52 protein-coding genes and 3 pseudogenes (2 of these 55 cut by a window edge) are annotated in these 57157 nt (G+C 70.1%); 21 read left to right on the top strand and 34 right to left on the bottom strand.

The features are described 5' to 3' along the window. Positions 1-658: pseudogene (locus ACFYW5_RS27555) on the bottom strand (bifunctional serine/threonine-protein kinase/ABC transporter substrate-binding protein) (it extends 1522 nt beyond the left edge of the window). Then, entirely contained in the window at positions 658-1506 is an 849-nt protein-coding gene (locus ACFYW5_RS27550; RefSeq protein WP_389419773.1) for a hypothetical protein, read from the bottom strand. The pseudogene ACFYW5_RS27555 and the gene ACFYW5_RS27550 overlap by 1 nt, the downstream one beginning before the upstream one ends. A gap of 599 nt (positions 1507-2105) precedes the next feature. Between ACFYW5_RS27550 and ACFYW5_RS27545 the strand changes: the two genes are divergently transcribed. The 5 genes from ACFYW5_RS27545 to ACFYW5_RS27525 all read left to right on the top strand — a co-directional run bounded on the left by ACFYW5_RS27545 (position 2106) and on the right by ACFYW5_RS27525 (position 6578). Then, entirely contained in the window at positions 2106-3824 is a 1719-nt protein-coding gene (locus ACFYW5_RS27545) for an ATP-binding protein (protein ID WP_389419772.1), read from the top strand. A 121-nt stretch (positions 3825-3945) separates the two neighbouring features. Next, positions 3946-4365, top strand: coding sequence for a roadblock/LC7 domain-containing protein (locus tag ACFYW5_RS27540; protein WP_389419839.1), 420 nt, complete (start codon positions 3946-3948; stop codon positions 4363-4365). Then, the gene (locus tag ACFYW5_RS27535; RefSeq protein ID WP_389419771.1) at positions 4362-4718 is read left to right on the top strand and encodes a DUF742 domain-containing protein; all 357 of its coding nucleotides are present in this window, start codon (positions 4362-4364) and stop codon (positions 4716-4718) included. Before ACFYW5_RS27540 ends, ACFYW5_RS27535 begins: the two co-directional genes overlap by 4 nt. Continuing rightward, on the top strand, positions 4699-5316 hold the full coding sequence (locus tag ACFYW5_RS27530) for an ATP/GTP-binding protein (RefSeq protein ID WP_389419770.1): 618 nt from the start codon (positions 4699-4701) through the stop codon (positions 5314-5316). The genes ACFYW5_RS27535 and ACFYW5_RS27530 overlap by 20 nt, the downstream gene beginning before the upstream one ends. After that, positions 5313-6578, top strand: a complete 1266-nt coding sequence (locus ACFYW5_RS27525; protein WP_389419769.1) for a cytochrome P450 — start codon at positions 5313-5315, stop codon at positions 6576-6578. The genes ACFYW5_RS27530 and ACFYW5_RS27525 overlap by 4 nt, the downstream gene beginning before the upstream one ends. A 98-nt stretch (positions 6579-6676) precedes the next feature. Here the strand turns inward: ACFYW5_RS27525 and ACFYW5_RS27520 are convergent, their stop codons facing one another. Both ACFYW5_RS27520 and ACFYW5_RS27515 read right to left on the bottom strand, forming a co-directional pair. Then, positions 6677-7903: a cytochrome P450 gene (locus ACFYW5_RS27520; RefSeq protein WP_389419768.1), complete on the bottom strand. Its 1227-nt coding sequence runs from the start codon at positions 7901-7903 to the stop codon at positions 6677-6679. A 143-nt stretch (positions 7904-8046) separates the two neighbouring features. Next, positions 8047-9345, bottom strand: coding sequence for a CehA/McbA family metallohydrolase (locus ACFYW5_RS27515; RefSeq protein WP_389419767.1), 1299 nt, complete (start codon positions 9343-9345; stop codon positions 8047-8049). A gap of 147 nt (positions 9346-9492) precedes the next feature. Between ACFYW5_RS27515 and ACFYW5_RS27510 the strand changes: the two genes are divergently transcribed. After that, positions 9493-9735 (top strand): DUF6411 family protein, encoded by a 243-nt coding sequence (locus ACFYW5_RS27510; RefSeq protein WP_389419766.1) that lies wholly within the window; start codon positions 9493-9495, stop codon positions 9733-9735. Positions 9736-9859: 124 nt separating this feature from the next. Here ACFYW5_RS27510 and ACFYW5_RS27505 read toward each other — a convergent pair whose 3' ends face one another. Then, on the bottom strand, positions 9860-10669 hold the full coding sequence (locus ACFYW5_RS27505; protein WP_389419765.1) for a DUF4253 domain-containing protein: 810 nt from the start codon (positions 10667-10669) through the stop codon (positions 9860-9862). A gap of 93 nt (positions 10670-10762) precedes the next feature. Between ACFYW5_RS27505 and ACFYW5_RS27500 the strand changes: the two genes are divergently transcribed. Continuing rightward, positions 10763-11062: a YciI family protein gene (locus tag ACFYW5_RS27500; RefSeq protein ID WP_389419764.1), complete on the top strand. Its 300-nt coding sequence runs from the start codon at positions 10763-10765 to the stop codon at positions 11060-11062. A 106-nt stretch (positions 11063-11168) separates the two neighbouring features. On the opposite strand, the gene ACFYW5_RS27495 is transcribed toward ACFYW5_RS27500, so the two are convergent. Beyond that, the gene (locus ACFYW5_RS27495) at positions 11169-11825 is read right to left on the bottom strand and encodes a fasciclin domain-containing protein (protein ID WP_389419763.1); all 657 of its coding nucleotides are present in this window, start codon (positions 11823-11825) and stop codon (positions 11169-11171) included. A gap of 71 nt (positions 11826-11896) precedes the next feature. Beyond that, positions 11897-13558 carry a molybdopterin-dependent oxidoreductase gene (locus ACFYW5_RS27490; RefSeq protein ID WP_389419762.1) on the bottom strand — a complete coding sequence of 554 codons (1662 nt, stop codon included), beginning with the start codon at positions 13556-13558 and terminating at the stop codon, positions 11897-11899. A gap of 194 nt (positions 13559-13752) precedes the next feature. Here ACFYW5_RS27490 and ACFYW5_RS27485 point away from each other — a divergent pair, with 194 nt between their 5' ends. From ACFYW5_RS27485 to ACFYW5_RS27460, 6 genes are all read left to right on the top strand, one after another. Then, entirely contained in the window at positions 13753-15015 is a 1263-nt protein-coding gene (locus ACFYW5_RS27485; RefSeq protein WP_389419761.1) for an NAD(P)/FAD-dependent oxidoreductase, read from the top strand. Then, positions 15009-15761 (top strand): DUF1365 domain-containing protein, encoded by a 753-nt coding sequence (locus ACFYW5_RS27480; protein WP_389419760.1) that lies wholly within the window; start codon positions 15009-15011, stop codon positions 15759-15761. Before ACFYW5_RS27485 ends, ACFYW5_RS27480 begins: the two co-directional genes overlap by 7 nt. Positions 15762-15853: 92 nt before the next feature. Next, positions 15854-17158, top strand: a complete 1305-nt coding sequence (locus ACFYW5_RS27475; protein ID WP_389419838.1) for a class I SAM-dependent methyltransferase — start codon at positions 15854-15856, stop codon at positions 17156-17158. Continuing rightward, positions 17155-18444 (top strand): class I SAM-dependent methyltransferase, encoded by a 1290-nt coding sequence (locus ACFYW5_RS27470; RefSeq protein ID WP_389419759.1) that lies wholly within the window; start codon positions 17155-17157, stop codon positions 18442-18444. The genes ACFYW5_RS27475 and ACFYW5_RS27470 overlap by 4 nt, the downstream gene beginning before the upstream one ends. Further along, positions 18441-19259, top strand: coding sequence for a DUF1295 domain-containing protein (locus ACFYW5_RS27465; RefSeq protein ID WP_389419758.1), 819 nt, complete (start codon positions 18441-18443; stop codon positions 19257-19259). The genes ACFYW5_RS27470 and ACFYW5_RS27465 overlap by 4 nt, the downstream gene beginning before the upstream one ends. Next, positions 19256-19981: an alpha/beta fold hydrolase gene (locus ACFYW5_RS27460; RefSeq protein ID WP_389419757.1), complete on the top strand. Its 726-nt coding sequence runs from the start codon at positions 19256-19258 to the stop codon at positions 19979-19981. The genes ACFYW5_RS27465 and ACFYW5_RS27460 overlap by 4 nt, the downstream gene beginning before the upstream one ends. A gap of 50 nt (positions 19982-20031) precedes the next feature. Here ACFYW5_RS27460 and ACFYW5_RS27455 read toward each other — a convergent pair whose 3' ends face one another. From ACFYW5_RS27455 to sigK, 3 genes are read right to left on the bottom strand one after another with little or no spacing between them, the layout of a single operon-like run. Continuing rightward, positions 20032-20355 carry a hypothetical protein gene (locus ACFYW5_RS27455; protein ID WP_389419756.1) on the bottom strand — a complete coding sequence of 108 codons (324 nt, stop codon included), beginning with the start codon at positions 20353-20355 and terminating at the stop codon, positions 20032-20034. 28 nt (positions 20356-20383) lie between these two features. Beyond that, positions 20384-21130: an anti-sigma factor domain-containing protein gene (locus tag ACFYW5_RS27450; RefSeq protein WP_389419755.1), complete on the bottom strand. Its 747-nt coding sequence runs from the start codon at positions 21128-21130 to the stop codon at positions 20384-20386. After that, positions 21127-21711: an ECF RNA polymerase sigma factor SigK gene (gene sigK, locus ACFYW5_RS27445; RefSeq protein ID WP_389419754.1), complete on the bottom strand. Its 585-nt coding sequence runs from the start codon at positions 21709-21711 to the stop codon at positions 21127-21129. Before sigK ends, ACFYW5_RS27450 begins: the two co-directional genes overlap by 4 nt. 143 nt (positions 21712-21854) lie before the next feature. On the opposite strand from sigK, the pseudogene ACFYW5_RS27440 reads away from it, so the two are divergent. Further along, a pseudogene (locus ACFYW5_RS27440) lies at positions 21855-23025 on the top strand (FAD-dependent monooxygenase). Positions 23026-23070: 45 nt separating this feature from the next. On the opposite strand, the gene ACFYW5_RS27435 reads toward ACFYW5_RS27440, so the two are convergent. Continuing rightward, on the bottom strand, positions 23071-23316 hold the full coding sequence (locus ACFYW5_RS27435; RefSeq protein ID WP_389419753.1) for a DUF5133 domain-containing protein: 246 nt from the start codon (positions 23314-23316) through the stop codon (positions 23071-23073). A gap of 249 nt (positions 23317-23565) precedes the next feature. Between ACFYW5_RS27435 and ACFYW5_RS27430 the strand changes: the two genes are divergently transcribed. Next, complete coding sequence (locus tag ACFYW5_RS27430) at positions 23566-24231, top strand: GAF and ANTAR domain-containing protein (protein WP_389419837.1); 666 nt, start codon at positions 23566-23568, stop codon at positions 24229-24231. Between the two features lie 102 nt (positions 24232-24333). Continuing rightward, positions 24334-24978 (top strand): annotated as a pseudogene (locus ACFYW5_RS27425) (dihydrofolate reductase family protein). Between the two features lie 38 nt (positions 24979-25016). On the opposite strand, the gene ACFYW5_RS27420 reads toward ACFYW5_RS27425, so the two are convergent. From ACFYW5_RS27420 to ACFYW5_RS27310, 23 genes are all read right to left on the bottom strand, one after another. Continuing rightward, positions 25017-25571: a TIGR03086 family metal-binding protein gene (locus tag ACFYW5_RS27420; protein WP_389419752.1), complete on the bottom strand. Its 555-nt coding sequence runs from the start codon at positions 25569-25571 to the stop codon at positions 25017-25019. Continuing rightward, positions 25568-26110: an SRPBCC family protein gene (locus tag ACFYW5_RS27415; protein WP_389419751.1), complete on the bottom strand. Its 543-nt coding sequence runs from the start codon at positions 26108-26110 to the stop codon at positions 25568-25570. The genes ACFYW5_RS27420 and ACFYW5_RS27415 overlap by 4 nt, the downstream gene beginning before the upstream one ends. Next, complete coding sequence (locus ACFYW5_RS27410; protein WP_389419750.1) at positions 26107-26466, bottom strand: ArsR/SmtB family transcription factor; 360 nt, start codon at positions 26464-26466, stop codon at positions 26107-26109. Before ACFYW5_RS27410 ends, ACFYW5_RS27415 begins: the two co-directional genes overlap by 4 nt. A 162-nt stretch (positions 26467-26628) precedes the next feature. Further along, complete coding sequence (locus tag ACFYW5_RS27405) at positions 26629-26832, bottom strand: cold-shock protein (RefSeq protein WP_037751662.1); 204 nt, start codon at positions 26830-26832, stop codon at positions 26629-26631. 329 nt (positions 26833-27161) lie between these two features. Beyond that, positions 27162-29282 carry a PQQ-dependent sugar dehydrogenase gene (locus ACFYW5_RS27400; RefSeq protein WP_389419749.1) on the bottom strand — a complete coding sequence of 707 codons (2121 nt, stop codon included), beginning with the start codon at positions 29280-29282 and terminating at the stop codon, positions 27162-27164. A gap of 268 nt (positions 29283-29550) precedes the next feature. Beyond that, positions 29551-30714 (bottom strand): sugar phosphate isomerase/epimerase family protein, encoded by a 1164-nt coding sequence (locus ACFYW5_RS27395; protein WP_389419748.1) that lies wholly within the window; start codon positions 30712-30714, stop codon positions 29551-29553. 53 nt (positions 30715-30767) lie between these two features. Beyond that, entirely contained in the window at positions 30768-32171 is a 1404-nt protein-coding gene (locus tag ACFYW5_RS27390; RefSeq protein ID WP_389419747.1) for an alkaline phosphatase family protein, read from the bottom strand. A 17-nt stretch (positions 32172-32188) separates the two neighbouring features. Next, positions 32189-33358 (bottom strand): metabolite traffic protein EboE, encoded by a 1170-nt coding sequence (eboE, locus tag ACFYW5_RS27385; RefSeq protein WP_389419746.1) that lies wholly within the window; start codon positions 33356-33358, stop codon positions 32189-32191. 3 nt (positions 33359-33361) lie between these two features. Beyond that, the gene (locus ACFYW5_RS27380; RefSeq protein WP_389419745.1) at positions 33362-34210 is read right to left on the bottom strand and encodes a TatD family hydrolase; all 849 of its coding nucleotides are present in this window, start codon (positions 34208-34210) and stop codon (positions 33362-33364) included. Next, positions 34210-34830, bottom strand: a complete 621-nt coding sequence (locus ACFYW5_RS27375; protein WP_389419744.1) for an EboA domain-containing protein — start codon at positions 34828-34830, stop codon at positions 34210-34212. Before ACFYW5_RS27375 ends, ACFYW5_RS27380 begins: the two co-directional genes overlap by 1 nt. Next, a complete protein-coding gene (locus ACFYW5_RS27370; RefSeq protein ID WP_389419743.1) occupies positions 34827-35705 on the bottom strand; it encodes a sugar phosphate isomerase/epimerase family protein in 879 nt (292 codons plus the stop codon). Before ACFYW5_RS27370 ends, ACFYW5_RS27375 begins: the two co-directional genes overlap by 4 nt. Beyond that, positions 35702-36733: an SCO3242 family prenyltransferase gene (locus ACFYW5_RS27365; protein WP_389419742.1), complete on the bottom strand. Its 1032-nt coding sequence runs from the start codon at positions 36731-36733 to the stop codon at positions 35702-35704. Before ACFYW5_RS27365 ends, ACFYW5_RS27370 begins: the two co-directional genes overlap by 4 nt. Further along, positions 36730-37881: an inositol-3-phosphate synthase gene (locus tag ACFYW5_RS27360; protein WP_389419741.1), complete on the bottom strand. Its 1152-nt coding sequence runs from the start codon at positions 37879-37881 to the stop codon at positions 36730-36732. The genes ACFYW5_RS27365 and ACFYW5_RS27360 overlap by 4 nt, the downstream gene beginning before the upstream one ends. A gap of 424 nt (positions 37882-38305) precedes the next feature. Beyond that, positions 38306-39313: a sugar phosphate isomerase/epimerase family protein gene (locus tag ACFYW5_RS27355; protein ID WP_389419740.1), complete on the bottom strand. Its 1008-nt coding sequence runs from the start codon at positions 39311-39313 to the stop codon at positions 38306-38308. A 53-nt stretch (positions 39314-39366) separates the two neighbouring features. Beyond that, positions 39367-40572, bottom strand: a complete 1206-nt coding sequence (locus ACFYW5_RS27350; RefSeq protein ID WP_389419739.1) for a Gfo/Idh/MocA family protein — start codon at positions 40570-40572, stop codon at positions 39367-39369. Positions 40573-40640: 68 nt separating this feature from the next. Continuing rightward, entirely contained in the window at positions 40641-41687 is a 1047-nt protein-coding gene (locus ACFYW5_RS27345; protein ID WP_389419738.1) for a substrate-binding domain-containing protein, read from the bottom strand. A gap of 128 nt (positions 41688-41815) precedes the next feature. After that, positions 41816-42850, bottom strand: coding sequence for an ABC transporter permease (locus tag ACFYW5_RS27340; RefSeq protein ID WP_389419737.1), 1035 nt, complete (start codon positions 42848-42850; stop codon positions 41816-41818). Next, positions 42847-44370 carry a sugar ABC transporter ATP-binding protein gene (locus ACFYW5_RS27335; RefSeq protein ID WP_389419736.1) on the bottom strand — a complete coding sequence of 508 codons (1524 nt, stop codon included), beginning with the start codon at positions 44368-44370 and terminating at the stop codon, positions 42847-42849. Before ACFYW5_RS27335 ends, ACFYW5_RS27340 begins: the two co-directional genes overlap by 4 nt. Positions 44371-44862: 492 nt before the next feature. After that, entirely contained in the window at positions 44863-46044 is a 1182-nt protein-coding gene (locus ACFYW5_RS27330) for an ROK family protein (RefSeq protein ID WP_389419735.1), read from the bottom strand. 198 nt (positions 46045-46242) lie between these two features. Continuing rightward, entirely contained in the window at positions 46243-46722 is a 480-nt protein-coding gene (locus tag ACFYW5_RS27325; protein WP_389419734.1) for a MarR family winged helix-turn-helix transcriptional regulator, read from the bottom strand. Positions 46723-46893: 171 nt separating this feature from the next. Then, the gene (locus ACFYW5_RS27320; RefSeq protein WP_389419733.1) at positions 46894-48255 is read right to left on the bottom strand and encodes a GH1 family beta-glucosidase; all 1362 of its coding nucleotides are present in this window, start codon (positions 48253-48255) and stop codon (positions 46894-46896) included. A 96-nt stretch (positions 48256-48351) separates the two neighbouring features. Next, positions 48352-50484 (bottom strand): alpha-galactosidase, encoded by a 2133-nt coding sequence (locus ACFYW5_RS27315; protein ID WP_389419732.1) that lies wholly within the window; start codon positions 50482-50484, stop codon positions 48352-48354. A gap of 238 nt (positions 50485-50722) precedes the next feature. Continuing rightward, the gene (locus tag ACFYW5_RS27310) at positions 50723-51646 is read right to left on the bottom strand and encodes a helix-turn-helix domain-containing protein (RefSeq protein ID WP_389419731.1); all 924 of its coding nucleotides are present in this window, start codon (positions 51644-51646) and stop codon (positions 50723-50725) included. Between the two features lie 512 nt (positions 51647-52158). On the opposite strand from ACFYW5_RS27310, the gene ACFYW5_RS27305 reads away from it, so the two are divergent. The 5 genes from ACFYW5_RS27305 to ACFYW5_RS27285 all read left to right on the top strand — a co-directional run. Next, entirely contained in the window at positions 52159-52323 is a 165-nt protein-coding gene (locus ACFYW5_RS27305) for a hypothetical protein (protein ID WP_389419730.1), read from the top strand. A gap of 289 nt (positions 52324-52612) precedes the next feature. Then, entirely contained in the window at positions 52613-53971 is a 1359-nt protein-coding gene (locus tag ACFYW5_RS27300; RefSeq protein WP_389419729.1) for a choice-of-anchor Q domain-containing protein, read from the top strand. Positions 53972-54003: 32 nt separating this feature from the next. Continuing rightward, complete coding sequence (locus ACFYW5_RS27295) at positions 54004-54909, top strand: carbohydrate ABC transporter permease (protein ID WP_389419836.1); 906 nt, start codon at positions 54004-54006, stop codon at positions 54907-54909. 18 nt (positions 54910-54927) lie between these two features. Beyond that, positions 54928-55872 carry a carbohydrate ABC transporter permease gene (locus ACFYW5_RS27290; protein ID WP_389419728.1) on the top strand — a complete coding sequence of 315 codons (945 nt, stop codon included), beginning with the start codon at positions 54928-54930 and terminating at the stop codon, positions 55870-55872. Between the two features lie 9 nt (positions 55873-55881). Further along, a protein-coding gene (locus tag ACFYW5_RS27285) for an extracellular solute-binding protein (RefSeq protein ID WP_389419727.1) crosses the window boundary here: on the top strand, positions 55882-57157 show its 5' portion. It continues 86 nt past the right edge of the window; only the first 1276 of its 1362 coding nucleotides appear in the window; the start codon lies at positions 55882-55884; its stop codon lies off the right edge, out of view.

The following is a 57157-nucleotide window of genomic DNA, read 5'->3' as shown; positions in this document are numbered from 1 at the left end:
GCGCCGCTGTCGCCGAGGCCGAACGGCGGGCGTCCGGTGGCGGCGTACGCCAGGACGCAGCCGAGGGAGAAGACGTCGCTCGCGGGAGTGATCAGCTGGCCGCGTGCCTGCTCGGGCGAGAGGAAGCCCGGGGAGCCGACGATCAGGCCGGTCGCGGTCAGCGCGGTCTGCTCGTCCAGGGCCCGTGCGATGCCGAAGTCGATCAGGCGCGGGCCGTCCAGGGCGAGCAGGACGTTGCCGGGTTTGACGTCCCGGTGCACCAGGCCGGCGCTGTGCACGGCGTGCAGTGCCCGGGCCAGTACGGCGCCCAGGATGCGCACCGCGTCCGGGGGCAGCGCGCCGCAGGTGGCCACCGCTTCGGCGAGCGAGGGTCCGGGGACGAAGGCCGAGGCCAGCCAGGGCGATGGGGCGTCCGGGTCGGCGGCGAGGACGCGGGCCACCCAGGGGCCCGCAACGCCCCGGGCGGCTGCCACCTCGCGCGTGAACCGGGCGCGGAACTCGGGCTGTTCGGCGTACTCCGGCTGGATCACCTTCAGCGCGGCCAGCTCTCCGGCCGGCGTGCGGGCGAGGTACACCACGCCCATCCCGCCCGCTCCGAGCCGTCCAGCAGCCGGTTTCCGCCCAGGTGGGAGGGGTCCGAGGGCAGCAGTCGCTCCATCACATGCCCTCCGTCGCGGCAGCGGTTCCCGGGACGGTGTGCGCGGCCGGGTCGGCTTTCGAGCCCGTCCCGTCGACGGGCCGTCCGATCTTCGCCTCCGCCCGGAGCAGCATCCGCGGCACCGGGCCGTTCACCTCCTGGAGGAGCTCTCGGGCGTCCCAGCCCTTGCCCGCGCAGGCCGACATCGACACCACGACCGGCCCGAAGGTGGCCTGCTGGTACTGGTAGGGGTAGGGCCCGCCGTCGGTGGGGCTCGAGCAACTGCCCATCTCGAAGAGGGAGTCCTCGGCGTAGTTGTTCCCGGCCTCGCCCCACACGGAGGCGTTGGAGATCAGACCGGTCAGCTTCCTGCCTTCGCTGAGGGTCTGTTCGGTGCAGCTCAGTGCCTCCTCCAGCATTCCGGCCTGCTCCCATGCCGCGTCAGCGGTCTTCGGGTGCACGGTGACGGTCACCGATATGCGCACCGGGCCCCTGCTCCGGTCGGCGGGACGGACGAAGTGCCGGGTGAGGGTGGCCAGTACGCCGTCGGGCAGCGGTTCGCGCCGCCAGACGCAGTTGCCGTCGAGCACCGACCAGGTGGCCGGATCGCTCTCGTAGGGCGAGTCGCGTCTCGTCTCGCTGCTGAACAGTTCGGGACCGGCGATCAGCTCGCGGATCAGCTTCCTGGCCGCTTCCTCGGTACGCGGGACCTTGGCCGGATCGGCCTCCACCGTCGGCGCCGGAGCAGGCGCCGGGTCGTCCTCGCCTGCGCTTTGCCGGGTGGCGGCGGGATTCCCGGATGGCCCGGCGTCGGGATCCCCGGTGCTCTTCTCGCCCGTACAGCCCGATGCCAGCACTACGGCCGACACCGCGGCCCCCACCGCGCACCGAAGTCTTCTCGACGCATGCCTCATCCGTGCGGCCCCCCGCGGTTCCCGTCCCCCTGCATGGCCGGCCTGGCCGCCGACAGCATGCAACTGCGCCCCCAGGATGCCCGGTGGTCGCACGCCTGTGTCACCGGGTCACGGAAACTTGGCGTCCCGGCCGTCTTGGCGTCCGCGGAACTTCGGATGGCCGTTTCGCCAGAACTATGCGGTTCACGAGCATCTGTGATCAGGAATGTGCGCAGGAGTTGGCTGAAAATGTTCGCTCACTGGGCACTAACCGGAGTGCTCCGTACGACAAAGCGGTCATCGGACGATCGGACCAAGCCCTTCCTCCCGCCGAACCACGCGAGAAACACGCGGCACGCCTCTATCACACACCCCCGGCCCGGTGATCCTTTCCCGACGAACTGGACGGGCGGGCGCGCAGGGATCATCGGCCGTACTTCAGCACCCCACGCGATGGCTAGCATGAGCAACGTGCTTGATCCGTACGGGTGATGCCTCGCGCCGCCGACGCGGATCGCCGACCGCCACCCGCACGTCGTAACAGCTGCTGTTCACAAGGACCGAGGGACCACGGAATGTCAGTGCCTGCTCGCCCCCGCCAGCGCCGAAGCGCTCAAGGGGCGCGGTCCTCGCCGGCCGTACTCTCCGCCGTGCTCCTCGTCACTGCCGCGGGTGCGGTGGCCGCTGCCGTCCTGGCCCCGGCCGACGCCCGCGGCTGGGTGACCGGCACCGCGGTGGCCGGCTGGGTCTGTATCGCGGCCCTCGTCGTCATCACCCGCTCCCTGCTGCGCGGCGTCCGCAAGGAGGCCGAGGCGCGGGGCGGTGAGCTGGAGGCGACCAGGAACAACTGGCGGCAGCAGAGCGCCGAGACCTCCCAGCTGGTCAACGTCGCCCTGCCGGGCATCATCCAGCAGGTCAAGGGCGGTGCGCGGGCCGAGGAGGCGCTGTCCCGGGTCGCGCCGCCGTCCGACCCGCACCTGCGCCAGGTGCTGGAGGTCTTCGCGGGCGAGCTGGCCGAATCGGTGCGGCGTGCCACCCAGGCGGAGTCCGAACTCCAGGTCGTACGGGGCAACCTCGCCCAGGGCTCGGCGGAGCTGAGGCGGCTGACCGGGGACATCCTTCCCTCCGCCGTCGCCCTGCTGCGGCAGGGCAGTTCGGCCGACACCGTCCTCACCAAGTTCGACTGGCCCGAGAACGCGCTGCTGCGCGACCCCGCCGAATGGTTCGTGCGCGAACTCGCCTACAGCGAGCGCCGCTCCGCCGCGGCCCAGGCCGCCTCCGCCAAGGCGCTCAGCCGCGTACAGGCCAAGACCGTCAGCATGCTCGCCGATCTGCGGGACATGCAGGACCGGCACGGCGAGGCCGTCTTCGGTGACCTCCTGCGCCTGGACCACAGCACCTCGCAGCTGGGCCTGATGACCGACCGGCTGGCCCTGCTCATGGGCGGCCGCTCCAGCCGCGTCTGGAACAAGCCGATCGTCATGGAGAGCATCCTGCGCGGAGCCGTCGGCCGTATCGCCGCCTACCGGCGGGTGCGGCTGCACAACTCCAGCAGGGCCGCGATCTCCGGTTACGCCGCCGAAGGCGTGATGCACCTGCTGGCCGAACTCATGGACAACGCCGCGAACTTCTCGCCGCCGATCGACGAGGTCCACGTGTACGTGGAAGAGCGCAGCGCCGGACTCGTCGTCACCATCGAGGACAGCGGCCTGAAGATGTCCGACGCGGCCATGCGGCGGGCGGAGGAGGCCGTGTCGGGCAAGGTCGCCGACCTGGCCTCGCTGCAGGGCACCCGGCTCGGTCTGGCCGTCGTGGGCCGGCTCGCCGTCAAGTACGGCATGAGCGTCAACTACCGGCCCTCCTCCCGGGGCGGCACCGGCGTCGTCGTACTGCTTCCGCCCCAGATCGTGGCCCAGCAGCGGGAACCCGTCGTCCCCGAACGCCCTCGACGCACCGAGGCGGTGACCGCCGGGTCCGCCGCAACCGCCACGGAGACGTTGCCGGTCCGTACCCGCCAGGCCGCCGAGGACGTGGCGCCGACTCCTCGTCCGGCCACCCCACGCGAGCGCGGCGCGGCCACGCCGGGCGGATTGCCCGTCCGGGCTCCCGGCCGCACCATGGCGCAAGCGGAGCGCGACCGGAAACGTCCGGCCGCCCCGACGCCGCCGGAGCCCGGCCAGGACCAGGGCCCCGCACGGGACGCCGGCAGCCGGTTCGGCGCCTTCCACCGCGGCCGGCAAGGCGCCGGCGCCACCGGCGGCGAAACGCCGCACCAGGACACCTCCGAGGACTGACAACCCCGGACTCCCCCGGCGGCGGGCCGCAACCCCGCCGCTCACCGCACCGATCGCCCCACCTCGTTGGAATGGAGGTACGGGTCGGGTGACCCTGCACGGTCGCCTCGCCCCACCCCGTATGGAGACCACTGACACGAGCCTCACCTGGCTCCTGACGAACCTCCTTGAGCGCACCCCCGGCACGCGCCACGCCCTCGTCCTGTCGCGGGACGGGCTGAAGCTGTGCTGGACCGAGCACCTGACGCTCGACCAGGCCGACCAGCTGGCCGCCATCTGCTCCGGCATCCAGGCCCTGTCCCAGGGCGCCTCGGTCGAGTTCGGCGACGGGTCGGGCGGCGTACGGCACTCCATGACCGAATTCCACGGGGGGCTGCTGTTCATCGTGGAGGCGGGCGAGGGCGCGCATCTCGCGGTGATCGCGCAGGAGAGCGCCGACCCGGGCGTCGTCGGACTGCAGATGACCGAGCTGGTCGAGCAGATCGGCGACCATCTGCGGGCCGAGCCGCGCGCTCCCCTCGGCCGGGGTGCCTCCGCGTGATCCGCAAACCCGTGGACATCGGTGATCCGGACCGCCTGTACATGGTCACGGGTGGGCGCAGCGAGGCCGACGACGCCTTCGACCTGGTGACGCTGATCGTCAGCGAGAGCGAGCCCGCCGCCGGGATGCAGTCGGAGCACGTCCGGATCCTCGAGCTGTGCCGCCACCCCACGGCCCTGGTGGAGGTCTCGGCCGAGCTGAAGCTTCCCGTCACCGTCGTACGCATCCTCCTGGGGGACCTGCACGCCATGGGCAAGATCAGCGCCCGTCACCCCCGCGCGGCGGCGTCCGTCGCGGGCCTTCCCGAAACCGATCTGCTCCAGGAGGTGCTCCATGGGCTCCGTAACCTCTGAGCTGCCCTCCCAGCGCACGCCGCTGGCCGACGCCGCCGAAACCGGCCTGAAGATTGTCGTCGTCGGCGGGTTCGGTGTCGGCAAGACCACGCTGGTCCGCTCGGTCAGCGAGATCCGGCCGCTCAACACCGAAGAGGTGATGACCCAGGCCGGTCAGGGAGTCGACGAGACGGACGGGGTCGAGCAGAAGTCCACGACGACCGTCGCCTTCGACTTCGGGCGGATCAGCCTCAACCAGCGCATGGTGCTCTACCTGTTCGGCGCACCGGGCCAGGAGCGCTTCTGGTTCCTGTGGGACCGCCTCTTCTCCGGCACCCTCGGCGCCGTGGTCCTCGTCGACACCCGTCGCATGGAGGACTCCTGGTACGCCATCGACCGTCTCGAGCACCACAACACGCCGTTCGTGGTGGCCGTCAACCGCTTCGACGGCGACGACCACCAGTTCTCGCTCGACGAGATACGTCAGGCACTCGCCCTGGGCGACCACATCCCCATGATCGACTGCGACGCGCGGCTGAGGTCATCGGGCAAGGAGGTCCTCATCGCACTCGTGGACCACCTGTACGCATTGGCACTGTCCAAGGAGAGGACACCGTGAGCGACACCACCGGCTCGCCGTCCGCGGCCACCCCGCCCCCGGCCTGTCCCGCGCACTCCTCCGCCGTACTCCTGGGCGGCCTGGAGTACCAGCAGACGCCCTCGCAGCTGTACCGCTCCCTGCGCCGGGAGCACGGCGCGGTGGCGCCGGTGCTGCTCGACAACGACATCCCGGCCTGGCTGGTCCTCGGGTATCCCGAGGTGTCCTTCGTGACCAGCCACGACGAGCTGTTCGCCCGGGACTCGCGGCGGTGGAACCAGTGGCCGAACATTCCGGCCGACTGGCCGCTGCTGCCCTTCGTCGGCTACCAGCCCTCGGTGCTGTTCACCGAGGGCGAGGAACACCAGCGGCGCGCGGGCGTGATCACGCAGGCGCTGGAGGGCGTCGACCAGTTCGAGCTGGCCCGCGAGTGCGAGCTGATCGCCGAGCAGCTGATCGCCGCCTTCTCCGGCAGCGGTCAGGCGGAGCTGATGAGCGCCTACGCCCACGCCCTGCCGGCCCGTGCGGTGCTGTGGATGTGCGGCATGGAGCAGGGCAGTGCCGACACCGAGCAGCTCGTCGACGACCTGCGCATCTCGCTCGACGCCGGTGAGGGCGATGACCCGGTGGCGGCGTACGGCCGTGTCGGCGCGCGCATTCTGCAGCTGGTGAAGGAGAAGCGGGAGCAGCCCGGGCCCGATGTCACCTCGCGGATGCTGCAGGATCCGGCCGGGCTCACCGACGAGGAGATCGTCCAGGACCTCATCTCCGTCATCGCCGCCGCGCAGCAGCCGACCGCCAACTGGATCTGCAACACCCTGCGGTTGCTGCTGACCGACGAGCGCTTCGCGGTCAACGTCTCCGGCGGCCGGGTCAGTGTGGGCGACGCGCTCAACGAGGTGCTGTGGCTGGACACCCCGACCCAGAACTTCATCGGCCGGTGGGCGGTGCGCGACACCCAGCTCGGCGGGCGCCTCATCCGCGAGGGCGACTGCCTGGTACTCGGGCTCGCGGCCGCCAACACCGACCCGCAGATCTGGCCCGAGTCGCACGTCGGCGCCGAGAACTCCGCCCACCTGTCCTTCAGCAACGGTGAACACCGCTGCCCCTACCCGGCCCCGCTGCTGGCCGACGTGATGGCGCGTACGGCGGTGGAGACGCTCCTGGAGTACCTGCCCGACCTGGTCCTCAGCGTCGAGCCGGAGGAGCTGACCTGGCGTCCGTCGATCTGGATGCGCGGACTGACCTCACTGCCGGTGCAGTTCACCCCGGCATCACGCTGATCCCCTCCTTCGCGGGCCGGCGGGACCGGGGGCGCCGGTACTCGGGCCCGCGAAGGAAGCGGATCGGCCGGATCAGGGTTTCTCAGCCGCCGAGTTTCTCAGCCGCCGACGGGGGTGAAGCGGACCGGCAACGACTGCGGGCCCCGGGTGAACACCCCCTGCTCGACCGGGTCGAAGCCGTCCGCCAGGCGCAGGTCCGGCATGGCGTCCAGCAGCTGGTTGATCCCCACCTCCACCTCGGCCTTGGCGAGCAGCGCGCCGACGCAGAAGTGCCGGCCGAGCGCGAAGGCCAGATGGTCGGCGGCGGCGGAGAACGCCGACGTCGTGTTGAGGTCGTCGCGGAAGATGTCGAACCGGTCGGGTTCGGCGTAGCGCCGCTCGTCCCGGTTCGCGGAACCGATCAGGCAGGTCACCGTCGCTCCGGCCGGAATGACCCCACCGCTGACCTCCACCTCGGTCGCCGACTGCCGCATGATCATGTGGACCGGCGGGGTGTACCGCAGGGTCTCGGCGAAGGCGGCCGGTATCAGGCTCCGGTCGGCCCGGACCGCCTCCAGCTGCTCGGGGTGGAGCAGCAGGTTGGCCAGGATGCCGGCGATCGCCTTGTCGGTGGTCTCCCCGCCGGCGGCGAGCAGCAGGCTGCAGAAGGCCTTGATGTCCTCGTCGCTCATCCGCACGCCGTCGACCTCGGCGGCGCACAGCCTCGACAGCAGGTCGTCACCCGGCTTCTCGCGGCGCTCCTGGATGATCGGGATCATGTACTCGGCGAACTCGACGCGGGTCCGCTCGCCCGCGGCGGTCACCTCGGGGTCGCCGGAGAGGTTGCCGAGGAAGGCGATGACCGCGGTGTACCAGCCGTGGAAGCGGGCGTGGTCGGCCTTGTCCAGACCCAGCATGTCGGCGATGACATTGACCGGAAAGCGGGTTGCGTAATCGCTGACGATGTCAGCGGAGCCGGTGCTCCGGAAGGCATCGATGAGCTCACGCGAGTTGCGCTCGATGACAGGTAGGAAATTCTGCTCAAGGTCACTGCCGCGGAAGGCGGGCGCCACGAGAGCCCGGCGCACCGCGTGTTCACGTCCGCTGAGCTGGAGGATCGTCTTGCCGTGCACCGGCTCCAGCTGCCAGTTGTAGTTGTCGGTGGTGAACTCGGACCTCTTGTCCTTGAAGACGCGTTCGACATCCTCATAGCGGGACAGGATGTAACTCTGCATGGCCTCGTGCCAGATCAGAGGCTCGTTCGCCCGCATCGCCGCGTAGACCGGGTAGGGGTCGGCGGCGAACTCGGGCGACAGGATGTCGGGGAGCTGCGGAGCAGCGGACACGGCACTCCTCGGGGTAGGTGCTTGTGCTCGGGAGCAAGGTTAATGATCTTTCCTTGGCTCAAAAAGGCCAGTCCTGGCCGAAGTTGGGCCACACATCCTCGGCCAGGCCTGGCGGGGCTTCCGCAGGCCCGCTCCCTGACGTGTCAGCCCTGGAGCCACCAGGGGCTGCTGTAGGCCACGCCCCAGTCGTTGCACGGGTGGCCGGCCGGGCCCGGCGAGGCGTTGAGCTGGGTGGGGTCGGAGATGCGCAGGACGACCCAGGTGCCGTCGGCGGAGTTCATCGGGACCGTGAACTCGGTGACCCGGCCGGCGGTGGTAGGGATGACGTCGACGACGGTGGGGGCGCTGGTTCCGGGGCGCAGCACCTGGATGTGCAGGGTCCTGCCAATCCAGTCGGCGCCGCGGTCGAGGTCGACGGCGAACCTGACGTCGCCGGCGGTGAGGGGCACGTCGCCGCCCATCCGTACGCCGTTCGCGGTGGCGTCCAGGCGCAGCCCGGAGACGCGGGTGGCGAAGAACCGACGTGCGCGCATCGCGGCCAGGACGCCGGCCCGCGTGTTCTCGGTGACCCACAGCCCGCTACGGCCCTTGCCCTCGGGGAAGCCCCAGTCAGTGCCGTGCTCGTCGGTGACACCGGTCAGGCCGGTGCGCCAGCCGGCGTTCAGGCAGGCGACGAGCGGGGAGGACGCGCCCGAGGACCAGCCCTCGAAGAGGTAGTCGTCACCCCGGTTGAACATCTCCAGGCTGACCATGCGCTCCCGCACGGCGGAGTTATAGGCGAAGTTGTTGAAGCGGCCGCTCTCCCGGCCGGGGTGGTTGAAGCCGGCTATCGCGTCCTTGTCGTCGAGCCAGTTGAAGTACGCGCCCATGCTCGGCGCGAGTGACATGTCGACATAGCTGTCGGAGAACCACACGTTGGAGTGGCCGAGGATCGCGTGGGTCCATTCGAAGCCGCGGATGGCGGTGTAGACGCCGGGCACGTTGGCGGCGTTGGCCAGTTCGCCGGTGCGCCGCCACTCCGAGGAGCTGAGGCCGCCGATGGTGAAGACGCCGCTGTGGTCGGTGAGCGCGGCGACGTCGAGACCGGCGCTGCGCATCGAGGCGAACGCCAGGGCGGGGTCGCCGTCGCCGTCCGACATGGTGGTGTGGTTGTGCAGGTCGGCGTGGACCAGTGTGGTCCCCGAGGTGATCAGCGAGGTGCGCGAGGCGCCTCCGGCGGCGCGGGAGACGACGCCGTTCGCCGCGGCGGTGCCGGTGGTGGCGGCTTGTGCGGTGCCGGGTGCGGCGGCCATGAACAGCATGCCGCCGGCTGCCGCGCCGAGGAGCGAGCGCCGGCTGGGGCCGCTCTCGGGGACGGCGTAACCGCTGCCCTGGGGGCGGTCGTGGTGCTGTCCGTGGAGGGGGTCATGACGGTGGTCGTGGTGGTGTCCGTGGTCGCCCATGCGGACATCTCACCGCTTTGGCAGGAACATGGCTACACCGTGGGCGCACCGACGAGTGAACGTTCGACGGGGTGTGGGCATCGGTGGGCGGGGCAGTCGATGTGGGAGCCACGAGGCCCTAACTGCCACCGAACCTTGGAGACTGAGATGGTCATAGGCATCGTCATTGCCGCCTGCGCAGTCCTGGCCGTGCTGGCCTTCCTGCTGCCCCGCCTGTCGCGTCACCCGCAGAACGGCGCCCAGCGCGGCCTCGGAGCCGGTTCACGCGCCGGCTCGAAGGCGCCCGGCCCCCTCGGCCGCCTGCTGAGCAAGCCGTTCAGCTCCGGCTCGCGAGCGATGGGCCGCAGCGGCGGCGCGGGGCGGCGCGCGCGTGGCCGCATGCCGTTCTGACCCGGGCTCCACGCGGCCGACTGCGGCGGCCGTACGAGCGTCTGCTCAGGTGTGACACTGAGTAGACGAGCGTACGGCCGCCGCGGCGTGCGCGCGCTGCTTGGAACGAGCCGGAGGGACGGTGTCAGTCCCACCAAAATTCCCAGGAGTGCACGTCGATGAGGTGCTCGGCGTATGCCTCCAGGTTCTGATGCCGGCCCTGCCAGATGTTGTCGGGGCAGAAGGCGAAGTGCTCGGCGGCGATGATCAGGGCGTCCTGGAGGGTGCGCGGAGGTGCGGCGACGCTGAGGTGGAGGGTGTCGTGGCCGACGGCGACGACACGGACCCCGAAGCGGTCCTCCCACTCCCGGACGACCGCGGAGAACGAGGCGGTGTCGTTGTCGTAGTTGAGAGGCCCGGACCAGCCGACGTCGGCGAGGGCGTCGGCACCGCGTGCCGATGTGACGAGGCCGAGCCGTGCGTGCGGATGCTGCGCCAGGAAGACGCGCGCATACTGGTCGGCCGTCTCGTCCGGGTCCGCTGAAAGCACCCGAGCGGGGGCGGAGCCGGGCCAGGTGCGACTGAAGGGGGCGGTGACCGCCAGGCCTTCCTCCGGGCTGAGGATGTCGTCGTCCTCCTCTACGGAGGTGTACTCCCGCCACCAGCGGGCGAGAAGGGCCTGGGGATCGGCCTCCGCGGGAGAGGTCATGCGCTCGGGCCACAGTTCACCGCAGGCCCAGGGCCGGAAGTCCGCGTCGAGCGGGTCCAAGGCGTGGAGCAGGACGGGCCAGAGCCCGGATGCGGGGTGGTGCGCACGCAGCTTGGACCACAGCTCCAATGGGGCCGGGTCGTCGCTGAGCCACAGGGGCTGCGTGCCGCCGTCGCCCTCGTCGGAGGTGATCAGCCGGCCAGGCGGCAAGGCCATGCCGTGGGGCAGACACAATTCCAGGTTCACAGCCGGATGCTACGGCTGAGGTCGCTCACGTCAGTGCAGACGACCAGATCAGACCCGCGTATTGAAGGCAGGACAGCCTCTATCCTGGCGATCATGTTCGTACTTGAGCTCACCTACATCGCGCCCATCGAACGCATCGAGGCCGCTCTCCCGGAGCACATGGCCTGGCTGGAGGCTCATTACGCATCCGGGGTTTTCATCGCCTCCGGCCGCAAGGTGCCCCGTGACGGCGGCATCATCCTCGCCCTCGGCAACGACCGGGGGAAGATCACGGAGATCACCGAGAGCGACCCGTTCACCATCGCGGGGGTGGTCGAATACGAGATCACGGAATTCATCGCGACGACGACCGCCCCGGCACTGGAGCCCTATCGGCAGGAGTTGCCCAAGTAAGGGCCGTCGCGCCGCCGGCTGCCTCGCCGTGCCGCCGACCGCACGGCGAGGCAGGCCATGTGGCCGGGGGCGCCCCATGGGGCGCCCCCGGCCGGCCGGTGTCCGGTCAGCTCTTCGGCATCAGGACCGTGTCGATGATGTAGACGTTGGCGTTGGCGGTCTTGACGTTGCCGCAGACCACCTCGGCGGAGTCGTTGACGGTGTAGGACTCATCGGAGCCCGACGTCGTCAGCTTGGACTTCTCCAGGGTGTCGAAGGAGCCGTTCTCCAGGTCCTGCGGGGTCAGCTTCTGGCCCACGACGTGGTAGGTGAGGATCTTGGTCAGCTGCTCCTTGTCGTTGAGCACCTTGTTCAGGTCGGCCTCCGGAATCTTGGCGAAGGCGTCGTTCGTGGGCGCGAAGACGGTGATGTTCTGAGCGTTGTTGAGGGTGTCGACCAGGCCGGCCTTCTTCACCGCGGTCACCAGGGTGGACAGCGCCGGGTTGTTGGAGGCGGCGGTGGCCACCGGGTCCTTGGCCATGCCGTCGAACGAACCGGCACCGTCCTTGGGCACGGTGGCGCAGGCGGAGCCGAAGGGCTCGTCCGACGTGGCGGTGCCGGAGTCGGCCATCGAGTCGTCGGAGGCGGGGGCGGATTCCGACGCGCTGGTGGCGGAGTCGGACTGCGCGGAGTCACTGCTGTCGTCGGAGCAGGCGGCCAGCGCGAGCGGAAGAACGGCTGCGGCTGCGACGGTGGCGGCGATGCGGCGGATGCGGGTGTTCACGTTGTTGCTCCTGTTGGTAGCGCGGCGTTCGCCGCTTGTGAGGGGAATGGCAAGGGACATGTGGTCTGGGGTCACTCGACGGTCACCACGACGGAGTGCCATCCACTGGCGCCGTCGGGGACTGTGCGAGTGCGCTTGTCGGTCTGCACCTCGCCGGTGCGGTCGGTGGCGCGGACGGTGAGGGTGTGTCCGCCCTTGGTGGCCCGCCAGGGGAAGGACCACTGGCGCCAGGTGTCCTTGGTGTCTTCGGCGGCCAGCGTGGCCTCCTGCCAGGGGCCGTCGTCGACGCGGACCTCGACCTTGTCGATACCGCGGGACTGGGCCCAGGCGACTCCGGCCACCATCACGGTGCCGACCTTCGGGCGGGCGAAGGGCTTGGGGGTGTCGATCCGGGATTGGGTCTTGATCGGAGCGCGGCGCGCCCAGTCGCGTTTGACCCAGTAGGCGTCGTAGGCATCGAAGGTGGTCAGTTCGATGTCCTTGATCCATTTGCAGGCCGATACGTAGCCGAACAGGCCGGGCACCAGCATGCGGACGGGGAATCCGTGGTCGAAGGGCAGCGGTTCGCCGTTCATGCCGATCGCGAGCATCGCGTCGCGGCCGTCCATGACGTCCTCGACCGGGGTGCCGATGGTCATGCCGTCCACCGAGCGGGCGACGAGTTGGTCGGCCGGTCCTCCCTTCGACGGTGGTGTGACGCCGCACTCGGTGAGGAGGTCGTCCAGCCGGACGCCGATCCAGCGGGCGTTGCCGACGTAGGGGCCGCCGACTTCGTTGGACACGCAGGTGAGCGTGATGTCCCGTTCGATCAACTCGCGCTTCATCAGGTCGTCGAAGGAGAGGGTGAGCGGACGGCGTACACCGTCGCCGTGGATGCGCAGCCGCCACGTCGTGGCATCGACCTTGGGTACCACCAGTGCGGTGTCCACCCGGTAGAAGTCCTTGTTCGGGGTGATGAAGGGGCTGACCCCCGCCACCCGTACTCCGGCCCCCTTCGGCACCGCCGCAGCGGGTGAGTCCGCGGCCGGGAGGACGAGGTTCTTGCGGGAGGCGACCGCTTCCTTGCCGCTGGAACTGTTCAGGGTCCGGCCCAGTGCGCCCGCCCCTGCTGAGGCGGCGGCAGCGGCAGCGGCCACGATGATGAAACCGCGCCGGTCCCAGCCCTCGTTGACACCCTTCTCCGGGTGCTCGGATGCGTCGTCCGATGCCGGACGCGATGCCAGGAGCCTGCCGATGAGGACGTACAGAAGGACGGCGCCGACCACTGCTCCCACCAGGGAGGGCAGGGCGTCGGTAAAGCCCTTGGAATCGGGCCGGCTGAAGGCCGCCGCCGTTCCCACGACTCCGAAAGCCAGAACTCCCGCAGCCCCGATACGCCGGTACCGCAGGGCCAGGACACCCAGAGCCAGCGCGAACACGGCCAGTACGGCGAGAATGCCGAGCTGGAGGATCAGCTTGTCGTTGGTGCCGAAGTTGCGGATCGCCCAGTCCTTCACCGCCGCAGGCGTGCGGTCGATGGCGGCACCGCCGACCACGACGACCGGGCCGGCCTGCGGACGTACGGCCGCCGCCACCAGTTCGGCGACAGCCAGCGCCGCGAAACCCGCCAGGAGGCCGCTCAGCGCACCCAGCGCGATACGCGGCCAACCGGCCGTATTCCGCGACTTCTCGTTTTTCTTGCTCACGGGGGTAATCCGGGGCTGTTTGGCGGCCGGATTGGCCCAGAACTCCATCGGATGAATTTTCTTTTCCGACCAATCCGCGCTATCTGCGGCTACGGATAATGCGCCGGGCGGGTCAGCGGTGGTGCCTCTTCCAACCGCTGTCGCTGAGGTTGAAAGGGGCACCAATCCGCCTCGCGTCCTGCCTCGGATCACCCGTGCCGACGTTGATCGGCACGCGGGATACCGAGAGGGGAACAACGGCTGTGGCACACAAACGAGTGGCCGTGGTGGGCGGAGGGGTAGCCGGGCTGACCGCCGCCCACGTGCTGGCACAAGCCTGTGACGTAGTGCTCTACGAGGCCGATGACCGGCTGGGAGGGCATGCGCACACCCATGAGCTGGCCCAGGAGGGCTGGTCGGTGTGCGTGGATTCCGGCTTCATCGTGCACAACGAGCGCACCTATCCGCACCTGCTGCGTCTCTTCGCCCAGCTGGGGATCACCACCCAGGACGCCGAGATGAGCATGTCGGTGCGGTGCGAAGGCTGCGGCCTGGAGTACGCCGGGGCGCGGGGGCCGGCGGGCCTGTTCACGGGGCGCGCCGCGCTGCGCGGCCGCTACTTGCGGATGCTGGCGCAGGTGCCGGGATTCCACCGGGCCGCCCGGCGGCTGCTGGCCGCCGAGGACGAGGCCGACGCCGGTCCCACGCTGGGCGCGTTCCTGGCCGAGGGCGGCTTCTCCCCTTACTTCGTCTCGCACTTCGCCGTACCGCTGGTGTCCGCGGTCTGGTCCTGTCCGCCCGAGACCGCCATGCGTTATCCGGCTCGCTACCTGTTCCGGTTCCTGGAGCACCACGGGCTGCTGTCGGTGACCGGGTCCCCACAGTGGAGGACGGTCACCGGCGGCTCGGCGCAGTACGTTCAGAAGGTCGCCAAGCGGCTGTCGTCGGTGCGCACGGGCGCACCGGTGCGCACCGTGGAACGCTTCGCGGACCGGGCACGGGTGGTCACCGAGGACGGCGGGAGCGAGGAGTTCGCGGCCGTGGTGATCGCGGTCCATCCCGATCAGGCGCTGCGCCTGCTGGCCGACCCCACCGCCGAGGAGCGGCGTGTGCTGGGGGCTTTCCGGTACAGCCGCAATCCCACCGTGCTGCACACCGACCCCGCCGTGCTGCCGCGCTCGGCCAGGGCGCGGGCGTCGTGGAACTACCTGCTGCCCTCCTGCACTTCCCCCTCCGACGCGGTGCACGTCAGCTACGACATGAGCCGTCTGCAGCGGCTGCACTCCGATGAGACGTTCGTCGTGACGCTGAACGGCGCGGGCCGGGTGTCCGAGGACAAGGTGCTGGCACGCATGGTCTACGAGCACCCCGTCTACACGCCTGAGTCGGTCGCGGCACAGCAGGAGTTGCACCGGCTCGACACGCAGGTGTGCGCGTTCGCGGGCGCCTACCACGGCTGGGGGTTCCACGAGGACGGCTGCCGTTCCGGCGCCCAGGCGGCAGCGGCGCTGGGCGTGCGATGGTGACCGCACCGCGTCCGGCGACGCGTCATGACGTGCCCGCGCTGTACGACTGCGTCGTCACCCATACCCGCACCTCACCCCTGCGCCACTCCTTTGCGCACCGCACGCATCTGTGGCTGGTCGACGTCGACCGGCTGCCCCAGCTCCCGCGCCTGCTCAGGCCGCTGGCCGGGTTCGATCCGCGGGACCACTTCACCGGCACGGCCGGCTCGATCCGCTCAGGCGTGGACGCCTACCTCGCCGGGCAGGACGTGGACCTCGGCGGCGGGCGCGTGCTGATGCTGGCTCACGCCCGGGTCCTGGGGCACGTGTTCAACCCGCTGACGCTGTTCTGGTGCCACGACCGGGCGGACCGGCTGGTCTGCGTGATCGCGGAGGTCCACAACACCTACGGCCAACGCCACTGCTACCTGTTGCGCCCCGACGCCGACGGGACCGCCGAGGTGGTCAAGGACTTCTACGTCTCCCCGTTCTTTCCGGTGGACGGCGGCTACCGGATGCGGCTGCCGCTGCCCGCCGAAGACCTGAACGTCATGGTGCAGCTGCGCCGCGGTGACCTGCGGCCGTTCACGGCGACCGTCCGCGGCCGCCACCGTCCGGCGACCGCCCGGAACCTGATCCGCTCCTCACTGCGCCACCCCTGGTCGACCGCGGCGGTCTCCGCCGCGATCCGCCGCCACGGCCTGGCCCTGTGGCTGCGCCGCCTGCCGGTCCACCCCCGCCCTGTTGATCGCACGCACGAAGGCTGAACGTGACATCGACCCCCGTCTCCCGCACACACAGCGGACGCCCAAACGCTCCCGCCCTCCCCGGCCCGCGGACGCCTCCCTCCGGCCCGCCGCTGCCGGAGCCGACCGCCGAGGCGTCCCCGCAGGTCGACGCCGCATGCTGGCCGGACGTGGCCCGCGTGCCCGCCCGGTCCCGGATACGAGGCGGCACGGCCCGCCTCCTGCTCACCCGGGCACTGGGCTCGCTGCCCCTCAGGACACGTCTGGGCGACGGCCCCGCGCTGGGCGCCGGCCCGGAACTGATCGTGCACGATCCGGACGCCTTCTTCCGCCGACTGGGCGCGCACGGCCTGATCGGCTTCGGCGAGTCCTACATGGGCGGCGAGTGGGACAGTGACGACCTGGTCGGCGTGCTGACCGTCCTCGCCTCCCACGTCGACGACCTGGTGCCCGCACCGCTGCGCCGCCTGCGGCACCTGTGGAACGGCCCCCGGCCGGCGGAACAGCGCAACTCCGAGGACGGGGCGCGCGAGAACATCCACCGCCACTACGACCTGTCCAACGACCTGTTCGCCCTGTTCCTGGACGAGACGATGTCGTACTCCTCCGCCGTCTTCGCGGCCTTCCCGGGGAGCCGGCGGACCCTGCCCGCAGCACAGCACCGGAAGATCGACCGCCTGCTCGACCTCGCCGGCGTGCGCACCGGGACCCGTCTGCTGGAGATCGGCACCGGATGGGGGGAACTCGCGCTGCGGGCCGCCGCGCGCGGCGCGAACGTGGTGACCATCACCCTCTCCGCCGAACAGCAGGACCTCGCATGCCGACGCGTCGCCCGGGCGGGCCTGTCGGACCGGGTGACGGTGGAGCTGCGCGACTACCGGCAGGTGACCGGCACCTACGACGCCGTGGTCAGCGTCGAGATGATCGAGGCCGTCGGCGCGGAGTACTGGCCGGTGTACTTCGGCACGCTCCGCGGGGTGCTCGCCCCGGGCGGCCGGATCGCCCTGCAGGCCATCACCATGGCGCACGAGCGCATGCTGCACACCGCTCGCACCCACACCTTCATCAGCAAGTACATCTTCCCCGGCGGGCTCATCCCCTCCCCCGAGGCCATCCATGAACACGCCACCGCCGCCGGGTTGCGCGTCACCGCCGACCAGGGATTCGGCGAGCACTACGCCGAGACACTGCGGCTGTGGCGCGAACGCTTCCTCGCCGAACGCCCTCAGGTGGCGCGGCTGGGCTTCGACATCACCTTCCGCCGCATGTGGGAGCTGTACCTGGCCTACTGCGAGGCGGGCTTCCGCTCCCGCTACCTCGACGTCCGCCAGATCGCCCTGACCGGCGATGCGGCACCGGCCGGCCCGGCGCTGCAGACAGCCCGGACCGGTTCCCTCGACCAGGAGAACATGCGATGACCCCCGTGGCAGCCCAGCTGACGGATCTGCTCAGCCCCTACTTCCCCGGGCCGCTGCCGGTGCGGCTACGGGCCTGGGACGGCAGCGAAGCCGGCCCCGCCGACGCCCCGCTCGTCATCTTGCGCTCCCCCGCCGTGCTGCGCCGACTGCTGTGGCAGCCGGGCGAACTGGGGCTCGCCGAGGCGTTCATCGCCGGCGAACTCGACGTCGAAGGCGACCTCGCCGAGGGCCTGAGCAGCGTGTGGCGCTCGATCAGTTCCCACGGAGCGGCCCGGCTGACGACCGCGGGACTGGCCCGGGCCGCCCTGACCGCCCTGCGCCTGGGTGCCGCCGGACCGCGCCCGCCGGCCCCCGGCGCGCCGCGCGCCCGGCTGCGCGGCACGCTGCACGGCGCGGCCAGGGACCGCGCCGCGATCAGCCACCACTACGACCTGTCCAACGACTTCTACGCCCTGCTGCTGGACGAGTCGATGGCCTACTCCTGCGGCTACTGGACCCGGCGCGACGACCCCCACTACGGCCTGGGCGAGGCCCAGCGCGACAAACTCGCCCTGATCTGCCGGAAGCTGGGGCTGGGCCCCGGCATGCGGCTGCTCGACATCGGCTGCGGCTGGGGGTCGCTCAGCCTGTACGCCGCACGGGAACACGGCGCGAAGGTCACCGCGGTCACCCTCTCGCGGCAGCAGCGGGACTTCGTGACCGCCCGAGCCGAGAAGGAAGGGCTCGCCGACGCGGTCGAGGTGCGGTTGCGTCACTATCGCGACATCGACGAAGGCGGCTACGACGCGGTCGCCACCATCGAGATGGGCGAACACGTCGGGGACTCCGAGTACCCGGCCTTCGCCACGCTGCTGCACGACGTGCTGCGGCCCCGGGGGCGGGCCCTGGTGCAGCAAATGTCACGCGGCACCCGCGCACCCGGCGGCGGCGCGTTCATCGAGACGTACATCGCCCCCGACATGCACATGCGTCCCCTGGGGGCCACCGTCGGCCTGCTGGAGGAGGCCGGACTGGAAGTACGCGACGTCGAGGCCATGCGCGAGCACTACGCGCACACCATCGCCGCCTGGCACCGCCGTCTCAGGTCCCGGTGGGACGACGTCGTCGCGCTGGTGGGGGAACCGACCGCGCGGGTGTGGCACCTGTATCTGGCAGGCAGCGGCCTGGCGTTCACCGAGCGCCGCATGGGCGTCGACCAGATCCTCGCCGTCCGGCCGACCGAGGAGGGCGTCTCCGGGATGCCGGCCGTGCTGCCGCGCGCAGACAGCAACGGCGGCGGACGGTGAGCGACTGGACGGCCCTGGCGCTGAACGCCGCGGCGAGCGCGGGTGCTGCCCTGGCGGTCATGCTCGTGACGTTCGCCGTCGCCCTGCGCAAGGGAGTGCACCGGATCGCCGACGTCGCCTGGGGCCTGGCGTTCACCGCAGTCGCCGTCGTCACCTACGCCCTGTCCTGGGATGTGGGCGATCCGGGCCGGCGGACGCTGGTCACCGTCGCCACCTGTCTGTGGGGATGCCGGTTGGCCGCTCACATCGCCTGGCGCGGCCGCGGACACGGCGAGGACGCCCGCTACGCCCGCATGCTCGACAAGGCCCCCGGCAGCCGGAACGGGTACGCCCTGCGGGCGGTGTACCTCTTGCAGGGTGCCCTGGTCTGGCTCATCTCGCTGCCGGTGCAGACCGCGCAGTACACGCCCGCCCCGCTCGGCCCCCTCGCCGTGGTGGGGGCCCTGTTGTGGGCGGCCGGCCTCGCCTTCGAGGCGGTCGGAGACCGTCAGCTCGCCCGCTTCAAAGCCGACCCCGCCAACCGGGGCCGGATCATGGACCGGGGTCTGTGGGCCTGGACCCGCCACCCCAACTACTTCGGTGACGCCCTGGTGTGGTGGGGTCTGTACCTGATGGCCTGCGGTACCTGGCAGAGCGCGGCACTCGCCGTGATCTCGCCGCTGACCATGACCCTGCTGCTCACCCGGGGCAGCGGTAAGCGCCTGTTGGAGGAACACATGGCCCAGCGGCCCGGATACGCCGCCTACCAGGCCCGCACCAGCGGCTTCCTGCCGCGCCCACCCCGCCGTCCGCGCCCCTCGGGCCCCGCCGCATGAACACTGGCAACGGCAGCCGGGCCCACGAAGGCCCGCTGCGCCTACGGACCGTTCCGGCCGACCCGGCGGCCGCCGTCGTACTCCTGCACGGCGGACGCGCCGACGCGCTCACCGCACCGACACGGCTGGACCTGCCCGCGGTGCGGATGCTGCCCTTCGCCCGGGCCATCACCCGTCGCGTCCTGCCCGGAAAGCTGCTCATAGCCGACGTCCGCTACCGCCACCGCGGCTGGAACGGTGCCCGAGCGGATGCCGCGCGCGACGCCCGGGAGGCCCTGGACGAACTCACCGAGCTGCATCCAACGGTGCCCATGGTGCTGGTGGGACATTCGATGGGCGGCAGGGCAGCCCTCCGCGCTGCCGACCACCCGCAGGTACGGGGCGTGGTGGGCCTGGCACCCTGGTGCCCGCCCGGGGAACCGGCGGCGCATCTGACAGGCCGCCAGGTCATCGTCCTGCACGACGAGAACGACACCGTCACCGATGCGCACGGCTCATGGGACCTCCTCCAGCGCGCCCACCGATCCGGCGCCATGACCTGCGGCATCGCCATGCCCGAGGGCCGGCACGCCATGCTGCGCGGCGCTGCCGACTGGCACCGGATCACCGCCGCTGCCGTCGAGGGAATCCTGTGGCCGCAGACGATGCCGCGTGCGGTGGCGGCCGCTCAAGCCGGTCCCGTCGGCATCGTCGTACCGGCCCACGACGTCATCCCGGCGTGAGCTGGAGGCCGCCTCCGCCAGATCTGGAGAGCGGCCGCCATGGGTACGGGTCAGCGACACCACGCCTGCCATGCGGTGTCCACGGTGGTGTGCCAGTGAGCACGGGCATCGGCAGTCATCCGGGCACGCAGCGACTCCGGCGCCAGCAGATGGATGGCGTGAGGGCTCACCGGCCACGGCGCAGGCAGGGCGGGGCCATCGCCGGGAGTGCCGAGGTCTCGCAAGTCCAGGACGATGACCGCTGCCCCGGCGCAGCGGTCGGTCAGCTGGTCGCGCAGGAGATCGGTGGTACGAGCGGTCAGGTGGCCCGAGACCGCGCACCACAGGTGGGTGCCCGTCCGTGCCAGGAGGCGGATGCGGAAGATCGCCGACATGGCCGTCACCGTGTCCGGGCGTGTGCGGTCATGCCGGCAGGTTCACCAGGGCGAGGGGTGCTGAGGTGGGGCGGGGGGATCCGCCGGTGGGCTCGACGGTGATGCCCACGGCGGAGGCCGAGTTGGCCGAGCCCGACAGGGTGACCGCCTGGTCGGTGCGGTCGGCGTCCATCAGGCCCGCCGACCGCATGGTGCCGCCTTGGTCGTACCAGAGCTGGTAGACCTTGCCCTTCGGAGGCGCGGCCATGTCGGACGCCACGAGCACGGCCTTGTCCCGCGTGCGGGAGACGACGAGTGTCGCGCTCGCTCCGCCGTCGAGTGGGATACGGCGTGAGACGGCGTCGGAGGCACCCAGTACGGCGGCCAGCTCGTCCGTCTGCCGACGTGCCTGCTCCTCCTGTACGGCGGCACTCTCGGCCCGGTCGTGTTCCCAGACGGCGATGCCGCCCAGACCCGCGGTCGCCGCCAGGCAGGCGGCGAGCACCATACGGGGAAGCCGTCGGCGCAGCGACAGGGCCGAGGGCGTCCGCGCGACGAACGGGATCACCTGCCGGACCTCGGTCACGCGCTGCAGAACCTGCTGCTTCATGGCGGCCCGGGGCGTGATGGCCGCCGCGGCGGCGAGTCTCGCGGCCGTGGCGGTGAACTCCGTGATCTCGTCGGCGCAGGACCGGCATGCGCGCAGGTGCTGCTCGAACAGCGCGCGCTCCTCGTCGGACAGGGCGTGCAGGGCGTAGGCACCGGTAAGGGTGTGCAGATCGACGTCGGTGCTCATGCGCTCACTCCCAGGCAGTCGCGCAGGCGGATCAGTCCGTCGCGCAGGCGGGTTTTAACCGTCCCCAGGGGGAGGGACAACTGGGCGGCCACCTCGCGGTAGGTGAGCCCGCGATAGTAGGCGAGGGTGACGGCCTGGCGCTGCAGCTCGGTCAGCGTGCGCAGGCACCGGCGGACCTGCTCGCGCTCCAGCCGGTGCTCGACCTGCTCGCTCACCTCGTCGTACGCGGGCACCTGGTCCAGCTGCGCGGCCTTGTGGTCCCTGGCCGCGGCGGCCTCCACCGAGCGGACCCGGTCGATGGCACGCCGATGGGCGAGGGTGAGGATCCAGTTCAGCGCCGTGCCGCGCTCGGGCAGGTAACGAGGGGCGGTGCGCCATACCTCGACCAGCACCTCCTGGGCGACCTCCTCCGACTGCGCCATGTCGCGCAGCACCGCGCGGGCCACACCCAGTACAGGGCCCGCGACGGCGTCGTAGAGCTGAGCGAAGGCGTCGGTGTCACCGCGGGCCACCGACTCCACCAGCGCCTGCAGGTCCGGCTGCCTCACCGGATCGCGGCCGATAAATACAGGTTCTTTCACCGACATCCGTCCCTGTGGTGGTGCCCACCGGCACCGTTGTCCATCACACAGGGAATCCGACTCTGCGGGGTCGGCGGATTGGTCGGTTCGGCCACGAATGTACGGCCGCCGACGCCGCCCCTGGTGCGGGCCGCGCATGACAGATGCGCGCGAACGCGTTCGGGTCGCCGCATGACTGCGAGAAGAGAGCCGATCAGCCGCCGGGAGCGTCCCGCGAAGCCGGCCGACGGCTGGCCAAGGAACTGGACACCGGTCCGGCGTCGCTCTACGTCTACGTGGCCACCACCGCCGAACTGCACGCGGCCGTACTGGACGCCCTGCTGGGCGATGTCGACCTGACCGGCGGGAGCGCCGAGGACAACTGGCGCGAGCGGCTCCGCGCCGTCCTGGCCTCCTACACGTCCGTGCTGTTCGCACATCCCCAGCTCGCCCGGTCGGCGCTCGTGGCGCGCCCCAGCGGCGAGAACTACCTACGGCTGGTGAAGCCCCTGCTGGACCTGCTGTCCCGCAGCGGAGCCTCCCGCGGGCAGGTCGCCTGGGGCGTGGACAAGCTGCTCCAGGACGCCACGGCAACCGCCGCCGAACAGCCGACGCAGGACCACGACCCCAGGAACTGGAGCTTCGACGTCCTGACGTTCGCCGACGGGTCCGCCATCACCACCGACCTCCTGATCGGTGCCGACGGAGCCTGGTCCCGCGTGAGCCGCTGCTCTCCGCCGCCACGCCCTCCTGCACCGGCATCTCCTTCGCCGAGACCGACCTGTACCACGCCGACACCCGCCATCCGCCGGCCTCGGCGGCCGGTGCGGGCTCCTCGCGCACCGCGAGACCGACGGCAGCCTCCACGTCTACGCCGCGCTGAAGGCAGAGGAGGGCTGGCTCGACACCGTCGACTTCCCGACTCCGCCGCCGCCAAGACCGCCGTCCTCGCCCCCTTCGAGGGCTGGCACGAAGATCTGCGCGCCCTGGTCGCGGACGCGGACACGATCACCCCGCGCCGCATCCACGCCCTGCCCGTCGGACACCGCTGGGAGCGGACCGCGGGCGTGACGCTCCTCGGTGACGCCGCCCACCTGATGTCCCCCTTCGCCGGAGGGGCGCCAGCCTGGCCATGCTCGACGGCGCCGAACTCGCCGTAGCGCCCGCCGCCCACCCGGCGACTCCGAGGCCGCGCTGACCGCCTACGAACGAGCGCTCTTCCCGCGCAGCGCGGCGTCCGCCGCCGAGTCCGCCGTGAGCCTGGAGACGATGTTCGGCGACCGAGGGCTCGAGCGGATGATCGGGTTCTTCGCTTCCGGGCCGAGCGCCGAGTAGCCACCGCGGCGGCACCCTCCACACAGCGGCAGGGCGGGATTGCTCTTACGCGGCCAGCGTCTCGTCTTCTTGGCGGATGCCCGCCCGGCTCTGCGTGTACTGCTCCAGCAACGCATCGGCCGCGTGCAGAGCCTCCTCAGCGGTGCGGGATCCGGTCATCACGCACAGCGTGTACGTCGCGTCTTCGAGAGCCCTGCTCGTACGACCGGTGGGGCACACGTCGTGTTCGATACGTGCCTCAGCAAAGCGGGCCAGTGCGGCGCGCAGTTCCTTCTCCGCCGGAATGATCACGTTGATCCCTCTCCCTCCGAACCCCTCCCGCAGGGCGGCCAACGCGCCACGCGGATCTGAGCAGGCGTTCAAGTGCCCCGCATCCGGGGGTATATGCCACCGTTTTCGTTGCGCCCCGATCCGTTGCCCCACAGCTACCCCGTACTGAAGATGGCGATGCCGGCGGGGACAGGCGGAGCTGCCGGTACTGTGGCTGATCGTTGAGAGGGGTGGGTGATACCGGTGGAGTGGCGTGAGTACGCCGAGCAGATGGCCCTGCTCGCGCGGAATCTGCTGGCCCAGGACTCGGTGCAGGCGACCTTGAACGAGATCGCGGCGTCGGCGGTGAAACTGGTGGACGGCTGTGATGCTGCCGGGATCCTCGCGGTGCGCAGGGGCCGGGCCGTGACCCTGGCTGCCTGCGGCGACATGGTGCAGGAGTCCGACCGTCTCCAGGGTGAGCTGGGTGAGGGCCCCTGCTTCGATCTCGCCCGGCGCAAGGACGGTCAGCGCGTGAGCCGGATCGCGGACCTGTCCCAACCCCAGCCCGCCTGGGAGCGGTTCGCCGCGGGAGCCCGTGAGCTGGGCATAGGGAGCATGACCGGCGTCCTGCTCTACACCGACAACGAGGACTTCGGGGCGCTGAACCTGTACGCCCGCGAGCCCGGCGCCTTCGGCGAGGACATCGAGACCGCGGGCTGGCTCCTGGCCTCGCACGCCGCCGTCGCCCTGGCCGACGCCCGCACCATCGACCAGCTCGAGCACGCCATGGAGACCCGGCATGGCATCGGCGAGGCGATGGGCATCCTCATGGAACGCCACAAGCTCAGCGAGGACGACGCCTTCAAGGTGCTGCAGCGCATCTCTCAGCACCACAACATCAAGCTCCGCGACGTCGCCCAGCGAGTCCGGACAGGCCGCACCAACCCCGCCTGAAAAAAGTTTGCGGCCTCTGTCGATCCGGCCAGGTCCCGTTCGACGTCATGATGTGCGGCGCTCGCCACACGATGACACGACAGGACCTGGTGAGGAAACGACGTGAAGCAGCTGCTGAGAGTCATGAACTTCAACATCTCGAGCGATGGAATCGGGGCCGGCGAGCACTAGAGTCTCGAGCGGCCGTTCGGCTACGACCATGCCGAGAAGCTCTTCTCCTGGGCCGGCGCCACGGCGAGCTGGCCCATGCGCACCGACGCCGGGGGCAGCAGGGGCTTGGACGACTACTTCACTCGGGACTTCGCCCGCAACATCGGCGCCGAGATCATGGGCCGCAACAAGTTCGGGCCGCAGCGCGGACCCTGGCAGGACCATGACTGGCGCGGCTGGTGGGGTGAGGAGCCGCCGTTCCACACCCCGGTCTTCGTCCTGACCCACCACCCGCGTCCCTCGTTCACCCTCTCCGACACCACGTTCCACTTCGTCGACGGCGACCCCGCCACCGTCCTCGCGCAGGCGAGGGACGCGGCGCAGGGCAAGGACGTCCGGCTCGGGGGCGGGGTCAGCACCATCCGGCAGTTCCTGGAGGCCGACCTCGTGGACACCATGCATGTCGCGGTCTCGCCGATGAAGCTCGGCACCGGACTACGCCTGTGGGACTCCCCCGACGAACTCCTCGACCGCTTCCACCTGGAGGTTGTGCCCAGTCCGAGCGGCGTGACCCACCACCTGTTCTGGCGACGGTGACCGGCGGGGCGACGCGAGTTCGATGAGGAAACTCCCCCTCAGGGCCTACGGCCGATGAAGGCCAGCATGCGCGTCTGCACATCGGCGCTTTCGGGCACCTCGACCCGGGGCCCGTACTGCCCGCTTTTGCGGAGCACGTCGTCGAGCGGGAGCATGCCCTCGAGCAACCGGGCGCACCTGGCGGGGTCGAGGCGCTCCTCCTGGCCGGTGGCCCGCGCCAGGTCCCAGGTGTGCATGAAGACGTCGGCGGTGTAGAAGCGGTCGACCGCCTCGTCCAGCGGGACCTCTCCGATGTGCGGGTTCGACAGCGTCTTCCGTGCCGTTGCCGGATCGTCGAGGAGGGCCTGAACCCCGTCGCTGTGGACCGTCCAGGCCGTCACCGGGTCGTCGTCCACCGACGGCCCTTGCGGCAGCTCGACTCCGGCGCCGGACTTCAGGAAGGCCGGGAACCACTCGACGAGGTGGCGCACCACATCCCGGGCGACCCAGCCCTCGCACGGCGCCGGGTTGTCCCATGCCCCGGGACGCACTGCGCGCACCCGGTCCGTGAAGTCCCCTGCGACGGTCCGGTGCTCTTCGGCTGCCCTTGTCATGATCCCAAGCCTTCCGTTTCCGTACGCCGGTCGGCGTCGTCGTGCCCGTGGCCGCTGAGCAGCTCGTCGAGCCGCTCATGACCTTCCCGGACACCGCGTTGCATACCGCTCTTGAGCATCGAGTCGCGGGCCTCGATGGACTCCATGAGGGACTTGGTGGTGACCCGGGTCCGGTGACCGAGGTCCTCGAAGGTGGCCGTCTCCAGGCTGACGCCGTCCGGGTAGCCGTCGAAGGCGAACGTCTGGACGATCCGCTCGTTGGGACGTACCTCGTGGAACACGCCGCGGAAGCCGTACTCCGTACCGTCGTCCTCGCAGTGCACATAGTGGTACGAGCCACCGCTGCGGGCGTCCCACTGGACGATCCGCATGGTCAGCCGACGGGGGCCGAGCCACTGGACGACCAGGTCAGGATCGGTGTACGCCCGGAACACGCGCTCGGGCGGGGCCTCGAACTCGCGGACGAGGAGGATGGTGGGCAGGGCCGGGTCGGCCACGATCTGCGTCTCGTGCGGGCCGTTCGGCTGCGTGGTGCTCATGTCGCCTCCTTGGCCGGGGTGCCCGCCGCCGGCTCTTCCTCCATCTGATCGAGGACGGCGTCCAGTCGGCGGAAACGGTCCTCCGCCTCGCGCCGGTAGCGCTCGATCCACTTCGTCATCAGGTCGAAGACCTCGGCCTCGAGGCGACAGGGCCGCCGCTGGGCGTCGCGCCCTCGGCTGACCAGACCGGCGTCCTCCAGCACCTTGATGTGCTTGGAGACGGCCTGCACGCTCACGGCGTACGGCCCGGCCAGTTCATTGACTGTGGCGTCCCCTGCGGCCAGCCTGGCCACGATGTCGCGCCGGGTCGGATCCGCCAGAGCGGAGAACACCCGGGACAGTGGATCGGCTGCCATCTCGCACCCCACATCTTCAACCAGTCGGTTGAATAAGAGTAGGGCGAGCCTTCCGGCATTGTCAACCGATCGGTTGAACAGTGGCCGGCCGAGGCCAAACGAACCGTGGCCGGTCCGACAGCGCCTGCTGTCGGACCGGCCACGGTCTCAAGCCACCTCGGATCAGGCGGGGGTGATGTTCTCCGCCTGCGGGCCCTTCTGGCCCTGGGTGATGTCGAAGGTGACCGCCTGGCCTTCCTGGAGCTCACGGAAGCCGGAGGCGTTGATGTTGGAGTAGTGCGCGAAGACGTCCGGTCCGCCACCGTCCTGGGCGATGAAGCCGAAGCCCTTTTCCGCGTTGAACCACTTGACGGTTCCGCTGGCCATGCTGATGCCTCTCAGTCGAACGTCAGGTACCGCACCACGCGGCCCTGGAGGTGATCGCCCTGGTCCGGCAACTGCACAGCAAAGCGCCCGCGCCTTGGCGCGGGCAGGTACTGCGAACCACGACAGCTGAGAGTGACGCTACACGGTGAATTCGCCGCTCACCAGAGAGCAACGGCCTTGATCCGTCCCAGACTCCGACACAAGTCATCCTAATTCAGCCCACCGGCCCAGCACCTCGCGACATCGGGACCCCGTGAGCCCGAACAGCCGTCCGGGCCTCACGGTCGGTGAACCGTGAGGCCCGGAGCGGTGGCGGGCGGTGTCGTCGGTCAGTCGGCCGGGGTCAGGGCGACCTCGGCGCTACCGGAGAGGGAGGGCAGGCCGTCCGGGGGCGTGTCCGTGTAGGTGGCGTTGAAGACCGCCTTCAGGTTGTCCGAACCGGAGTGACCGCCGTCCACGAAGGTCTTGAACGATCCGGAGCAGCCGTTGCTCGAGGAGAGCGGATGGCCGTGCGAGTCGTGGCCGAGGATGAACGAGACGGTGACCTTGGCGCAGTTCACCGGCTGGTCGTCGTCGACGGTGACCTCCCAGGTGACGGTGTCACCCCAGTGGAACTCCGTGCCGCCGTGCGGGGCCGGGTCTGTGGTGAGCGAGACCACCGGCGCCTTGTTGCCGACCACGACGGGAACCGACGCGGGGGCCGATCGCCCGGTGCGGTCGGTGACCTTCAGCGTGGCGTCGTAGACGCCGTTCTCGGTGAAGGTGTGCTTCGGGTTGGCCTCCCGTGAGTCCACGGTGCCGTCGGCGTCGAAGTCCCAGGCGTAGCGCAGGGCGTCACCGTCGGCGTCCTTCGTGCCGGCGCTGGAGAACTGGACGGTCAGCGGGCTCGTGCCGTTGGTCACGTCGGCGGTGGCCTTGGGCTCCGGAGTGCGGTTGCCCCGGGTGTAGTCGATGCGGGAGAGCTGGGCCTCGGGCAGTTCGGCGAAGTACCCGGTGCCGTACTCCAGGACGTACAGCGCGCCGTCCGGGCCGAACTCGGCGTCGATCGGGCCGTCCGTCGTGATCGAGGGGATGGCGTCCTCGATCTTCTGGACCTCGTTGCGCTTGCCGAGGGTGATGGCCTTCATCTGGTCGCGGGTCCACTCGTAGAAGAGCGGCTTGCCGTCGAAGTACGCGGGCCAGCGGTTCTCGGCCGGGTTCCGCCGGTCGTAGCGGTAGGCCGGGCCGCCCATCGGGCCGATGCCGCCCGTGCCGAGCTCCGGGAACTCCGCGGAGGCGCCGTAGCCGTAGACGATCTCCGCGTCCGTGACCGGCGGCAGTTCGCTCAGGCCGGTGTTGTGGCGCGAGTCGTTGACCGGCTTCGCGCAGTCGAACGCGCCGCTCGACTTCTGGGTGGCGAAGTCGTAGTCCTGGTAGGGCATGTCCTGGGTCACGCAGAACGGCCAGCCGTAGTTGGCGGGGCGGTCGATGACCATCCAGCGGCCCTGCCCGGCGGGGCCGCGGTCGGCCCTGGGCTGGTTGGCGTCGGGCGAGTAGTCGCCGACGTAGACCTCACCGGTCTTGTCGTCCACCGCGAAGCGGAACGGGTTGCGCAGGCCCATGGCGTAGATCTCGGGGCGGGTCTTGGCGGTGCCCGGCGTGAAGAGGTTGCCGTCGGGTATCGCGTAGCTGCCGTCGCGCTTGACCTTGATGCGCAGGACCTTGCCGCGCAGGTCGTCGGTGTTGCCCGAGGTGCGCCGGGCGTCGTAGGCCGGGTTGCGGCCCGGGCGGTCGTCGAGCGGGGCGTAGCCGTCGGAGGAGAACGGGTTGGAGTCGTCGCCGGTCGACAGGAACAGGTTGCCCTTGCGGTCGAAGTCGATCTTGCCGCCGACGTGGCAGCAGATGCCCCGGTCGGCCGGGACGTCGAGGATCTTCTGCTCGGTGCCGAAGTCGAGCTTGTTGCCGTCGAGCTTGAACCGCGAAAGGCGGGTGACGCCCTCGTACTTGGCGAATTCCTCGGCCGTTCCGAACTGCGGGGCGTCCCCTTCGTTGACGCCCGGGGTGGCCGGGTCGTCCATGGGGGTGTCGAGGCGGGGCGAGTAGTAGAGGTAGACCCAGCGGTTCTTGGCGAAGCCGGGGTCGACGGCGATGCCCTGCACGCCTTCCTCGTCGTGCTGGTAGAGCCCGGCGGGGCTCTTCTTCAGGTCTCCGGCAAGGAAGTTGACGCCGCTCTTGGGGTCGTGGATCCGGACCTCTCCGGTGCGCGCCGTGTGCAGCACCCGTCGGTCGGGCAGGACGGCGAGGGCCATGGGCTCGCCCGGGCGGTCGTTGAGGGTGACCTTCTGGAAGGCCGACGGGACCGGCGGTGCCGGATCCGGTTTGGCGGCTTGTGCTGGGGACAGCGGCAGGAGCCCCATGGCTCCGGCCAGCGCAGCCGCCCCCACGAGGGTGACGATCCGTCTGTTGCGCACTCAGAACTCCTCTGATCCGGTCGGCGGCCGCAAGAACCCGGGGGTGTGGTCCCGGTCGGCCGCCGCACAGTGACATCGGGTGTAAACCCGTGCGAAGGGAGGCAGTTGGACGCTATGGCGCCACTTTCAACTCGTCAAGGACAAAGATTCAACTTTCCGAGGGAAAGTCCCTGTCCTGGCATATCGGGGATTTCAGGATGGTTTCGGGCAGCCTCCGGGGACCCGCCCCACGTCAAGGCGCCGGGCGGGTCCGGCCGGTGACGCCGCGTCAGTGACGGGCGCGCAGAGCCGCGAGGTTCTCGTAGCCGATCCGCGCGTACTCCAGCGACTGGCCGGGAACGCTCGCGCTCGGCGCGTTGTCCTGCTCGACCATGGGGTTGTGGTAGTTCTTCGCGCCCACCCGGGTGAAGAACCTCCGGTAGTCGATGTCGCCCGTACCGAACGGCACCATGTCGTAGCCCAGTCCGCTCTGCGGGTTGACCACACCGTCCTTGGCGTGGAAGAGCGGGAAGCGGTGGGTGTTGCGGTCCACGAGGGCGGCCGGGTCGAAGACCCGCTCCCGCTGCGAGCCGTCGTGGGCGGTGTAGGTGTGGAACTTGTACCGGGCCACGTGCGCCCAGAAGACGTCCAGCTCCAGGTAGACGCTCTTGCGGTCCGTCACCTCCAGGAAGTACTCCAGCTTCCTGATGCCGGAGCTGCGGGTCGGGCGGCCCTGCGCGTCGAGCGGACCGCCATCGAGCAGGAAGTCGTAGGCGCTGTCGTGGTTGTGGGTGTAGAGCTTGACGCCCTCGCGGCGGGCGATGGCGCCCATCGTGTTCCACTTCTCCGCGGCCACGTCCCAGTCGGCCCGGTAAGGGCTGCCGGTGGGGTCTCCCCCGGTGCCCATGTGGTCCATGCCGAGGATGTTGGCGATCTCCAGGTTGAACTTGAAGGTGTCCAGGTCGGCCTGGGTCAGCGGCCAGGACGGCGGGATGAAGCCGTGGCTGCCCTGCGCCCGCAGACCGTACTCGTCGAGCCAGGAGCGCAGCAGTTTCGCGCCCTGGACGGTGCCCAGGTTCGCGCCGCCGGGAGCGTTGGCGTGCTGGCCGTAGCCGGCGAACTCCACCTGGCGGTAGCCGAAGCGCGACAGCTGCCGGAACACCTCACGGAAGCCGGAGGGCAGGTCCGAGGCGAGCGGGTCGCGGCCGACGGCGTCGCGGACGGTGTAGAGGATGATGCCGCGCTTGTGCGGCGGGACCAGGGCGGAGCGGCCCCGGTCCGCGCCCGCGGCTTCCACGCCGTCCTGCGCCAGCGCGGGACCGGCGCCGAACACGGGGGCGGCGATCGCCGCGGTCGTGACGGCGGTGCAGGTGCTGAGGAAACGGCGGCGGCTGACGCCGAGCGTGCGGCGCAGGGCGTCGCCGCTGACGGCTTCGTCGTTGAACGCGGTCACAGGGTGTCTCGCTTTCGTTGTCACGATGCTGCGGGTGCCGGACGGCAGCCGCCTCAGGAGAGGCCGGCGAGCCGCAGCAGCAGGGACTTCACATCGGTGGCCGCTACGCGGCCGGACACTGCGCGGGGGGTGGAAACCAGGACGAGCGGACCTTCGTCGTCGCTCGGAGGGAGGCGGCCGTGGCTGCCGCGAACGGGTGAGGGATCAAGCGGCACGACCGCCATGCGGTAGCGCATGCCGAGCTTCTTGCGGGCCACCGCCTTGGCCGCCTTCAGCCGCACATAGGGGTCTTCGGGATCCATGAACAGCTCGACGGGGTCGTAGCCGGGCTTGCGGTGGATCTCGACCAACTGGGCGAAGTCGGGGGCGTGGGCGTCGTCGAGCCAGTAGTAGTACGTGAACCAGGCGTCCGGCTCCGCGATCGCGACCAGTTCCCCGGAGCGCGGGTGATCGAGCCCGTGGGCCTTCTTGCCGTCGTCGTCGAGGATCTCGTCGATGCCCGGCAGGTTCTCCAGTGCCACGCGGGTGGCGTCGAGGTCTTCCGGGCGGCGGACGTAGACGTGCGCGATCTGGTGGTCGGCGACGACGAAGGCGCGGGAGGTCATCGGGTCGAGATACTCCATGCCGTCCTGGGTGTGGACTTCGAGGAGTCCGGCCCGGCGCAGGGCGCGGTTGATGTCGACGGGGCGGCTGACGCGGGTGATGCCGTACTCGGACAGGGCGACGACGGTACGGCCTTCCGCGCGGGCGTCGTCCAGCAACGGGCCGATGACGGCGTCGAGTTCGGCGGCGGCTCGGTGGGAGCGGGGGTCGTCGGGGCCGTAGCGCTGGAGGTCGTAGTCGAGGTGCGGCAGGTAGCACAGGGTCAGGTCGGGGTGGCGGGTGCGCATGATGTGGCGGGTCGCGTCGGCGATCCACTGGCTGGAGACGATGTCCGCGCCGGGTCCCCAGAAGTGGAAGAGCGGGAACGTGCCGAACTTGTCGGTGAGTTCGTCGTGGAGGGCCGGGGGCCGGGTGTAGCAGTCGGGCTCCTTGCGGCCGTCGGCGTAGTAGACCGGGCGGGGTGTGACGGTGAAGTCGGTGTCGGCGCCCATCGCGTACCACCAGCAGATGTTGGCGACGGTGTAGCCGGGGTGGGCGCGGCGGGCGGCGTCCCAGAGTTTGTCGCCGGCGACCAGGCCGTTGTGCTGGCGCCAGAGCAGGACGTCGCCGAGTTCGCGGAAGTACCAGCCGTTGCCGACGATCCCGTGCTCGGCGGGGAGCGCGCCGGTGAGGAAGGTGGACTGGGCGGCGCAGGTGACGGCCGGGAGGACGGTGGACAGGTTCGCCTGCGAGCCGGAGGCCGCCAGCGCCTTGAGGCGGGGCATGTGGTCGAGGAGACGGGGCGTGAGGCCGACCACGTCCAGGACCAGGAGCGGAGTGGGGCGGGGGCTCATGGCGGCTCCTTGGGTACTCATGACAGCTCCTTGGGCGCTCATGGCAGCTCCTTGAGGCCGAGGTCCGTCAACAGGTCACGGGCGAGGGCGAGTTCGGCGGCGATGCCGTCGACGAGCTGGCTCCTGGTGCGGGGGCGCAGCTCGGGCGGGAGGGCCTGCCAGGTGTAGGTCTCGACCTCCAGATGCCGGGTCCGCGGCTCCGCGCCTCCTACCAGGACCGCCAGGGCCTCCTGGAGCACTTGCACGGTGGAGGTGAGCGGTGCGGCGGGCGGGGCGTGCAGGGGGACGTGGAAGTGGGCGCGCCAGGGTGTCCCGTCGGGCAGGGCGTCGCCGGCCAGCGCCTCGGCGAGGTCGTCGGTGCCGCGCAGGCCCGCGGCGGTGAGCGTGCGGGTCTGGTGCAGGAACCGCGGCTCGGCGAAGGCCGCGAGGGCGTCGCGGACCTCCGGCCGATGGGGTTCCTCCGCGTGCAGGGCGGCCGACAGCTGCGCCTTGGGGATGCCGACACCGGCCGCGTCGAGCGCGGCCAGTGCCGTGGCCGGATCCTCGAAGGACGTGGCCAGGTGGCACGTGTCCACGCACACGCCGATACGGCCGACGGGCAGCGCGGCGAGCGGTCCGATCGCGTCCGCGGTGGTCTCCACCGTGCAGCCGGGCTCCGGTTCGAGCGCGATGCGGATCGACTTGCCGGTCAGCTCCTCCAGCGCGTCCAGCCGCCCCGCCAGCGTGGTCAGCGCCGCACCGGCGGTGGCCGCGGCGCGCTCGTCGAATCCGGTGCGCCAGGCGAGCGGAAGGGTGGAGATGCTCCCCTCAGTGACGTCGTCCGGCAGCAGCGCCGTCAGGAGCCGGGCCAGGTCGGTGGTGTGCGCGAGGCGTTCGGGGTCGGTCCAGTCGGGCCGGTAGACACGGTACTTGACCTCTTGGGCGCCGAACCCCTCGTAGGGGAAGCCGTTCAGGGTGACGACTTCGAGGCCGCGCCGGTCCAGCTCGGTGCGCAGTTCCCGCAGCGCCACCGGGTCGCTGTTCAGCGCGCGTACGGCGTCCTTGGCGAGCCACAGGCCGATGCCGAGGCGGTCGCGTCCCAGGCTTTTGCGGACCGGCTCGCAGTGGTCGCGGAGTTGGGCGAGGACGCCGTCGAGGGTCTCGGCGGGGTGGACGTTGGTGCAGTAGGCGAGGTGGACGGTGGAGCCGTCGGGGTGGCGGAAGCGCATCGTTCACTCCCCGCCGCGCAGGATGGAGTTGCCCTCGTGCAGGCCCTCCGCCTGCGGGACGTCGAGGCGCAGACGGCCGCTGAGCCCGTAGAAGGCGACCGGGTTGCGCCACAGCACCTGGTCGACGTCGTCCTCGCCGAATCCGGCCGCGAGCATGGCGTCGGCGACCTTGCGGGTCTTGAGCGGGTCGCTCTTCCCCCAGTCGGCGGCCGAGTTGACGAGCACCTTCTCGGGTCCGTACGTCCGCAGGATCTCGACCATGCGGTCCTCGTCCATCTTGGTGTCCGGGTAGACGGAGAAGCCGAGCCAGCAGCCGCTGTCCTTGGCGTCCTTGACGGTGGTCTCGTTGAGGTGGTCCAGCAGGACCCGCTCCATGGGCAGGCTCGACTCGCGCACCACGTCGACGGTGCGGCGCAGGCCGGTGAGCTTGTCGCGGTGAGGCGTGTGGACGAGGGCGGGCAGGCCGTGGTCGGCGGCGAGTTGCAGTTGGGCGGCCAGCGCGGTGTCCTCGGCCGGTGTCATGGAGTCGTAGCCGATCTCACCGACGGCGACAACACCGTCCTTGACGAGATAGCGGGGCAGTTCGTCCAGGACGGGCGTGCAGCGGGGGTCGTTGGCCTCTTTGGGGTTGAGGGCGAGGGTGCAGTGGTGGGCGATGCCGTACTGGGCGGCGCGGAAGGGTTCCCAGCCGAGGAGGGAGTCGAAGTAGTCGACGAACGCGGCCGGGGAAGTGCGGGGCTGGCCCAGCCAGAAGGAGGGTTCGACGACGGCTCGTACCCCGGCGGCGTACATCGCCTCGTAGTCGTCGGTGGTGCGTGACGTCATGTGGATGTGCGGGTCGAAGATACGCATCAACGCTCCTTGGGCTCTTCGCCCGTCAGGGTCAGCACGTGGCCGAGATCGTCGGGGACGTCACGGCCGGCGGCACTCCGCTCGGCGGCGTAGTCGGTGAGCATGCGGGCCAGTTCGCTGTCGCCGGACGCCCGTTGCGGCAGGCTCGCGATCGCGTCGACGGGGACGCCGGTGAACAGGCACTTCAGGACGGCGTGCCGCCAGGCGTGCGGGTCGAGGTGGGTGGCGGCGTAGGGGCCGACCGCGGCGCGGACCAGGCTGGTGTCGTTGGTGCGCAGGGCGTCCTCGACGAGGTGGAGGGCGTGCGGTCCGTCGACCAGGGCCGGGAGCGCCTGGAGTACGGCGCGGCGTTCGGCGGCACTGCCCTGCTGGTAGAGCCGGGTCAGGGTCTCCACTCCCGCCCGGGCCTCGGCCAACAGCACCGTCCGGACGGCGTCGGCGTTGTCGTGGCCGCAGTGCCGCCCGGCGGCGGCGAACCGCAGCTCCCACGCGGGGACTTTGGACGGGATGGGGGGTGGCGTGGCCGCGCGTGCCGCGTCGGTCCGCGCCGCGTCGAACCAGGCGCGCGCGGTGTCGTCGGGCAGCGCCGCGATGACGTCGTCGGGGGTGCAGGGCGTCATGAGGTCGGTGCTCCCTTCGTGGCGGTGGCTGCCATGGTGCGCAGGAACTCGATGGAGGATCGGGCCAGTTCCGGGCCGGCGTGGGAGTGGCGGGGCAACTCGACCACGGTCAGGCCCTGGTAGCCGGTGGCGGCGAGCGCGTCCAGTACCGGCGGGAAGTCGATCTCGCCGTCGCCGAACGGCAGATGCTCGTGCACCCCGCGGCGCATGTCCTCGATCTGCACGTGCCGCAGCCAGGGCGCGGCCGCACGCACGCACTCGGCGGGCGGGTCCGGCTCCAGGCACTGGCAGTGGCCGATGTCGAGCGTGAGCCCGAGCGCGGCGGGGCTGCCGAGCAGGGTGCGCAGGTGATGGAAGTCGGCGAGGGTGGCCAGGAGGTGTCCCGGTTCGGGTTCGATCGCGATCGGCACACCGGCGACGGCCGCGGCGTCGAGCACGGGTCCGAGCGCCTCCTGCAGTCGCCGCCAGGCGGTGTCGTCGTCGGTGCCGGGCGGTGTGATGCCGCTGAAGCAGTGCACGGCGTGTGCTCCGAGGTCCGCCGCGACGCCGACCGCCGTGATCAGCAGCCGGGTGCGGGCGGCCCGCCCCTCGGGATCCGGGTCGAGCAGCGACGGACCGTGCTTGCGGCGCGGGTCGAGCACATAGCGGGCGCCCGTCTCCACGGCCGCGGTCAGGCCGAGTTCGCCGAGCCTGCGGGCGACCTGGGCGGTCCGGGCGGCGAGACCGGGGGCGAGCGGGTCGAGATGCATGTGGTCGAGGGTGAGCCCGACACCGTCGTAGCCCAGGTCGGCGAGCAGGCCGAGGGCGTCGTCGAGACGGAGGTCGGTGAGGCCGTTGGTGCCGTAACCGAGGCGCAGTTCCTGGCGGTGGCTCACGTGGGGCTCACCTTCCGTGCGAGCGTGCGGGCCAGCGGTACGAGGCCCAGCAGCGTGAGGGCGGTACCGGCCGACCCGGACCGGGCGGCGAGCGCGGCCTGCAGCGGGATCATGGCGCGGATCCCCCCGCCGACGGCGCGCTGCGTGAGGTGCGGGGACGGGTTGAGGGCGGCGTGCAGACAGGGCACGGCGGCGGTACGGAGGTACGCGGCGGCCGACCACGCCGGGACGATCCCCGCCTGTGCGGGCGTCCGGGCCAGCAGCAGGCCGAGGGTGCTCGTCGCGCCGAGCGCGGCGAGGGGGGTGAGCGTCGAACCGCCGTGCGCCTCGTGCCGGGACACGGCGGTGACGGCGTAGGTGTGGGCGGCCAGCACCGCGGCGGCGGCGGCCTCGCCTCGCGGCGTGTGGGCGTCCCGTCCGGAAGAGGCGGGGGCGGGCGGCGCCGTGTCGGCGGTGGTTCGGGCCGAGCGGGTCGCCGTGGCGCCGAGCAGGAGGTCCAGGGCGCGGGCCGCCGCCATCGCCGCCGGGGCCGCGGGGGTGTGCTTCAGCCGCAGGTCGTACGCCCAGACCGTGGCGGTCAGTGCCGATGCCACCGCGAGTGCCGGGCGGCCGGCGCGGGCGGCGAGTGTCAGGCCGGCCGCGGTCAGCAGTCCGGCCGCGCCCAGCGCCGCCGTCGGGGAGATACGGCCGGAGGGAAGGGGGCGGTGCGGGCGGTCCACGGCGTCCTCGTCGCGGTCGGCCCAGTCGTTGAGCGCCATGCCCGCCTCGTAGAGACAGAGCGAGGCGCCCACCGCGTACGCCGTACCGCGGTTGGGCCGCAGGCCGGCGGCCGCGGCACCGGCGAGGGCGTCACCGGGTACGGTGAACAGCGCGGAGATGCGCAGCAGTTCGGCCCAGTCCCGCAGCCGCGCCTGCCGCCCGCGCCCCGGTGCGGTGCCCGCGTCGCCCTGGCCGTTGCCGGGTCGGGCAGCCCCCGGGGCACGCATCAGCGCGGGCGGCGCCAGGCGGGACAGCAGGGAGCGGATCACTGGGCCTCCCGCAGGCGGTCGGCGAACGACAGCAGTGCGGTGAACTGCTCCGAGAGGCCTGAGGGACCGTCGTCGGGGTCCTTGAAGTAGAAGCCGAGTTCCGGCAGCGGTCCGGACAGGCCCGCCTCGTGGGCGCGGGCGACCAGGCGGGCCAGGTCCAGGACGAGCGGTGCGGCCAGGGCCGAGTCGCAGCCCTGCCAGATGGTCTGGAGGATCATCCGCGAGCCGAGGAAGCCGTCGAAGGCGATGTGGTCCCAGGCGGTCTTCCAGTCGCCGAGCGCCGGCACGTCGTCGATGTGCACCTCGCCCTGCGGCGTGTGCCCGAGGGTGTCGGCCAGGACGCGTTCCTTGCCGGCGTTCTTGGCCGCGGCCGCCGCCGGGTCGGCCAGCGCCGCTCCGTCGCCGCCGCCCAGCAGGTTGGTGCCGGACCAGGCCCGCACCTCCAGGGCGCGCTGGACGAACATGGGGGCGAGCACGGCCCGCAGCAGCGTCTGGCCGGTCTTGCCGTCCCGGCCCGCGTGCGGCAGCCCTTCGGCCGCGGCGGCCTCCGTGAGAGCCGGGGTGCGCAGCCCGGTGGACGGGGTGAAGTTGACGTAGGGGCAGCCGGCGCGCACGGCGGCTGCCGCGTAGAGGGAGCTGGGCGGCAGGCGTACTGCGTCGGGCGCGGGCAGCGGCTCGGTGGAGGAGACATTGACGACGACCACCCGTGCCAGAGCGTTGCGGCGGCGGAACGCGGTGAGGTCGGCGGCGAAGTCCGTGATGAGTTCCTCGTCGCCGCGCAGGTCGCCCGGGAGCGGTCCGCCGGTCCGTATCTCCCGGTCGGCGGCCTGGAGTTCGGCGTGTACGGCGGAGGCGAGACCGTGCGGCAGGACGCCCGCGCCGGTGAGGTGTTCGGCCCGCTTGGGCAGCGGGCAGTCGGCGGTGTCGTGGCCGCCGAACACGAGGGAGGACAGGGGCGGCAGGTCGGTGCCGTCGAACGGCGGGGTCTCCGTGACCATTCCGGTCGGCGGATGCAGTCCGGCGGTGACCGCCGCGCATCCGGCGACGGCCGTGGTGGCCACCGATCCGCGGGCTCCGACGAACCAGACCCCGGTGCGTACGGTCGGCCCGCCGGTCTGGGGCTGTGATGCGTTCCCGTCGTTGTTCACGGGCTGCCTTCCTGCCATGTCGAGGGTCCGATGTGGTTGGAGGACGGTGGGCGGGGCGCGGGGGGCCACCCGCCCACCGCCGGCATTGGGGCGGCTCGGGCCGCGGCCCGGGAGGGCTGCTGTGCGGTCGGCGCGGTGTCGGCGTGGGTGCGGGCGTCGGTGAGAAGTGCGGGATGCCTGAGGGCTCTTGGCCCTGCCTTGTCCTCCGTAGGCCGGTCGAACGAGCGGTGAGCCCGTTGCGACCGGGATGCACGATCAGTCTCAAACCACTGTGTGGCGCCTGTACACGGAAGGGACCGTAGCCCGGTTCGTCCTCGGCGGATAGCCCTCGTGCAACGAAAAGGACCAACTTTTTCCCAGCTCAGGACAAAGGCGTCTCCGGGCAGCCCGAACCAGGCCGACTACGCGGCTCTGTGTGGAGCGTTCAGTTGTCGCCGCTGCCGAAGGCGGCGTCGAAGGAGGCCGACGGGGGGTCGAAGTCGTAGGCCTTCAGGCGGGCCAATGCCTCCGGGGCGCCCTGGAGGCGGTCCATGCCCGCGTCCTCCCACTCCACCGAGATCGGCCCCTGGTAGTCGATGGAGCGCAGCATCCGGAAGACGTCCTCCCAGGGGACGTCGCCGTGGCCGGCGGAGACGAAGTCCCAGCCGCGGCGCGGGTCGCCCCAGGGCAGGTGGGAGCCCAGACGGCCATTGCGGCCGTCGAGACGCTTGCGGGCCTCCTTGCAGTCCACGTGGTAGATCCGGTCCCGGAAGTCGTAGAGGAAACCGACCGGGTCCAGGTCCTGCCACACGAAGTGCGAGGGGTCGAAGTTCAGGCCGAAGGCCGGACGGTGCCCGACCGCCTTCAACGCGCGCTGGGTGGTCCAGTAGTCGTAGGCGATCTCGCTGGGGTGGACCTCGTGGGCGAAGCGGACGCCTTCGGCGTCGAAGACGTCCAGGATCGGGTTCCAGCGCTGCGCGAAGTCCTCGTAACCGCGCTCGATCATCGACTCGGGCGCGGGCGGGAACATGGCCACCAGATGCCAGATCGCCGAACCGGTGAAGCCGATGACGGTGTCCACACCGAAGGCGGCCGCGGCCCTGGCGGTGTCCTTCATCCGCTCCGCCGCCCGCTGCCGCACCCCTTCCGGATCGCCGTCGCCCCACACCGCGCCGGGCAGGATCGCCTGGTGGCGTTCGTCGATGATGGCGTCGCAGACCGCCTGCCCGGTCAGGTGGTTGGAGATCGCCCAGCACTTCAGGCCGTACTTCTCCAGCAGCTGATGCCGCGCATCGAGATACGAGGGGTCGGACAGGGCCTTGTCGACCTCGAAGTGGTCGCCCCAGCAGGCGAGTTCGAGACCGTCGTAACCGAAGTCGCGGGCCAGACGGCAGACCTCCTCCAGCGGAAGATCGGCCCACTGACCGGTGAACAGGGTGAACGGGCGTGGCATGGCGGCTCCCAACAGTGCTTTTCCGCTAGAGGTCTTCGGCTAGAGGACTTCGGCTAAAGGACTTCGGCCTGGACGGGGGTGTAGACGGAGTTCTTCTGCGCGCTCTCCTCTACCGCCGCGAGGACCCGCTGCACCTGGAGACCGTCGGCGAACGAGGGCATCGGGGCGGTGCCGGACGCGATGGCCTCCACCAGGTCGCGGGCCTGGTGGACGAAGGTGTGCTCGTAGCCGAGGCCGTGGCCCGGCGGCCACCAGCCCTCCAGGTAGGGGTGTTCGGGCTCGGTGACGAGGATCCTGCGGAAGCCTGCCGTGGCGGCGGGCTCGCCGTGGTCGTGGAAGGACAGCTCGTTGAGCCGCTCCAGATCGAAGGCGAGCGAACCGGACTCGCCGTTGATCTCCAGCCGCAGGGCGTTCTTGCGCCCCGTCGCCATCCGGGACGCCTCGAACGTGGCGAGCGCCCCCGAGGCGAGGCGTCCGGTGAAGACGGCCGCGTCGTCGACCGTGACCGGCCCGCGCGAGGTGCCGCCCGACGCGGTCAGGCCCTGGGAGGCACCGTCCAGACGGGGGCGTTCCTTGACGAAGGTCTCCATCTGGGCGGAGACCCCCACCAGTTCCTCACCCGCCAGGAACTGGGCCAGGTCGACGATGTGCGCGCCGAGGTCGCCCAGCGCCCCCGATCCCGCGTGCTCGCGCTGCAGCCGCCAGGTGAGCGGGAAGTCGGGGTCCACCAACCAGTCCTGAAGGTACGTCACCCGGACGTGGCGCAGGATGCCGAGCCTGCCCTCGGCGATGAGCCGGCGGGCGTAGGTGAGCGCGGGCACCCGCCGGTAGTTGAAGCCCACCATCGCCAACTGGCCTCGCTCGCGGGCCGCTTCGGCGGCCGCGACCATGGCCTCCGCCTCGGCGACCGAGTTGGCCAGGGGCTTCTCGCACAGAACGTGCTTGCCCGCCTCCAGCGCCGCGATGGCGATCTCCGCATGGCTGTCGCCCGGTGTGCAGATGTCGACGAGCTGTACGTCGTCGCGGGCCAGGAGGGCGCGCCAGTCGGTCTCCGCCGCGGCCCAGCCGTGCTTGTCGGCCGCCGTGCGCACGGCGTGTGCGTCGCGGCCGGCTATCGCGGCCAGGACCGGCCGCAGCGGCAGGTCGAAGACGTGTCCTACGGTGCGCCACCCCTGTGAGTGCGCGGCGCCCATGAACGCGTAGCCGACCATGCCCACGCCGAGTGCCGGCGGTGCGGTCCCACTGCCCCTGTGTTCCATACGGATTCCTCCTCGTCGGAGTGTCACTGACTCATCGCTTGTTCGTGCGGCGCACGGCCGGGTCCGGTCTAGATGAAGCCGGTCGGCAGGTACTGGTCGACGTTGTCCTTGGTGACCACGGCCGAGTAGAGGGTCAGCGACGACGGGATCTCGAACTCGGCGAGACCGCCGACGCCCTTGCCCTGGCCGAGCGCGCGAGCGAGGTCGATCGCGGAGGCGGCCATGGTCGGCGGGTACAGGACGGTCGCCTTGAGCACGCTGTTGCCGGCCTTGATGGCGTCCATCGCGGACTTGGCGCCCGCGCCGCCGACCATGAGGAAGTCGTCGCGTCCAGCCTGCTCGATGGCGCGCAGCGCGCCCACGCCCTGGTCGTCGTCGTGGTTCCACAGCGCGTCGAACTTCGATTGGGCCTGCAGGAGCTGGGCCATCTTGGCCTGCCCGGACTCGACGGTGAACTCGGCGGCCTGGCGGGCCACCTTCTTGATGTTGGGGTAGTTCTTCAGGGCGTCGTCGAAGCCCTTGGTGCGCTGCTGGGTCAGTTCGAGGTTGTCGAGCCCGGCGAGTTCGACGACCTTGGCGTTCTTCTTGTCCTTGAGCTGCTCGCCGATGTAGTGGCCGGCGTTGAGGCCCATGCCGTAGTTGTCGCCACCGATCCAGCAGCGGTACGCCTGCGGGGAGTTGAAGATGCGGTCGAGGTTGACGACGGGGATGCCCGCCCGCATCGCCTCCAGGCCGACCTGGGTGAGCGCCTTGCCGTCGGCCGGCAGGATCACCAGGACGTCGACCTTCTTGTTGATCAGCGTCTGGATCTGGCCGATCTGCTGGGCGGTGTCGTTGGAGCCCTCGGTGATCTCCAGGGTGACGTCGGAGTACTTCTTCGCCCGGTTCTTGGCGTTGTCGTTGATGGCGTTGAGCCAGCCGTGGTCGGCCTGAGGACCGGCGAAGCCGATGGTGACGGGCTTGCCCGGCTTGTCGTCCGCGGCCGGGGCGTTCTCCGCGGCCGGTTCCTGGTCGGTGGGCTCATTGCTGGTGCAGGCCGTCAGCAGCGCGCCGGCGGAAACGGCGGCGGTGCCGAACAGGAGTGCTCTGCGGCTGGTGGCGGGGATTCTTGCCATTCTGGATCGACCCTTCGACTGGGCGTGGTGCGTGAGAAAGGGAAAGTGGGGGTGGGGGTGGGCCGGGACGGTGGTGTCAGGGGCCCGCCGTCCGGCGGTGCGGTGTACGGCCGGTGCGGTGTACGGCGTCAGGCGTCGCCGCCGCGCAGTGAGCGGCGCTGGACCAGGACGGCGGCGACGATGATCGCGCCCTTCGCGATCTGCTGGACAGCGGTCTCCATGTTGTTCAGCGCGAAGAGGTTGGTGATCGTGGTGAAGATCAGGACGCCGAGGACGGAGCCCACGATCGTGCCGCGACCGCCGCTGAGGAGGGTGCCGCCGATGATGGCCGCGGCGATGGCGTCCAGCTCGTAGAGGTTGCCGTTGGTGTTCTGGCCCGAGCCGGCGAGCACGATCAGCATGAACGCGGCGATACCGCAGCACAGTCCGGACAGCAGGTACAGGTACAGCCGCTGGCGGCGCACGTCGATGCCGGCGAGGCGAGCCGCTTCCGCGTTGCCGCCGACCGCGACGGTGCGGCGGCCGAAGGTGGTGCGGTTGAGCAGCAGCCAGCCGATGAGGGTGACCGCGGCGAAGATCAGGGCCAGGGGCGGGATGCCGAGGATGTAGGCGTCCCGGGCACCGAGATCGAGGACCGACTCGACGGTGACGATCTGCGTGCTGCCGTCGGTGATCTGCAGCGCCAGACCGCGGGCGGAGGCGAACATGGCCAGCGTCGCGATGAACGGCACCAGCCTGCCGTAGGCGATCAGCACACCGTTCACGAGACCGCAGCCCAGGCCGACGATCACCGCGGTGAAGAGGATGCCCGCGAAGCCGAACTCCTGGGTGGCCACGGTCGTCGCCCACACCGAGGCCAGCGCCACGATCGCGCCGACCGACAGGTCGATCCCGCCGCTGGTGATGACGAACGTCATGCCGACGGTGACGACACCGATCACGGACGCCTGGGTGAGGACGAGTTGGAGATTGCTGGTCGCCAGGAACTCGTCCGGTGCGGTGATCCCCCCGACCAGGACGAGGACCGCGAGGACTCCGAGCAACGACAGAGTGCGCATGTCCCACCGCAGTCCGAGCGGTCGGCGCGCGTTCTCCTTGTCCGTCGCGGACTTGGCGGCGGACGACGGTGCGTCCTGCTGCTCCGCGGTGGCCGGCTGCGTCATGGCGTCGGGCTCCCTTCCATCACAAGATCGAGTACACGGTGCTCGTCGAGCTCCCGGGCGTCCGCCGTGTGCACGACGCTGCCTTCCCGCAGCACCAGCACCCGGTCGGCGAGACCGAGGACTTCGGGCACCTCACTGGAGACGAGCAGGACGGCCAGGCCCTCGTCGGCCAGCCTGCGGATCACGGCGTACAGCTCCGCCCGGGCGCCGATGTCCACACCCCGGGTCGGCTCGTCCAGCAGCAGCACCTTGCAGCCGCGCAGCAGCCAGCGGGCGAGCACCGCCTTCTGCTGGTTGCCGCCGGACAGGGTCCTGATCGCGGCATCGGGGTTGTCCGGCCGAAGGGACAGTTCCCGGACCGCCTGGTGCGTCGCGGCCCGTTCGGCACGCCGATCAAGCCAGCCCGCGCGGGCGAACCGGGACAGCGTGGAGACCGAGACGTTGCTGCTGACCGACTCCAGCATCAGCAGGGCCTGCGCCTTGCGTTCCTCGGGTGCGAGGCCGATACCGGCGCGGACGGCGGCGCGGACACTGCCGGGGCGCAGGGGGGCTCCGTCGACGAGGACACGGCCGCCGTCGGGCCTGCGAGCCCCGTAGATCGTCTCCAGGATCTCGGACCGGCCCGAGCCGACGAGCCCGGCCAGACCGACGATCTCGCCGGGCCGCAGCTCCAGATCGACGGGCGCGAACTCCCCTCGCCGGGTGAGCCCTTCGACCTTCAGCACCGGCTCCCGTTCCGCCGCGAAGCCCGCCTTCGGCCGCTCGGGGAAGACGTACTCGACATTCCTGCCGGTCATCAGAGCGACGACCTCATGCGTCGGCGTCGACTTGGCGGGCAGTCCGCCGGCGACCGAGCGGCCCTCCTTCAGGACCGTGACCCGGTCGCCGATGCGCCGGATCTCCTCCAGCCGGTGCGAGATGTAGATGACGGCGACGCCCTCGGCCGTCAGATCGCCCACGATCCGGAAGAGGTTGTCGACCTCCTCGGGGTCCAGCGCCGCGGACGGCTCGTCCATCACGATCAGCCGCACCTCATGGGAGAGCGCCCGCGCCATGGAGACGATCTGCTGCTGCGCCGCCGACAACTCCCCGACCAGACGCCCCGGTTCGATCTCCGGATGCCCGAGGCGCCGCAGCAACTCGGCGGTCGCCTCACGGGCGGCGGACCCGCGTACGACGAATCCCGCGGACGTCGGTTCGTGCCCGAGGAAGACGTTCTCCGCGACGGACAGCCCCTCGATCAGGTCGAGTTCCTGGTAGATGGTGGCGATGCCCAGGCGCATGGCGGCGATCGGCGACCCCAGGGACACCGTCTCGCCCTGCCAGGTGATCTCCCCGCCGTCGGGCTGGTGAGCTCCGGCGAGCACTTTGATCAGGGTGGACTTGCCGGCGCCGTTCTGGCCGAGGAGACAGTGGACTTCGCCGGCCTGGACTTCGAGATCCACACCGTCCAGGGCGCGGACGCCCGGGAAGGTCTTGGTGATCCCGGACATGGTGAGCAGGGGTGGTTGTGGTGCCATGAGGAATCCCCTCGGCAGGTGCGGGCCGTGAACGGGCGGGCTGGACAGGGTGTTTCGGGTGGGCGGGCGGCTCCCGGGGGCCCTTGGCGTGATGTGCGCCGGGACCGTGAGCGCAGGGCGGAGCGGGGCCTGGTGGCCCGACGGTCATGCGGTGGGGGGAGCGGCGCGTCGTGGTGTGGTGCGGGGGTTATGGCTGGGCTGGGGCGGTGCGGGGGTTACGGCGGTGCTGGGGGCGGTGCGGGGCTGCGCGGATGGTGGTGCGAGGGCTGTACGGGTGCTGCCGGGAAGCTGTACGGGGGTTGCTTGGCGCCCATGGGGTTGCCGAGGCGCGCTGGGATCCCCGCACGCCGGCGAGGTTGCCGAGGTGCGCTGGGGTCCCTGGGACGCCGGTGAGGTTGGTCGGCGCCTGTTGTGCGGGCGCCGTGGTTCGGGAGGCGCCCTCAGGTTGCAGGAGCGCTTGGAGTGGCTCTCGCCGGCCGGACCGGAGTGCGGTCAGGCCGGAGAGAAGACGTGGTCGGTGATGAGGCGGGCCGCGCCGATGGCTCCGGCGGCCGGTCCCAACTCGCCCAGCACGATGGGCAGGTTGCGCGTGGCCAGCGGCAACGACTGCCGGTACACCTGGGTGCGGACACTGGCCAGCAGGGTGTGCCCGAGCCCGGTGACACCGCCGCCGATCACGACCAGCCCCGGATTGAAGAAACTGACCAGTCCGGCGATGACCTGCCCAAGTCGCTTCCCACCCTCCCGGATCAGCTCCAGTGCCACCGCGTCCCCCGCCGCCGCGGCGGCCGATACATCCTCGGCCGTCAGACGCCCGGCCGACTCCAGCCGGACAGCGAGCTCCACCGAGCGGCCCTCGCGCGCGGCCTGTTCCGCGTCGGCGGCCAACGCGGCACCGCTGAAATGCGCCTCCAGACAGCCCCGGTTGCCGCACGCACACGCACGGCCCGCCGGTTCCACCTGGATATGGCCGATGTCGCCGGCGCTGCCGGTCGTACCCCGGTAGACCTGGCCACCGACGACGATCCCGCACCCGATACCGGTCCCGATCTTGACGCACAGGAAGTCGCCCACGGAGCGTGCGACGCCCGCGTGCTGCTCCCCCAGCGCCATCAGGTTCACGTCGTTGTCGACCATGACCGGGCAGCCCAGTTCCTGGCTGAGTGCCTCCCGCACGGGGAAGCCGTCCCAGCCCGGCATGATCGGCGGCGCGACCGGCACGCCCTCCGGAAAGCGGACCGGGCCCGGGACGCCGATGCCGGCGCCGTCGAAGCCCTCGGCCAGACCGGATGCCTGCAACTTGGCAGCCATCGCCAGCACCTGCTCGAAGACCGCGACCGGCCCCTCGCGGACATCCATCGGTTGATTGAGCTGCCCCAGGACCTCCAGCTCCGCGTTCGTCACGGCGACGTCGATCGATGTGGCACCGATGTCGACACCGAGGAAGCGCAGCGTCGGCGCGAGCCGGATGTTGTGGGACCGCCTGCCACCCCGGCTGGGGGCAAGCCCGTCCGCGACAACCAGCCCCGTCTCCAGCAGCCGGTCCACCTCGACGGCCAGCTTCGAACGGGACAGGTCCACCAGATCGCTCATCTGGGCACGGGAGTTGGACCCGGTGTCACGCAGCAGACGAAGCAGCCGCGCCTGATGTGCGTTCTCAGGTCGAGCGGTCATCCGTCGCACGATCCCTCCTCTCCCCTCACCTGCGGCCAAGCCGCAGGCGCCTGTCTCCGCCGACTGTGCCGTCGGGCTGACGAGGAGGAACGTAACAACGATTTTCCTGAGTGGGAAGTACTTACGCAGGAGTACGACGCTTCTTTTTCCACACTCAGGACAAAGTCGAACGGGACGGCCTCACGGCCCGACCAGCGCTCAGGTGGTTGCGGGCGGAGTACCGCCCGCATTGCGGATCAACTGCTGGAGCACCTTCACCGTGGTGACGTAGTCCGCGTCATCGATCCCCTCGTGGAGGGCGGAGCGGATCGCGGGGGCGTTCCGCGCGATGTCGACGCGGGCCTGTTCCCCCTCCTCAGTGAGCCACAGCCGGTACTCGGCGTCCCGGCGCAGCCAGCCGCGCTCCACGAGCACCTCAGCCTCCGCCGACAGGTCGTCCTGGGGCCGAATGTAGGAGGACATGGCCGCCTGCAACTCGGGGAGGGTCATCCCCTCTCCGTCGGGCGAGATGTCGTTCACCGACAGGTTGCGCAGCAGCCAGAACTGGGGCTGGGTGTAGCCCAGTTCGGCCAGCCGGGCCCGGGTGTACGCGATGAGCGCCTCGTAGGCGACGCCCGTCCAGTAGGCGGCGGGCTGTCGGGCGAGTTCGGCGTCGGGGAGCGGCTGCGTCGTCGTCATGGGAAGTCCCCCTGGCACTTCGGGTGTGATGTCCTGCACGCTGATGCAGGACATACGGAGACGCTAGAACCTCAAGCTCGATTGAGGTCAAGTAGGGCCCCGCACGGTGGAGACCGCGTACGGCCTTCACGGCACGCCCTCCAGCTGCCCGACGACCGGCTGCCATGGACGTCAGGCGCGGGCAGCCGTCGCCGTGCGGTGCTCGGCGATCAGTCGTGCGTAGCGATGACCGCTCCCCTTGATCGTGCGGCGCTGTGTCTCGTAATCGACGCGGACGAGGCCGAAGCGCTTGTCGTAGCCGAGGGCCCACTCGAAGTTGTCCAGCAACGACCAGGCGTAGTACCCGTGCAGCGGTGCACCCCGGCGGACCGCCGAAGCGGCGGCTTCGAGATGACGCTCGAGGTACGCCACGCGGTCGGGGTCGTGCACGCTGCCGTCCGCGCCGACCTCGTCCTGCCAGGCCGAGCCGTTCTCGGTGACGAGGATGGATGCGGGAGCGTACTCGTCGTGCAGCCGCATGAGGAGCTGCTCGAGGCCGTCGGGGTGAACCTCCCAGCCCATCGCCGTCGTCCGGGCGCCAGGTACCGGAAGCACCCGGTACGAGGGTGGTGCGGAGAGGTCGGGAGCGTCCTGGATGATCTGCCGGAAGTAGTAGTTGAGGCCGATGTGGTCGAGGGGGGCTGCGATGGTCTCGGCGTCGCCGGGGCGCTCCGGCAGATCGATGCCGTAGACCTCCCGCATGTCCGCCGGGAAGCCACGGCCGTGAACGGGGTCGAGCCACCAGCGGTTGTTGTGTCCGTCGGCGCGATGCGCAGCACGTCGGTCCGCGTCGGAGTCGGTCGCGGGTTCGCAGGGAGTCATGTTGAAGACAAGGCCCACGTCGGGCGTGATCGCCGCGTGCGACCGCAGCGCCTGGGCGGCGAGGCCGTGTCCGAGCAGGAGGTGGTAGGAGGACCGCACGGCGGCGGTGAGGTCCTTCACCCCGGGTGCCAGGACGCCTTCGAGGTGTCCCAGCCACGCTGAGCACAGGGGTTCGTTCAGGGTGGCCCAGTCCTGCACCCGGTCGCCCAGTGCGTCGGCCACCACCGCGGCGTAGTCGCCGAAACGCTCGGCGGTGGCACGCTCCGGCCAGCCGCCGGCGGCCTGGAGTGCCTGCGGCAGGTCCCAGTGGTAGAGGGTGGCGTAGGGGCGGATGCCCGCTTCGAGCAGGCCGTCCACCAGCCGGTCGTAGAAGGCCAGTCCCGCCTTGTTGACGGCGCCCTTGCCGGTGGGGAGGACCCTCGGCCAGGAGATCGAGAAGCGGTAGTCGCTGACGCCCAGCTCCCGCATGAGGGCGATGTCGTCCCGCCAGAGCCGGTAGTGGTCACACGCCACGTCACCGGTGTCGCCGTTCGCCACGGCGCCGGGAACGCGACTGAACGTGTCCCAGATCGAGGGGCCTCGCCCGTCGACGTCGGCCGCCCCTTCGATCTGGTAGGCGGCGGTGGACACTCCCCAACGGAACGTGGAGGAAAAAGACTGGATCGGCTGCACGGGGTCACTCCCAGTAGAGGGGGTACATGCCGCGGACGAGCGCGACGGATTATGTGGGTGAAAGTCGTACGGGTGGGCGCGGGTTCGCTGCCGGGGTCAAACCGCCTGCACATGGAGCAGCACGATCTGGAGTGGACACAGCGTGGGCAGGGTGAGACCCACCTGGCCGAGTGCCGCGCCGGAGAGCAGGGCTCCGTCCTCCGGCAGTGCGGGGATGTTGTCGGCGCGCGAGACGGCAGCCTGCGCTGCGGGCCGTACGGCACGGATCCGGTAATCCTTGTCCGGGAGCAGGCCGGGTACGGTCAGCCGCGCGGGGGTGGTGTTGAGCCCGTCCTCGAACTGCACGTACGCCATCAGCGCGGCCGACCGGTCGTCGGCGACGACGCCGTGCGTCCAGGCGCGGTCGTCGGAGTCGTCCCCCCTGACGACCCTCCCGGTGTGCAGGAGGCCTCGGTGCTCCTTGTAGAGGTCGACCCAGCCCTTGAGCACGGCCCGGTCCTCGGGGCTCGCCTCCCGGATGTCCCATTCGATGCCGAAGTGCCCGAAGAACGCGGTCGCGGCGCGGAAGTCCAGGGGGGTGTATCGCCCCGAGTACATGGAGAACGGCGCGGCGACATGCGCACCGAGGTACTCCGGGGGCAGGAGCTGGCCCGTCCAGCGCTGGATCGATTGGCGGTCGACGGCGTCGGTCATGTCGGAGGTCCACACCCGTTCGACGCGCTGGAGAACCTCCAGGTCGATGCGGGCGCCACCTGCGGAGCACGACTCCCACTCCACCTGCGGATGCCGTCTGCGCAGTTCGTCGAGCAGGCCGTAGTAGGCGAGTGTCTGCGCGTGGACCGCCGGTCCTCCGGCGGTGCGTCCCGATCCGCCGTCCAGCACCGCACGGTTGAAGTCCCACTTCACGTACGCGATGTCGTACTCGGTGAGCAGGGCGTCGATGCGTTCCAGGAGGTACTGGACCACCTCGGGCCGCGAGAGGTCGAGGACCAGCTGATTCCGTCGCAGCAGTGGTATCCGTGAGCCGGTGGACAGGATCCAGTCGGGGTGCGCGCGGTACAGGTCCGAGTCCGGGTTGACCATCTCGGGCTCGAACCAGAGGCCGAACTCCATGCCCAGTTCCCGCACGCGCGAGACCAGGGGGCCCAGCCCGTCGGGGAAGACGCTCTCGTCGACCCACCAGTCGCCCAGGCCGGCCAGGTCCGAGGGTCGGCCGTGGTACCACCCGTCGTCCAGGACGTATCGCTCGGCGCCCATCTCGGCGGCGAGTTCGGCGAGTTCGATCAGCTCCGCCTGGTCCTGCCGGAACTTGACCGCCTCCCAGACGTTGAAGTTGACCGGTCGCGGGGAGTGGGGGTGTCCCGTCCGGGAGCGCAGGTAGTCGTGGAATTGCGCCGCGAGTCCGTCGAGTCCCTCGTCGGAGGCGGCGACGTAGACCCAGGGGGTTCGGTAGCTCTCGTCCTGAGCGAGCACCATCTCGCCCGGCAGCAGGAGTTCACCGCCGCCGATGGTCAGAACGCCGTCCCGCAGCTCCGTACGGTGGATGTGGTTGCCGCTCCAGCCGACGTGCACGCCCCACACCTGGCCGGTCGCGAACCCGAAGCCGGGCGTGCCGACTATGTTCAGGGTCGCGGCGTCGTGCCCGGTCCTGCCCTGGCGGTTCTCCCGCAGCCACAGCCCGTCGACGACTTCGCGGCGCTGGGGTGTCCGCTCGTGGAGGAGCCGCCCGGTGAAATCGAGTCCTTCCCGCGCGTGGGGCGGCACCGGGACGACGACGTCCAAATGGTCCACCACGTACGGGGCACCGCCGGTGTTGGTGAGCGCGTGCCGTATCCGCAGCGCTCCCCCGGGCAGCGACTCCACCTCGGTCACCAGGGCCAGCCCGGCGGTGTCGTCCTTGGCACGCAGCGTCAGCACCGGTCCTTCGGCGCGCGCGCTGTCCAGGGTGAAGCACGGGGCCCAGTCCCGGCCGCCCGGCGGAGTGCCGGTGCCGTCGGCCAGGCGGTGGCCGCTCAGCCCGGGGCGTCCGTACCAGCCTCTCCAGTGCTCCGGCAGCAGCGGAACCGCCGTTTCGACGCAGGCTCCCCGTTCTCCGTGTGCCGCGCTCCAGGCGACGCCGTCCGGACCGGGGGACACGCCGCACCACATCACCGCGGGCAGCTCGTCGGCCACCTGCTGGAGGAGCAGCGTGGTCCGCCGCTGCGGGGCGGCATCCGGATCGGGGAACACCAACGGGAATTGGCCAGGGCGCGACCTGAGGTCAGGGACGGCAGGGCGGAGGCGATCCACTGGGCAGACTTCTCTCGTCAAAGGGGAAACGATGCAGGACGTCCGGCTTCTGGCTCACCACTGAGGGCTCGCCGACGTCGCTGCCGCCTTTCCGTTCACTCACGGTTCCGGCGGTCTCCATCGAATCGCTGTTCGCCTGCGGTTTCCTCCCGTTGACCCCTTCGTCTTTCCTGGATTCTCAGATGCTCTCCGAGTCGGCCGCCGGCCCGGACCGCTGTGCCATGGCCCGCGCCTGAGCCGGATCCATTCCGGCGACTTCGGTCGACGGCGTGTTGCTGCGATGGGCACGGCGGTAGTTGCCCGGCGAGGCACCGCACAGCTCCGTGAAACTCGAGTAGAAGCTGCTCTGCGAGCCGAATCCCACGGCGGAAATGATCTCGGAGATCGGCAGCTCCGTGGTGATCAGCAGTCGCTGGGATTCCGCGATCCTGCACTGCGTGATGCGGGCATTGATCGTGGTTCCCAGTACCTCCTTGAACAGGGACATGGCGTAATTCGGATGGAGCGGCACCACGCTCGCTATGTGCTCGACGGTGATCGGCTCGCGGAAGTGCGCGGCGATGAACTCGGCCATCCGCGCCGCGTGTTCCACCGACCGGTGACCACTCGGTTCGTCCGATCCGAGCACGCCGCCCAGAGCGGCGTGGGTGAGTCTCCGCAGCCGCGCCTCGATCTCGATCTGGCAGATCCGGTGGAGCTCGGCGTCGCCCGTCGACAGGTCGAGCTGCCAGCGCTGCAGCAGCCCGGCGTCGTCCCGGTGGTACTCGTGGGGACCGGACCGCATCGGCTGCCCCCGCAGGAGAGCCCTTACCCCGGCGGAAGGCAGCCGCCAGCCCAGATAGGTCCGCAGGGGCACATTCAGCCAGTACATCGGAGCCAGTGGTCCGACCTCGACCAGCTGATGCGGTATCGCCGCCCAGAAGGCGACCAGTTCCCCTGGTGGCACGACCATGCGGCGGCCCCCGACCAGGTAGACCAGCGCGGAGTCCATGGAGAGGTTGATTTCGATGTCGTCATGCCGGTGGGCCCGGGCCATAGGGGTCGGCAACCCGTGCCAGCAGGCCAGCATCGAGACGTCGTTCCGCGGGGTCAGCATGTCCATCTGAGGATCCTGGAAGGTCGGAGGAGCCCACCGGAAGCACCTGTAGATGTGCAGGAGTTGTATGGCGGTCGACCGCAGCGTTCACTTCCGCTCACGCTCATCGACCCGGGGATGACGCCGCCCTCCACGGCCGTATCACCCCGAGAAAGTACCTGACACGTACGGACATCGGGAAGGTCCGGGAGACGCGAATGCGTTACTCCGGCGCATTTCGACCGGGTCATGCACGAGCCGCCCACGGCGTATCTGGATACGCTTACACCGCCCGCTGACGGCGAGGACTCCAGGCGCTAACCGACGAGTTGGTCCGGCCGCATCACCGCGTTCCCCAACGTCACGGAGCCCGAAGTACTCCCTGCGGACTCCCCTCTCTACGAGCTTCCCAACGAGGGTACTCACCCCGCACCTCGCGGACGCGCTCGGAAACGAACTCACCCACGCCGACGAAAGCCCGGCTTCGGGAGCTGACCGGGGAACTGCGCAACACACCGGTCCGGCCCGCTGCCCGCACCGTGGCACTGGTCCTGCCGGACTCCCTGGAGCTGGGGCTCCACGTCGCCGACCGCTTCTTCGCCCTCGTGGACGACGGGGTCCCGCCCGCGCTGGTCACGAGCGAGAGGGCCGACGACGCGGCGCATCCATCCGCCCGTGGCATCACTGAACTCGTGCACTTCTGACAAGCCTCGGCGAACGTCACCTCAAGGCCCTGGCATCCGGGCGGAGCAGCCCACGGCCGCCGTGCTTGCGTGAGATGGGCCGACCCTCCATGTTTCCCGTTATCTGAGGATCCAGGAAGGTCCGAGGTGCCCGCAGGATGTCCCGGCGGCCGAAGAGCGGTTCCATGTGGGTGGTCGGCGAACAGTTTTCAGGGTCGCCGTGTACCTCCGGTTTCACCTCCCCAAGGTTCTCAAGAAACCTGTGCGCGTCCCTGGTTCCCCTTTTCCAAACCAAGCGGATGGAGTACCCATGCGTCTCAACCGGACCCTGATCGCGACCTCTTCGGCGCTGCTCGCCTTGCTGGGCGCCACCTCTCCAGCGCATGCCGCACCGGAGAAGAAGGGCTCGGGCACGGACTACTTCGTCAGCGATACGGGGTCCGATGCCAACCACGGGACGTCGCCGGCGAGCCCCTTCCGCACCATTCAGGCGGCGGCGGACCGTACGACGCCCGGGAGCACCGTCTACATCATGAACGGCAGCTACGGTGACACCTCGCCGCAAGGGGTGGTCACGGTCAGCCGGTCGGGCAAGCCCGGCGCCCCTATCACCTACCGGCCCTACCCGGGCCACCACCCGGTCCTGAAGCCGGTGACCGGATGGGACGGCTTCACGGTGATGGGCGCCTCGTACATCACGGTCGAGGGCCTGGAGATCAAGGGGAACAGCGACAACATAACGCTTGAGCAGGCGAAGCGTGAAAGCAGTCCAACCAATGCTGCCATGAGCACGAACTGCCTCATCGTGCGACCGGACGACGAGAACGGCAGGAACTCCCATCACATCACGATGCGGAACAATCACACGCACAAGTGCCCGGGAGCCGGCATTGCCGCGATGTTCGGTGACTACTTCACCATCGAGAGCAACCTCGTGCACTCCAATGCGTGGTACGCATCCTGGGGCAACAGCGGGATCAGCATTCTGTCGCCGGTGGACGTGAACGACGAGACTGGCTACAAGATCTTTATTCGGAACAACATCACCTACGACAACGAGAACAAGATCGAGTGGTGGGAGTGCAAGTGCATATCGGACGGCAACGGAATCATCGTCGACAGCACTCTTCCCGCCCCGGAGGGAAGCGGGACGCCCTACCAGGGTTACCAGGGACGGACCCTGGTCGCCAACAACATCTCGTACAACAACGGCGGGTCGGGAATCCACGCCTACAAGGGCAGCAACGTCGACATCGTGAACAACACCGCGTATCTCAACTCACGCAGCCCGGAGATCAACAACCCCAATATCGGGGCGTGGGCCAGCAAGGACGTGCGCGTGCTCAACAACATCTCCGTGGCACGTCCCGGAAAAGCCACCACAAGCAATTACGCGAACACCAACGTGCGGTACGACTACAACATCTACCACGGTGGGACGGAGCCCGAGGTGCTCGGGCGCCACGATGTCCTCGGCGACCCCGGACTCCGTCAGCCGAGCATCGACCCGGCGTCGGCGGATTTCCAGCTGCTGCCCGACTCCGCGGCGATCGACAGCGGAATGAAGTTCCCCGCGGTGCGCCAGGACTACTCCGGGGTGCGGCGGCCGGCGGGAGCGGGTTACGACCGCGGCGCCTATGAGTTCGTCGCCGGGGACACACGCAAGTGAAGACTCAGGTCTCGGCGGACGTCGCGGGCGACATGCCGATTGCCGCGGCGGGAGCTGGCAAGCGAAACGGCCAGCGCGGTGACGAGCAGCTGGCGTGGATCTTCATCACACCCGCGCTGCTGGGCTTCGCCGTCTTCCTGCTCTGGCCGACCCTGCGCGGAATCTATCTGAGTTTCAACAGCTTCAATCTCCTGACGCCCGCGAAGTGGGTCGGTCTGGACAACTACGAACGCATGGCGAACGACCCGATCTTCTGGGACTCGCTGCAGACCACGGTGTACTACGTCGTCCTCAACGTCGGCGTGCAGACCGTGATGGCCCTGGTCATCGCCGTCCTGATGCAGCGACTGACACGATCCGCCCTCCTCCGCGGCATGGTTCTCACTCCGTACCTCGTCTCCAACGTCGTCGCCGGCATCGTCTGGCTGTGGGTCCTGGACACCCAGTTCGGGGTCGGGAACCAACTCATCGGCGCACTCGGCTTCGACCACGTGGCCTTCTTCGGCAGTGAGGAGTGGGTGATCCCGACGCTGGCGCTGGTGAACGTCTGGCGGCATGTCGGCTACACCGCACTACTGCTTTTCGCTGGTCTGCAGATGATTCCCGGCACGCTGTACGAGGCAGCCCGCATCGACGGAGCGAACGAATGGCGTATGTTCTGGCGCGTTTCGATACCGCTGCTGCGCCCCGTTCTGTCGCTGGTTCTCATCATGTCGATCATCGGCTCGTTCCAGGTCTTCGACTCGGTGAGCGTCACCACCGGAGGCGGACCCGCGAATGCCAGCAATGTGCTGCAGATGTACATCTACAACACCGCGTTCAGCCGGTTCCAGTTCGGCTATGCGTCGGCGCTGTCCGTCGCGCTCCTGGTGGTGCTCGGGTTGATCACGTTCGTCCAGTACCGGCTCACCAGGGCCGGCGAGACCGATCTCGACTAGCTCGGAGGGGAACGCGGAATGACAGCGAGCGGTGTACTCGGTGATCGCAAGGGGCGGGTGCCTGTGATATCGCACGCAAGGCGGCACCCCCTCCCTTCCCCGGGCCGAATGGCGGCGTGGGCCCTCATAGCCGTCGTCGTGTTGGTGACGCTGCTTCCCTTCTACTGGATCGTGCGTACCGCGTTCTCCTCGAACGCGAGCCTCTCGGCGCATCCCACGTCATTGCTGCCCGTCGACGCCGACCTCGGTGGCTTTGCCCGGGTCTTCGGGATGCAGAGCACGGACGAGGCACTGGCACAGGGCGGTTCCGGGGCCTCGCTGAACTTCTGGCGGTACCTCGGCAACTCGGTGATCGTCTCGACGCTCGTCACCGGTTGCCAGATCTTCTTCTGCTCGATGGCCGCGTACGCCTTCAGCAGACTCCAGTGGCGCGGGCGGGACACCCTGTACGGCCTCTTCCTGGCAGGTCTCATGGTTCCCACCATCTTCACCCTGCTGCCGAACTTCGTACTCATCAAGCAACTCGGACTGGTCGACACCCTGGGCGGTGTGGCACTGCCCACGATGTTCATGACCCCGTTCACCGTGTTCTTCCTCCGGCAGTTCTTCATGCAGATGCCCCGGGAGATCGAGGAGGCCGCCCTGCTGGACGGAGCGGGGAAGGTACGCGTGTTCTTCCGGCTGGTCCTTCCCATGGCGTCCGCGCCGATCGCCACATTGACCGTTCTCACCTACATGACGTCGTGGAACGACTACTTCTGGCCGCTCATGGTGTCCCACAGCGACAGTTCCCGGGTCCTCACGGTGGCGCTGAGCGTGTTCAGGTCGCAGGTACCGCAGACGGGTGTCGACTGGGCGGGACTCATGGCCGCGACGCTGGTGGCCGCCCTTCCCATGCTCGTCCTCTTCGCCTGCTGCGCACGACGCATCGTCAATTCCATCGGCTTCAGCGGAATCAAGTAGGAGTGAACGATGAATCACCGGCGAGGACTCCTCAGAGTCGTGGTGGCCGTTGGCGCGATGGCGCTCATGGCAGCCGCAGGATGTGCCCAGGGAGGCGGTTCGACCGCGTCGAAGAACGAGGTCAGTTACTGGCTCTGGGACTCCAACCAGCTTCCGATCTACGAGAAGTGCGCCATCGCCTTCGAAAAAGAGCACCCAGGCGTCGATGTTCAGATCAGCCAGATAGGCTGGGAATTCTACTGGAACAAGCTCACCGCGAGCTTCATTGCCGGCACGCAGCCGGATGTGTTCACCAGCACCCCGCCGAAGCACGCCCAGTTCCTCTCGCTTGACCTCCTCGAACCACTGGACGAGTTCGAAGAGACGAGCGGCATCGAGAACTCCGACTACCAGCCCGGCCTGGCCGCCACCTGGATCGGTGAGGACGGGCATCGGTACGCCGCCCCCAAGGACTGGGACACCGTCGCCCTGTTCTACAACAAGGAGATGGCAAGGGAAGCGGGACTGTCCGAGGAAAAGCTGAACACGCTCACCTGGAACCCCCGCGACGGTGGCACCTTCGAGAAGGCGATCGCCCGGCTCACCGTCGACAAGAACGGGGTGCGAGGGGACGAACCCGGGTTCGACAAAGACAACGTGCGGACCTACGGCCTGGCCACCGCCGACGCCGGCGGAATGGACGGCCATGTCCAGTGGAGCCCATTCGCGCTCGCCAACGGCTGGTACTACACGGACGAGACCTCACAGGAAGTCCGCTACAACTATGATGACCGCAGGTTCCAGGAGACCATCGACTGGTACTTCGGCCTTGCCGAAAAGGGATACCTGCCGCGCTTCGAACACTTCTCCCCGGCCAACGGTCCTGAAGTGCAGGTGGGTTCCGGAAAAGCCGCCACGGCGCTGAACGGCGCTTGGATGATCAGGACATTCCACAACCTCAAGGGGAGAGATATCGGCTCGGTTCCCACGCCCGTGGGCCCGACCGGGAAGCGCGCGACCCTGATGAACGGACTGGGTGACTCGCTGACCAAGAAGGGCGGCAAGAAGAAGGCCGCCCGTCAGTGGGTGGCCCATCTCGCCTCCGACGCCTGCCAGCGGGTGGCTGGAGAGGCCGGCATCATCTTCCCCGCCACCGCCGCGGGAACGCGCCTCGCCATCTCCGCGTACGAGAAGGAGGGAATCGACGTCACCGCGTTCACGAAGCCGCTGCGGGACCGGTCGACTTTCGGTTTTCCCGTCACGGACTTCAGCGCCGACGTTTCGGCGATGATGTTCCCCGCGATGC

Origin of the sequence: Streptomyces sp. NPDC002779, from assembly GCF_042888685.1 — a bacterium.
Lineage (GTDB): Bacteria > Actinomycetota > Actinomycetes > Streptomycetales > Streptomycetaceae > Streptomyces.
Note: the sequence above shows the minus strand (reverse complement) of the source record. Positions and strands in the feature narration are given on the sequence as shown.

Coding starts and splice junctions, on each gene's coding strand:
- ACFYW5_RS27490 (WP_389419762.1), bottom strand. CDS start 13,558: ATGGAGTTCTGGGCCAATCCGGCCGCCAAACAGCCCCGGATTACCCCC.
- ACFYW5_RS27545 (WP_389419772.1), top strand. CDS start 2,106: ATGTCAGTGCCTGCTCGCCCCCGCCAGCGCCGAAGCGCTCAAGGGGCG.
- ACFYW5_RS27340 (WP_389419737.1), bottom strand. CDS start 42,850: ATGACGCAGCCGGCCACCGCGGAGCAGCAGGACGCACCGTCGTCCGCC.
- ACFYW5_RS27350 (WP_389419739.1), bottom strand. CDS start 40,572: ATGGAACACAGGGGCAGTGGGACCGCACCGCCGGCACTCGGCGTGGGC.
- ACFYW5_RS27390 (WP_389419747.1), bottom strand. CDS start 32,171: ATGAGTACCCAAGGAGCCGCCATGAGCCCCCGCCCCACTCCGCTCCTG.
- ACFYW5_RS27540 (WP_389419839.1), top strand. CDS start 3,946: ATGGAGACCACTGACACGAGCCTCACCTGGCTCCTGACGAACCTCCTT.
- ACFYW5_RS27355 (WP_389419740.1), bottom strand. CDS start 39,313: ATGCCACGCCCGTTCACCCTGTTCACCGGTCAGTGGGCCGATCTTCCG.
- ACFYW5_RS27300 (WP_389419729.1), top strand. CDS start 52,613: ATGCGTCTCAACCGGACCCTGATCGCGACCTCTTCGGCGCTGCTCGCC.
- ACFYW5_RS27325 (WP_389419734.1), bottom strand. CDS start 46,722: ATGACGACGACGCAGCCGCTCCCCGACGCCGAACTCGCCCGACAGCCC.
- ACFYW5_RS27405 (WP_037751662.1), bottom strand. CDS start 26,832: ATGGCCAGCGGAACCGTCAAGTGGTTCAACGCGGAAAAGGGCTTCGGC.
- ACFYW5_RS27420 (WP_389419752.1), bottom strand. CDS start 25,571: ATGACAAGGGCAGCCGAAGAGCACCGGACCGTCGCAGGGGACTTCACG.
- ACFYW5_RS27335 (WP_389419736.1), bottom strand. CDS start 44,370: ATGGCACCACAACCACCCCTGCTCACCATGTCCGGGATCACCAAGACC.
- ACFYW5_RS27450 (WP_389419755.1), bottom strand. CDS start 21,130: ATGAGCACCGACGTCGATCTGCACACCCTTACCGGTGCCTACGCCCTG.
- ACFYW5_RS27430 (WP_389419837.1), top strand. CDS start 23,566: ATGGCCCTGCTCGCGCGGAATCTGCTGGCCCAGGACTCGGTGCAGGCG.
- ACFYW5_RS27460 (WP_389419757.1), top strand. CDS start 19,256: ATGAACACTGGCAACGGCAGCCGGGCCCACGAAGGCCCGCTGCGCCTA.
- ACFYW5_RS27290 (WP_389419728.1), top strand. CDS start 54,928: ATGACAGCGAGCGGTGTACTCGGTGATCGCAAGGGGCGGGTGCCTGTG.
- ACFYW5_RS27530 (WP_389419770.1), top strand. CDS start 4,699: ATGGGCTCCGTAACCTCTGAGCTGCCCTCCCAGCGCACGCCGCTGGCC.
- ACFYW5_RS27515 (WP_389419767.1), bottom strand. CDS start 9,345: ATGGGCGACCACGGACACCACCACGACCACCGTCATGACCCCCTCCAC.
- ACFYW5_RS27415 (WP_389419751.1), bottom strand. CDS start 26,110: ATGAGCACCACGCAGCCGAACGGCCCGCACGAGACGCAGATCGTGGCC.
- ACFYW5_RS27480 (WP_389419760.1), top strand. CDS start 15,009: ATGGTGACCGCACCGCGTCCGGCGACGCGTCATGACGTGCCCGCGCTG.
- ACFYW5_RS27375 (WP_389419744.1), bottom strand. CDS start 34,830: ATGACGCCCTGCACCCCCGACGACGTCATCGCGGCGCTGCCCGACGAC.
- ACFYW5_RS27330 (WP_389419735.1), bottom strand. CDS start 46,044: ATGACCGCTCGACCTGAGAACGCACATCAGGCGCGGCTGCTTCGTCTG.
- ACFYW5_RS27310 (WP_389419731.1), bottom strand. CDS start 51,646: ATGGACATGCTGACCCCGCGGAACGACGTCTCGATGCTGGCCTGCTGG.
- ACFYW5_RS27510 (WP_389419766.1), top strand. CDS start 9,493: ATGGTCATAGGCATCGTCATTGCCGCCTGCGCAGTCCTGGCCGTGCTG.
- ACFYW5_RS27410 (WP_389419750.1), bottom strand. CDS start 26,466: ATGGCAGCCGATCCACTGTCCCGGGTGTTCTCCGCTCTGGCGGATCCG.
- ACFYW5_RS27295 (WP_389419836.1), top strand. CDS start 54,004: ATGCCGATTGCCGCGGCGGGAGCTGGCAAGCGAAACGGCCAGCGCGGT.
- eboE (WP_389419746.1), bottom strand. CDS start 33,358: ATGCGCTTCCGCCACCCCGACGGCTCCACCGTCCACCTCGCCTACTGC.
- ACFYW5_RS27470 (WP_389419759.1), top strand. CDS start 17,155: ATGACCCCCGTGGCAGCCCAGCTGACGGATCTGCTCAGCCCCTACTTC.
- ACFYW5_RS27455 (WP_389419756.1), bottom strand. CDS start 20,355: ATGTCGGCGATCTTCCGCATCCGCCTCCTGGCACGGACGGGCACCCAC.
- ACFYW5_RS27500 (WP_389419764.1), top strand. CDS start 10,763: ATGTTCGTACTTGAGCTCACCTACATCGCGCCCATCGAACGCATCGAG.
- ACFYW5_RS27380 (WP_389419745.1), bottom strand. CDS start 34,210: ATGCGTATCTTCGACCCGCACATCCACATGACGTCACGCACCACCGAC.
- ACFYW5_RS27345 (WP_389419738.1), bottom strand. CDS start 41,687: ATGGCAAGAATCCCCGCCACCAGCCGCAGAGCACTCCTGTTCGGCACC.